Here is a 55,667-nt window from a genome sequence, read left to right on the forward strand (position 1 = left end):
CCGGTGCCATGCACCGCGTTGATTTCTTCGCGGGTAAACCCGCTCCCACAGGGATCTGCGGTGCGCTTACGGAATTTGTTATCCGCGCAGGCCGAGTGTCGCTGCCAGGTCGGTTAGCGAGTCGAACGCCCGGTCCACATCCGGCAAAGCCGGTCGCTTCAGGATCAGCACGGGTATCCCCAGCTCCCGCGCCACCTCCAGCTTCGGTTCGGTCGCCACGCTGCCGCTGTTCTTGCTGATCAGCACATCGATCCTGCGGCGCTGGAACAACGCGCGTTCATCTTCAATATGGAACGGCCCGCGCGCGCCAATCACTTCACAGCGGTCATTGCCAGGGCACGCCTCCAGCGCACGCAAGGTCCAGAACTGCTCCGGCGGTATCTCCTCCAGATGTTGCAGTGGCTCACGCCCCAGCGTGAACAATGGCCTGCGAAACGGCTTGAGCGCCTCGATCAACCCTGCCCAGTCCTCGACCTCGCGCCAGTCGTCCCCCGCTTGTGCCTGCCATGCCGGGCGGCGCAAGGCCCAGCATGGAATGCCGGCCATGCGTGCGGCGCTGGCGGCATTGCGGCTGATCTGTGCGGCATAGGGATGGGTGGCATCGATCAGCAACGTGATACCCGCCTCGTGCAGGTAGTGGGCCAGGCCCTCGGCGCCGCCAAAGCCACCGACCCGAACCTGGCATTGCAGGTCCTGCGGTACCCGGCCGATGCCCGCCAGGCTGTAGATGTGCTGTGGGCCCAGGCGGCGAGCGATGGCCAGGGCTTCAGTGACGCCGCCCAGCAGCAGGATGCGCCCGTTCATTGCACACCCGCCCGGCCGACGATGCCACCCTGGCGGTCGATGGCGAACACCTCCACCTGCACCTGCGCCGGCACCACGCTGCGGGCGAAGGCCAGGGCGTGGGCGCACACCGCGTCACCCAGGGGGATGCCGGCTGCATGGGCCAGGGCCAGGGCCTGCTGGCTGGTGTTGGCAGTAATGATCGCGGCCTGCAGCGCCTCGTCGGCGCCGATGTCCGCAGCCCAGCCGGCCAGTTGCGGCAAGTCGATGCTGGAGTGACGGCTGTGCAGGTCCATGTGCCCGGCGGCCAGCTTGCTGATCTTGCCGAAGCCGCCGCACAGGGTCAGGCGTGGCACCGGCACCTTGCGCAGGTGCTTGAGCACCGCACCGACGAAGTCGCCCATTTCGATCAGGGCGATTTCCGGCAGGCCGTAGACCCGGCGCATGGTGTCTTCGCTGGCGTTGCCGGTGCACGCGGCGATATGCGTGTAGCCGTTGGTGTGGGCGACGTCGATGCCCTGGTGGATCGAGGCGATGTAGGCCGCGCAGGAGAACGGCCGCACGATGCCACTGGTACCGAGGATCGACAGCCCGCCCAGGATGCCCAGGCGCGGGTTCATGGTCTTCAAGGCCAGTTGCTCGCCGCCCTGTACATTGACCGTGACCTCGAAGCCGCCGAGGTAGCTGCATTCGTCCGCCAGGCGTTGCAGGTGTTCGCGGATCATGCGCCGTGGCACCGGGTTGATGGCCGGCTCACCCACCGCCAGCACCAGCCCCGGGCGGGTCACGGTGCCGACGCCGGCGCCGGCGACAAAGTGAATGCCCGGTTCGGCCAGCAGGCGCACCTGGCTATAGAGCAGGGCGCCGTGGGTCACGTCCGGGTCGTCGCCGGCATCCTTGAGCGTGCCCGCTTCGGCGCCTTCGCTGGTGAGGCGGCAGAACTCCAGGCGCATTTGCACCACCTTGCCCTTGGGCAGGGTGATGCTGACGGCGTCGCTGCTCTCGCCGCCCAGCAGCAAGCGTGCTGCCGCCAGGCTGGTGGCGGTGGCGCAGCTGCCGGTGGTCAGGCCGCTGCGCAGGGGGGCGGGTTGTTCGCGGGTTTCTTCACGCATCGGCGGGTTTCACCACGTCCAGCAAGGTGATTGGCAGCGCCTGGCGCCAAGTGTCGAAGGCGCCCAATGGCTGGGCATGGGCGATGTGGATGCGGGTCAGCTCACCGCCGTGGTGTTCACGGAAATGCGCCAGGGCCAGTTCGCTTTGCAGGGTCACGGCGTTGGCTACCAGCCGGCCGCCGGGGCGCAGGTTTGCCCAGCACAGGTCGAGCACGCCTTCGCGGGTGACGCCGCCACCGATGAAGATCGCATCCGGTTGCTCCAGGCCTTCCAGCGCCGCCGGTGCCTTGCCGCGGACCAGCTGCAGGCCGGGTACACCCAGCGCATCGCGGTTGTGTTCGATGAAACCCTGGCGGCCTTCGTCGGCCTCGATGGCCAGGGCGCGGCAGGCCGGGTGGGCGCGCATCCATTCGATGCCGATCGAGCCGCAGCCGGCGCCCACGTCCCACAGTAGCTCGCCGGGCTGTGGTGCCAGGCGCGCCAGGGTGATGGCGCGGACATCGCGTTTGGTCAGCTGGCCGTCATGCCGGAAAGCGCTGTCCGGCAACCCGGCCAGCCGGTGCAGGCGCGGGGCGTCGGCACCGGCCAGGCACTCGATGGCTACCAGGTTGAGCGCGGCGACGTCGTTGTGCGGCCAGTCCTGGGCAGTGCCGGCCAAATCACGTTCGTCGACGCCACCCAAGTGTTCGAAGACCCGCAGGCGACTTGGCCCGAAGCCCCGCTCGCGCAGCAGCGTGGCAATTGCTGCCGGGCTATCGCCGTCGTTGCTCAGCACCAGCAGGCGCACGCCGCTGTGCAGATGGGCATTGAGCGCTGCAAGGGGCCGAGCGACCAGCGATACCACCTGCACGTCGTGCAGCGGCCAGCCCAGGCGGGCAGCGGCCAGGGCGCAGGAGGAGGGCATCGACAACACGCGCATTTCAGCGGCGGGCAACTGCCGCGCCAGGCTGGCGCCGACGCCGTAGAACATCGGGTCGCCGCTGGCCAGCACGCACACCGGCTCGCCGCGCAGGGCCAGCACCGGGGCCAGCGAGAACGGGCTTGGCCAGCCCAGCCGCTCGCCGGCCACGCAGCGTGGCAGCAAGGCCAGCTGGCGCGGGCTGCCGAAGATCCGCGCAGCGCCCAGCAGCGCGCGCCGGGCCTGTTTGCCCAGGCCGCTGAAGCCGTCTTCGCCGATACCTACTACTGTCAGCCAGGGTGCCATGGATACCTCTTCAGACCCTGGGGCTGCTGTGCAGCCCATCGCGACACAAGGCCGCTCCCACAGGGTGTGGTGATCCCTGTGGGAGCGGCCTTGTGTCGCGATGGGGTGCGCAGCGCCCCCAAAATTTCTGCTCAAACCCGAATGATGCTCGACCACCGGCTTTTCATGCCGCCGGACAAAGCAGGCATAATACCGCGCCTTCTACACTCAAGCGCATTTTCACAGATTGCCGGACGCCCCTTTGACCCAGGCCCATGCCCCCCATGTATCGCCCCGTCCCTCGGCCTGCCCGGGGTTGTGGCGCATCGTCGGTGCCCGTGATGGCGGTATCTGCCGCATCAAGCTGCCGGGTGGCCTGCTGCTGGCCGACCAGGCCGATGCGGTGGCGGCGGCGGCCGAGCGTTTCGCCGGTGGCGTGATCGAGGCCACCAACCGCGGCAACCTGCAGATTCGCGGCATCGGTAGCGAGCATCGCGGCCTGGTCGAGACGCTGCTCGCTGCCGGCCTGGGCCCGCGTGATGCCGCCGGTGACGATGTGCGCAACCTGATGCTCAGCCCGCTGGCCGGGCATGACCCGGCGATGCTGCTGGACGCCCGTCCGCTGGCCGGGCAGATCCTCGATCTGCTGGAAGGCACCCCGCGTTTTCACCAGTTGTCGGCCAAGTTCGCCGTGCAGCTGGATGCCGGCGAAAACCTGGCCATGCTCGAACACCCCCATGATCTGTGGCTGTCGGCCCTGCGCCTGGAGCAGCGGACCTGGCTGGCGTTTGGCCTGGCGGGTTGCCCGGCAGACGGCCAGGTACTCGGTGCGGTGCCGGCGGAACAAGGCCTGGCACTGGTGCGTGCGGTGCTTGAGCGCTTCCTCGACCTGGCCACCCCGGCACAGTCGCGCATGCGCCAGTTGCTCGAGGTGTGCTCGACAACCGATTTCATCGACGGGCTCGGCCTGGCTATCCGCCGCGATCCCGCCGTGCTCGCATGGCGCCGTGAACCGCGCAGCGTCTCGTGGCTGGGCGTGCTGCCCCAGGCGCAAGGGCTGGCCTTGGGCGTTGCCCCGCCGCAGGGTCGCCTGACCCCGGCCATGCTGCGCGGCGCCGCGCATATTGCCCGTGAACGGGGCGATGGCAGCCTGCGCCTGAGCCCCTGGCAAAGCCTGGTGCTGACCAACCTGCAAGCGCAGCACGTCGACCACGCCCAGGCCGAGTTGTCCACGCTGGGCCTGCTCTGCCACGACCATGAGCCACTGGCGCGCATCAGCGCCTGCACCGGCGCCAGCGGTTGTGCCAAGGCCCTGGGCGAGACCAAGGCCGATGCCGTCACCCTCGCGGCGCTGCTCGGCCCAGGCGTGCCCGGCAGCGTGCACTTGTCCGGTTGCCCCCGATCCTGTGCCGTGGCCCATGTGGCCCCGGCCACCCTGCTGGCCCGCGCGCCGGGCCGTTACGACCTGTACCTGCGTGATGCGCGCCAGCCGGGCTTCGGTGCCCTGCGCGCCACCGACCTTACCTTGAATGAAGCAGGCGCCATGCTCGACCTGCCGACGGAGCACCTTGATGATTGACTACATCCGCGATGGTCAGGAGATCTATCGCAACTCCTTCCGGATCATCCGCGAGGAAGCCCGACTCGAGCGGATCCCCGCAGACCTCGAAAAGCTCGCCGTGCGCGTGATTCACGCCTGTGGCATGGTCGACGCCATCGATGGCCTGCAGTTCTCCGAAGGTGCCGGCCGGGCCGGGCGCCAGGCGCTGCTGAACGGCGCGCCGATCCTGTGCGATGCGCACATGGTCGCCGAAGGCATCACCCGTGCCCGCCTGCCCGCCGACAACAAGGTCATCTGCACCCTGCGCGACCCGAGCGTACCGGGCCTGGCCAAAGACGCCGGCAATACCCGTTCCGCCGTGGCCCTGGAGCTGTGGCGGCCGTATCTGGAAGGCAGTGTGGTGGTGATCGGCAACGCCCCTACCGCGCTGTTCTACCTGCTGGAAATGCTCGACGCCGGCGCCCCGAAACCGGCACTGATCCTCGGCTTCCCGGTCGGTTTCGTCGGTGCCGCCGAGTCCAAGGCGATGCTCGCCGCCGACAGCCGTGGCGTGCCGTTCGTGATCATGCAGGGCCGCCTTGGCGGCAGTGCGATGGCCGCCGCCGCGGTCAACGCCCTGGCCACGGAGGTGGAATGATGGCGCCGCGTGGACGTCTGCTGGGCCTGGGCGTGGGCCCTGGCGACCCTGAACTGATTACCCTCAAGGCCCTGCGTCTGCTACGTGAAGCGCCGGTGGTCGGCTACTTCGTGGCCAAGGGCAAGCGTGGCAATGCCTTCGGCATCATCGAGGCGCACCTGCAGCCCGAGCAGACCTTGCTGCCGCTGGTCTACCCGGTAACCACCGAAGCGCTGCCAGCGCCGCTGTCCTATGAACAGGTGATCAGCGACTTCTACGACGAGGCCAGCGTGCAGGTGGCCGAGCATCTGGATGCCGGCCGCGACGTGGCGGTGATCTGCGAAGGCGACCCGTTCTTCTACGGCTCCTACATGTACCTGCACGATCGCCTGGCGCAGCGCTACGAGGCCGAAGTAATCCCCGGCGTCTGCTCGATGCTCGGTGGCGCCTCGGTACTGGGCGCGCCGCTGGTGTACCGCAACCAGAGCCTGTCGGTGCTGTCTGGCGTGTTGCCGGCCGCAGAGCTCAAGCGTCGCCTGGCCGACGCCGATGCGGCAGTGATCATGAAGCTTGGCCGCAACTTCCCCAAGGTGCGCGAAGTGCTGGCCGAACTGGGCCTGGACGGGCGCGCGCTGTATGTGGAGCGGGCGACCATGGCCAACCAGAAAATCGTGCCGCTGGACCAGGTCGACCCGCAGTCGTCGCCGTACTTCTCGCTGATCATCGTGCCGGGTGAAAAATGGCAGGGCTGAACATGCACCGGGCACCGGCGATCGTCATCCTTGGCCAGGGCAGCCTGACCACGGCGCAGCGTATCCAGCAGTGTTATCCACAGGCATCGATCCATGGCCTGGAAGGCCGGGTCGAGGGTGCCGACCTTTATTACACCGCGTTCGGCGATACCCTGCGTGGGCTGTACCAGCAGGACACGCCTATCATCGCCCTGTGCGCCGCGGGTATCGTCATCCGCAGCCTGGCCAGCCTGCTCAGCGAGAAAGGTGTCGAGCCACCGGTACTGGCCGTGGCCGAAGACGGCAGTGCCGTAGTGCCGCTGCTCGGTGGCCTTGGCGGTGTGAACGTGATGGCGCGCGAAATCGCCGAGGCATTGGGCGTTGCTGCGGCCATCACCACCAGTGGCGAATTGCGTTTCGGCACCTGCCTGCTGAACCCGCCGCAGGGCTATGCCCTGGCGGATATCGAGCAAGGCAAGCGCTTCGTCTCCGACCTGCTGGCTGGCGAGACGGTGCGCATCGAAGGTGACGCGCCGTGGCTGCAGCAGGCGCAATTGCCTGCCAGTGAGGCGGCCCGGCGTACCATCCATGTGGGGCACCAGGCGCGTCCGGCCAGCCGTGACGAGCTGCTGATCCACCCACGTTCGGTGGTAGTGGGTGTTGCGGGTGGTAGTCTGGCCAGTATTCGTGCGGCATTGCAGCAGGCCGGCATCGCCGAGCCGGCAGTGGCCTGCCTGCTGGCCGACGAGCAAGCCATGGCCGATAGCGCCCTGCACGAAGCGGCACAGGCCCTGGGTGTTGCCTTGCGCTTTGCCGCCAAGGCGCATGATGTGGCTGGTATGGTTGCTGCGGCATTGCCCGCTGCGCAACTGATCGAGGTGGCAGACGTGGTCATCGCGGTGGCGCCTGCCCCGGTCGAGGTGGCGCAGGTTGGCCGTCGTCGCGGTCGCCTGGCGGTCATCGGCCTGGGGCCGGGTGCTGCCGAACTGATGGTGCCGGCGGTCAAGGCTGAACTGGCGCGGGCCGAAGATGTGCTCGGTTACGAAACCTACGTGCGCATGGCCGGCCCGTTCCGTGACGACCAGGTGCTGCACTGCACCGACAACCGTGAAGAGATGCAGCGTGCCCGGCATGCCTTCGAACTGGCGGCCCAGGGCCGTTCGGTGGTGGTGGTGTCGTCGGGCGACCCGGGTGTGTTCGCCATGGCGGCTGCGGTACTTGAAGCGCTGCACGAGTCCAATGACCCGGCCTGGCACCGGGTGGATCTCGAGATCCTGCCGGGGGTGTCGGCCTCGCTCGCAACCGCCGCCCAGGCGGGCGCGCCGCTGGGGCATGACTTCTGCGTGATGTCGCTGTCGGACAACCTCAAACCCTGGTCGATCATTGAAAAGCGCCTGGACCTGGCGGCCCAGGCCGACCTGGTGCTGGCGTTCTACAACCCGATTTCCAAATCCAGGCCGCATCAGCTCGGCGTGGCGCTGGAAGTGGTGCGTCGGCACCGTGACGGGAACACGCCTGTAGTCCTTGGCCGCGATATCGGTAGGCCGGGGCAGACGCTGAAGGTCGTCACTTTGGCCGAGCTGCTGCCGGAAATGGTCGACATGCGCACCATGGTCTTGGTGGGCTCCTCTACAACCTGCGTGTTTCCTCGCCTGTCGGGCGGGGTGTGGGCCTACACCCCGCGTTGGTACCCGTCGGCCAACTAGTTGCACCGGAAACCCTTCAGCGCGCTGCATCGTGGGCGCGCTGGCTAAGGTGGTTGCCCCTGACTCGGGGGGCAACCATCTAGGAGTTTCCACATGTCCGAAGAAACACAAGTCACTACCACCGACGCGGCCATCCTGGTCGAAGGCAACCTGCTGGCCTGCGGCGCAGGCATGTCTTCGCAAAGCCGGCATGACGTAAAGAACGCCTTCCACTTCGCCACTTTGGTGGCTGACAAATCCTTCGATGCCGAAAAGCAGAGCAGGGAGTGGTACGAGCGGTTCATCGATGTCATGCGTGATCTTGGCTTTACCATCCCCAAGCGTAGTTTCGAACTGGAAACCTCGGCGGAACTGTCTGTCACCGTGGGCGCTGTCGCTATACGGGCGATCGGTGTGGTGGGGAATGCAATGTTGGGTGGTACCAAGTTGGGTGAGCTGGCCAAGATGGCCTTCGACAAACTGACCACCGTCGAAAACGACGCCAAGGTGCTCGACCACAAACGCAAGAACCAGGCCAGGGGCATGGTCGGGATGGCGGCCTGCATCGAAACCGATAACAACGATGTGGTCATGGTGGTGAGCTGCATCCAGGCGTCTGCCCCGCAGCTGGATGATGACATCCTGGGTATCCAGTGGAAGCTGGACAAGACCCACTACTACGCCGGCACGGCTGTGCTAACCCTCAACACCTTCGTCTACGAAAAAATCCGCGAAACCGTGGAAAACAAACTCGGCGTGCGCAGTGTCGAGAACATTCTCCAGTACGACATCTGATTGCAGGGCGGCGTTGCAACGCCGCCTTGTTCGGCTATTTGTGACGAGGCAACACCATGGACAGAACAGCTGAACAACTGATGTTGATTGGCGGAACGGCACTACTGTATCGCGCAGACACTGGCCAGATTCAGTGTCAGGCCGCCTTCGACTCGATCCTTTACGCCCAGTTGGTGGCCAACAGGCGTGCGGGGTCACGCTTTGAGAACTATGAAGCCTGGTATGACGCCTATCGCGAGGCATACCGACAACTGGGCTGGATCAAGCTGGCCGGTACGCATGACCTGAAACAGTTGGGGCAACCCGTGCGCGGCTCGCAGATACAGCCACTTGAGGCGTGGCTGAGGATGCGTTCGATCCGCCATGAGGCTGTGCTGGCTGCAGTGAAGAGTGGCCTGAGCCGATCAATCGAAGGTTTTCGCCACCAGCTGAAGTTCAGCACGCAGGGTTCGCAGCTGGTGATCGAGCTTGGCTTGCTCAAGCCGGGGCCGACGCTCGACCTTTGCAGTATCACCCTGCAATTCGACGAGCCGATCGCCGGCACCTCGCGGGACATGTTGCTGGTCGAAAAGGCTCTGCAGGGCGAAGCCAGGTTCAATGGCGTTTCCTTGCTGCTGGATAACGTGCGTTTCCAACGTCAGCGAGATGAACTGCAGACATTGATGAAAACCAAGGATGCACAGGGGGAGTATCGGTTCGACCCTCATGCACCAGTAACGGGAGCACAACATGAGTGAAGCCATATCTGCTGTGATCGGCGCAGGGATTGTTTCGTTTCTGCCGGGTATTCCCACTGCGCAGAAAAACAAAGTGCGGCTTGCCCTGGCGATGGCTGAGCGGGCCACCGAGACGGCCTACAAGGAAGGGCTGATCCAGGACTGGTTGGCCTACTACCGCAACCAGCTGAAATTCATGGGCTGGGACGCAGTTTCTGCCGAGCAGGTGCACTGGCCTGAGGAGGGCCGTGCCAGGCAAACCGACAAGGTGCTTGAAACCATTGCCGCAACCGCCGGCGATCATTTTGCCTCGGCAAGCAGCCAGTCCATGCGCAAGCTGTTGACCAAGCCGCCGGTTCTGCAATCGCTTGAGCGCTGTGCCTATGAGCGGCAGCATTTTCAATTGCTGCCCTGCGCGTCTGCTGGGGCGAATCGTGTCGACATGGTGCTGTATCACGAAACGGACAATCGTTCGGCGTTCCGGGCGGGCTTCATCAGCCACAAACGCAGCCTCAAGAATGTGCGAGCGGAGTTGATACGCTTCAACATCCTGGCTTTCGAGCAGAGTTTCTTGCCCAAGGTTCGGGATCGCGTCGTTCAGGTCTCCCTGCAGCGCATACTGGATTTCGACATCTAGGGCGCGAGGTAGCCTTTGATACCGGTGAAGATGATCTGCGCAGCCAGGGCGCAGACGAACAGCCCCATCAGCCGGCTGACGATCTGCAGGCCCTGGTCGCCAAGGATGCGCTCGATGCGGTGCGAGAGGTACAGCACCAGGCCCACGGTGAAGCTGGCCAGGGCGATGCTGATGATGGCCAGCACCTTGTCGTCCCAGTGCGGGTGGCCGACGCCCATTACCAGCAGTGCACCGATGGTGCCCGGGCCGACGGTCAGCGGGATGGTCAGTGGCACGATGGTGACATCCTGTTGCACATTGTCGGCCTGAACCGCGGACTTGCCTTGGGCCATGCCCAGTGCCGAGATGAACAGCACGCTGCCGGCGCCGATGCGGAACGCGTCGGCGGTGATGCCGAAAATGCCGAATATCGCCCGCCCGAACAGGTACAGCAGGACACTGGCGATGAGCGCGGCGATGGCCACCTTCCAGGCCAGCTGCTTGCGCTCCTTGCTGGAATGACCGCGGGTCAGGCTGATGAAGCACGACAGCACGAAGAACGGGCTGTAGAGCACGAGCATTTTCAGGTAGACGCTGAACAACTCATGGAGCATGGGGGCTAGTCCAGGCAGTTATGGCTGGGCAGAGTTTATCAGCAGATTCTGTTGATAGCCTGTGCCGGCCTTTTCGCGGGTGAACCCGCTCCCACAGGGATAGCATTGCCTTCAGGCCTTATGCAGTACCTGTTGGAGCGGGTTCACCCGCGAAGAGGCCGGCACAGGCGCCTCAGATCAGGAACTATGCACCGGATCCACCTTGGCTTCCCGCTGGTTGGCCCAGTACTGGATCAGCTCTCGCAACTGCGACAGTTCCACCGGCTTGGCCATGTGCCCGTCCATGCCCGCAAGGCGGGCGCGTTCCTTGTGTTCGGCAAGTATGTGCGCGGTCAGCGCCACCACCGGGGTGCGCTGGCGCTGGTTGGCAGTTTCCCAGGCACGCAGCTGCCGAGTGGCCGAGAAACCGTCCAGGACCGGCATCTCGCAGTCCATCAGCACCAGGTCATAGTGCTGCGCCTTCATCGCCTGCAAGGCCTCTTCGCCATTGCTGGCGGTGTCGGGCTCGAGGTTGAGCTTGCCGAGCATGCCGCGGATCACCTTGGTCGAGATGCTGTTGTCCTCGGCGACCAGCACACGGAAATCGCCGGGCAGGTCCAGTGCCTGGGGGATGCCGGGCAAGCTGGCTGGTACGGCTTGCTCGCGGCCACGCTGGGCCATTTCTTCAGCCAAGGTGGTTTTCAACGTGTAGCCAGCCACCGGCTTGGCAAGGATCCGCTTGACCCCGGCGTTGCGCGCAATAATCTTGCTCGGCGCATTGCTGATGCCGGTGAGCATCACCACCAGGATGTCGTGGTTCAGGCTCGGGTCTTCCTTGATCTTGGCGGCCAGCTGCATGCCGGTCATGCCGGGCATGTTCTGGTCCAGCAGCACGGCATCGAAGTAGTCGCGCAGGTGGGCCTTGGTGCGCAGCAGGGCCAGCGCTTCCTTGCCCGATGGCACCGCACTGACGTTCATGCCCCAGGCGCTGCACTGCTGCACCAGTACCTTGCGGCAGGTGTCGTTGTCGTCCACCACCAGGACGCGGGCATCACGCAGCGGGCCGTCGAGGTCGGCCGGTGGCTGTTCCAGGCGTGAAGGGTCCAGCGGCAGGGTCAGCCACAGGGTGTTGCCCATGCCGGTACTGCTCTTGATGCCGAACTCGCCCTGCATCAGGCCGATCAGCTGCTTGGCGATGACCAGGCCAAGGTGGCCGCCCAGCTTGTTGCTGGACAGGAAGTGGTGGCTGTGCAGCTCGGCCTGCAGCAAGGCTTCGCGCTCGGCGGCGGGCAACGGTTCGCCGCTGTCCTGCACGGCGATGCGCAGGCGCGGTAAATCGCCGCGCTGGTCCAGCGCCACCACCAGCAGGATCTCGCCCTGGTCGGTGTTTTTCAGGGCATTTTCCAGCAGGCTCGACAAGGCCTGGCGCAGGCGCGTAGGGTCGCCGCTGATCACCCGGGGTACTTGCGGTTGGGTGAAGCTGATCAGCTCGATGTTCTGCTGCTCGGCCTTGGCGCGGAAGATGTTCAGGCAATCCTCGATCAGCGCGTTGAGGTCGAACTGCACGTCATCCAGCTCGATCTGCCGGGATTCCAGCTTGGAAATGTCGAGAATTTCGTTGATCAGCGTGAGCAGTTCGTTGCCGGCGCTGTGAATGGTCTGCACGTAGTCGCGCTGCTTGACCGACAGCGGCGTGCCCAGCAGCAGCTCGGTCATGCCCAGCACACCGTTCATGGGGGTGCGGATTTCGTGGCTGATCTTGGCCAGGAACTCGGCCTTGGCATTGATTTCGGCATCGCTGGCGGCCAGGGCGCGGCTGGCGCTGAAGCGCTCTTCGCTCATGCGCCGCAGGCGTTCGCTGACCGCCAGGTTGAGCAGCAGGCCGCTGGTCACGGTCAGGCCCAGCAGGATGCACAGCAGCCAGGGCGTTGGAGTGCGGGTCAGGCCCAGCAGCGCCGGCAGCAGCACCAGGCCCCCCAGGTTGAACACCACCATGGCCAGGCTGAACAGGCGTGCGGGGGCATAGCCCTTGTACCAGTGGTAGCTGCTGACGAGCAGCATGCTCACGCTGCCCAGGGCCATCAGGGCGTAGGTCATCAGGTTGAGGGGCAGGGTGTCGACGAACAGCAGCACCAGCCCGCTGACCCCGACCACCAGCATTTCGCCCTGCAGCAGGCGGTTAAGCCGAGGCGAATTGCAGGGCGAGAAGAAATGCTGGGTGAAATACAGCCCGGCCAGACCGGCCAGGACCAGCGTCAGGTACGCGGCGGGCGTTTGCGCGCTGTGCCACACGTGCCACCAGGGGCCGCTGAGGTTCAGCAGGATCAGGCCGCTGAGCAGCATCAGGCCGTGGTACAGCGCCAGGATCAGGGTGGTGCTGGAACGGCTGTAGAGGAAGCGGATCAGGTTGTGCATGATCAGCATCACCAGGCCGCCGAACAGCATGCCGAACAGCAGTGGCTGGCGCTGGTCGGAGGCGGCCACGGCCGCGGGTTCCAGGCTGATGGCCGGGCGCAGCTGGTGCTCGGAAACCAGGCGCAGGTAGATATCCAGGGGTTGTTTGCTGTTGGGCAGGGGCAGTACATGGTCGCTGCCACGCAGGGTCGGGCTGGCATTGCCTGCCTGGCGCCCGTGGTGCAGCTGACGCAGAAGTCGGTCGCCCTCGAGGGCGTAGAGGTCCAGGCCTGACAGGTCTGGGGCGAATACCCGCAGCAGTTGTTCCTGCTCGCCGGGTTCCAGGCGGTAGTGCAGCCACAGGGCCTGTTCCGCAGGGGCGGCATCCAGGTCGGCGAGAGCCATCGGGCTGAACTGGTTGCGGTAACGCTCGGAGCGCACGTCGCTCAGTTGCAGATTGGCCTGTTCGTCAAGCAGAACGGCCCAGCCTCCGTCATGTTCGGCCGCAGCCGGAAACATGCAGAGCAAGGTCAGCAAGCTGACGATCAGAGCTGAGGCGATCCGAAGCCGACGCACTACGAAATCCCTTCTTAGCCAAAGTGCCGGGTATTAACTATGCGCGGCGCGCCAAGTCGAAGGCAAGGCCCCTTTGGGCCCTGTCGACGAGCCGGATGCCGCAGGCGCAAGGTACTGTGGCGCGCTGCGGCAATCCGGTAGAACTTACTGCTGGTGCTCACCGCGCTCGCGGGCGATGGCCCGGTAGCCGATGTCGGTGCGGTAGAAGCTGCCGTTCCAGCTTACTTCCTTGGCCAGGCGATAAGCCTGCTGCTGCGCGTCGGCAACGGTGCTGCCCATGGCGGTGGCACACAGAACGCGGCCGCCGTTGGTGACCACTTGGCCATCCTTGAGCGAAGTACCGGCATGGAACACCTTGCCTTCGATCTTCGCGGCAGCGTCCAGACCGTTGATTACGTCGCCCTTGGCGTAGTCGCCCGGGTAACCGCCGGCAGCCAGCACCACGCCCAGGCTCGGGCGCGGGTCCCACTGCGCTTCGACCTTGTCCAGCGCCTTGGCGAATGCGGCCTCGACCAGCAGTACCAGGCTCGACTCCAGGCGCAGCATGACCGGCTGGGTCTCTGGGTCGCCGAAGCGGCAGTTGAACTCGATGACCTTGGGGTTGCCCGCCTTGTCGATCATCAGGCCGGCGTAAAGGAAGCCGGTGTAGACGTTGCCTTCCTCGGCCATGCCGCGCACGGTCGGCCAGATCACCTGGTCCATCACGCGCTGGTGCACTTCGGCGGTGACCACCGGGGCAGGGGAGTAGGCACCCATGCCGCCGGTGTTCGGGCCGGTGTCCTGGTCGCCGACGCGCTTGTGGTCCTGGCTGGTGGCCATGGGCAGCACGTTCTGGCCGTCGACCATGACGATGAAGCTGGCTTCCTCGCCGTCGAGGAACTCCTCGATGACCACGCGGGAACCTGCATCGCCGAAAGCGTTGCCGGCCAGCATGTCACGTACGGCGGCTTCGGCTTCTTCCAGGGTCATGGCGACGATCACGCCCTTGCCCGCGGCCAGGCCGTCGGCCTTGATCACGATCGGCGCGCCTTTTTCCTGCAGGTAGGCCAGCGCCGGCTCGATTTCGGTGAAGTTCTGGTAGTCGGCGGTCGGGATCTTGTGACGCGCCAGGAAGTCCTTGGTGAAGGCCTTGGAGCCTTCCAGCTGCGCCGCGCCCTTGGTCGGGCCGAAGCAGTCCAGGCCGCGGCTGCGGAACAGGTCGACCACGCCGATGACCAGCGGCGCTTCCGGGCCGACGATGGTCAGGTCGACGTTCTTCTCGGCGAAGTCAGCCAGTTGCTCCAGGGCGCACACGTCGATGGCGACGTTCTCGCACTTGGCTTCAATGGCGGTGCCGGCGTTGCCCGGGGCAACGAAGACTTTCTCGACGCGTGGATCCTGGGCGACTTTCCAGGCCAGGGCGTGCTCACGGCCGCCGCTGCCGATGATCAAAACTTTCATGTCAAAACCTCTGTTTGGCGGCAGTCCTCGTACCTTGTGGGAGCGGGCTCACCCGCGAATGCGGCGGTGAATCCAACATCGCATTCGCGGGTGAACCCGCTCCCACAGGGGCCGAGGATCGGCCGGCCATCTTGATTAGTGGCGGAAGTGGCGCATACCGGTGAAGACCATCGCGATACCTGCCTCGTCGGCAGCGGCGATGACCTCGGCATCACGCATCGAACCACCTGGCTGGATCACGGCGCTGATACCCACTTTAGCCGCATTGTCGATGCCATCACGGAACGGGAAGAACGCATCCGATGCCATGACTGCGCCCTGCACCTGCAGGCCGGCATGCTCGGCCTTGATTGCAGCAATGCGTGCGGAGTTGACGCGGCTCATCTGGCCGGCGCCGACGCCGATGGTCTGGCGCTGCTTGGCGTAGACAATGGCATTGGACTTGACGAACTTGGCCACTTTCCAGGCAAATACCAGGTCGTGGATCTCTTGCTCGGTCGGTGCACGCTTGGTGACGATCTTCAGGTCATCGGCAGTGATCATGCCGATATCGCGGCTCTGCACCAGCAGGCCACCGTTGACGCGCTTGAAGTCCCAACCGGCAGCGCGCTCGGCTGGCCACTCGCCGCATTCCAGCAGGCGTACGTTCTGCTTGGCGGCAACCACGTCGCGGGCAGCCTGGGAGATTTTCGGCGCGATGATCACTTCGACGAACTGGCGGTCGACGATGGCCTTGGCGGTTTCGCCGTCCAGCTCGCGGTTGAAGGCGATGATGCCGCCGAACGCCGACTCGGTGTCGGTGGCGTAGGCCAGGTCGTAGGCCTTGCGGATGCCGCCTTCGTCTTCAGGCACCACGGCCACGCCGCACGGGTTGGCGTGCTTGACGATGACGCAGGCCGGCTTGACGAAGCTCTTCACGCACTCCAGTGCGGCGTCGGTGTCGGCCACGTTGTTGAACGACAGTTCCTTGCCCTGCAGCTGGATGGCGGTGGAAACGCTGGCTTCGCCTTTTTTCGCTTCTACGTAGAACGCCGCGCTCTGGTGCGGGTTCTCGCCGTAGCGCATTTCCTGGGCCTTGACGAACTGGCTGTTGAAGGTGCGCGGGAATTCGCTGCGGCCTTCAGTGCTCAGGGTCTCTTTGGCCTGGTCGATGGTGCCCATGTAGTTGGCGATCATGCCGTCGTAGGCAGCGGTGTGCTCGAACGCCTTGAGCATCAGGTCGAAGCGCTGGGCGTAGGTCAGGCCGCCGGCCTTGAGGCCTTCGACGATGCCGGCGTAGTCGCTGGCGTTGACCACGATGGCCACGTCCTTGTGGTTCTTGGCAGCCGAACGGACCATGGTCGGGCCGCCGATGTCGATGTTCTCGATGGCGGTCGGCAGGTCACAGCCAGGTTTGGAAATGGTCGCTTCGAACGGGTACAGGTTGACCGCTACCAGGTCGATCGGCTTGATGCCGTGCTCGTTCATGATGGCGTCGTCGGTGCCGCGGCGGCCGAGGATGCCACCGTGGATTTTCGGGTGCAGGGTCTTGACCCGGCCATCCATCATTTCGGCGAAGCCGGTGTAGTCGGCCACTTCCACCGCGTTGACGCCGTTGTCCTTGAGCAGCTTGTAGGTGCCACCGGTGGACAGGATCTCGACACCGAGCTGCTGCAGCTCACGGGCGAATTCGAGGATACCGGTCTTGTCGGAGACGCTGATCAGGGCGCGGCGGACTGGCAGGCGGGTAGTCTGGTCGGTCATTTCGGGTTCCAATAACGCGGTGGAGTCAGCAAAAAAGGCGCCTCTGTTCAGGGAGCCGCCTTTTCTGGTTGGGATTCTGGCTTACAACAAATCGTACTGCTTGAGCTTCTTGCGCAGGGTGCCTCGGTTCAGCCCGAGCATCTCGCTGGCCTTGGTCTGGTTGCCCTTCACGTAGTTCATCACGCTTTCGAGCAGGGGCGCCTCGACTTCGGAGAGCACCAGGTTGTACACGTCCGTCACGGTCGCGCCTTCCAGGTGGGCGAAGTAGTTGTGCAGCGCCTTCTCGACGCTGTCGCGAAGGGTCTGGCCCTCTTCGCTCGGCGTATTGAGGTGCTGTTTCAGGTTGGCGTTGTCGCTCACGGGCGTTGTTCCACTCACAAATGTCTCGGTCATCATCGTCATGCGGCCACCCCTTGTCCGTCCTCTGTCTCAAGGCTCTGTCGACGTTCGCTGAAAAACGCGCGAACGTTGGCGCACTGCGCTTGTGTGTCTTCCAAAGCGTTGAACCGGGAGCGAAACTCCTTGCCGCCGGGTCGTGTTGCCAGATACCAGCCAACGTGCTTGCGGGCGATACGTACGCCCATCACATCGCCATAGAAGGCATGCAGCGCGGCCAGATGTTCCAGCAGGATGCGTTCCACTTCGTCCAGCTGCGGCGCTGGCAGGTGTTCACCAGTGCGCAGGTAATGCTCGATCTCGCGAAAGATCCATGGCCGCCCCTGGGCGGCCCGGCCGATCAACAGGCCATCGACCCCGGTGGCGTCCAGCACCGCCCGGGCTTTTTCTGGCGAGGTGATATCGCCGTTGGCAAAAACCGGGATCGACACCGCCTGCTTGATGGCAGCGATGGTGTCGTATTCGGCTTCGCCGGTGTACAGGTCGGCGCGTGTGCGGCCATGCACCGCCAGCGCCTGGATGCCGGCCTGCTCGGCGATCCTCGCCACGTTCAGGCCGTTCTTGTTCGCCCGGTCCCAACCGGTGCGGATCTTCAGGGTCACCGGGACGTCCACGGCGCCGACCACGGCGTGGAGGATCTCGCTGACCAAGGCTTCATCTCTCAATAAAGCAGAGCCTGCGGCTTTGTTGCAGACTTTTTTTGCCGGGCAGCCCATGTTGATATCAATGATCTGGGCGCCTGCTTCGACGTTGGCCTGTGCCGCCGCTGCCATCATCTGTGCATCACCACCGGCGATCTGCACCGAGCGTGGCTCGGGATCACCTTCATGGATGCGGCGCAGGCTCGACTTGCGGCTGTTCCACAGGCTCATGTCGCTGGAGACCATTTCCGACACCACCATGCCGGCGCCCAGGCGCTGGCAAAGCGTACGGAAAGGTTGGTCCGTGACCCCGGCCATGGGCGCGAGGATCAGGTTGTTGCGTAGTGTGTATGGGCCGATGCGTACCGCCGACATAGGTGATCCCTGTTGTGGGGCCGAATCTTGGAGTTCGAAAAAGGGTTGGCATGATACCCGCTCTCGATGACCGGATAAAGATGGATTTGGATAAAATCTGAACAGCTGTCGGCTTATGACATTTGGTGTGGGCGAGGATGCAGGGCCTTGCGCGGCCCGCTCCCACAGGGTTGGTGGTTATTCCGGCGAACGGAAGCTCAGGCTGTAATTCACGGCCTTCGGCCCCGGGTCGAGGATGTCCAGGGCGATATGGATCGGGGTCTGGCTGGGCATCTCGCCACGCCCGGCCAGTTCACCCGACAGGTACTCGCTGGGCTTGAAGCGACGGCTGGCGATCAGTTGGCCATTGAGGTCGGCAAAGCGCAGCTCCAGCAGCGGGAACGGCTGGGCGAACGGTGCGCGGTTGTAGATGATCGCATCGACGATCAGCGCGCCCTTGAAGTCCGGATGGCTGCGTACCACCAGGTTGCTGCTCTTGATTCGGGCGATATCGACGCGGGTCGGCACCTCGCAACCGACCAACGGGCAGATTTGCTGGAAGAGCGGCCGGTACTGGTCCTGGCGGGCCATTTCGTCGAAGTGGAACCATACGTACTGGAATGCCAGCAGGCCAGCAGCGAGCAGGGTCAGGAAGCCCCACAGCAGGCGCTTGCCCCAGTTGGGCGCGGGCTTTTCCCAGTCCAGTTGCAGCGGGTCGTCGACCACATCGACCAGCGGCTCCTTGCGCGCCGGGCGCTCGGCTTTGCCGGCAAGGCCCGGCTCCAGGCGTTCGCCGGGCAGCGGCTCGACAGGGTCGTCATCGCGCGCCGACAGGTGCAGTTCCAGCGGCTCGTCATCGCGGGCGCTCAGGCCCTGCTCCGGAACGTTGTCATCACTGGCGCGCAGCGGCTCGTTGAATTCAGGGTGGTCATCGATTTCGGCGGCACGGCGTACCGGTGGCTCGTCATCGATGTCCAGGTCCAGGTTGCCGCCCAAGGTCGGCTCGGTGCGCTCGCCGGGGGTGGGCTCCAGGTCCAGCTCCAGCTCCTGCAGCAGCACGGGCTCGGGCTCGGCTGCCTTCTGTGCCTCGAAAGGCTCGTCGGTGGCCGTGCCGAACAAGTCATCGACATGCTCGTCCGGCTGCAACTCGTCGCGCCGTGCCTGCAGCCCGTCATCCTGGTTGGCCGGGCGTGCCGGGGCCGTTTGGCTGCGACGCTCCAGGCGCTCCAGCTCCTTGTCGAGGTCAAGGGCGTCCAGCGCCTGGGTCGTGAGCGCCCAGTCCTCGTCAGGGTTGAAGCTGCGCTCGCTGCTGGCAGGCTCAGGGGCGGCTGCTGGCTCGACCACCGGTTCGTCAGGTTCCGCAGGTACCGGTGCTGGCACCACAGGTGTGCCGGCCGCCCCGGGACGGCTCTGTTCCAGCAACTGCCTGGCGGCGTTGAACACCTGCAGGCAGTGGCCGCAGCGCACCACACCACGGGCCACGCTCAATTGGTGGTGGGTGACGCGAAAGCTGGTCTGGCAATGCGGGCACTGGGTGACGAAACTGTCGGTCATGCGGCGATCCGGGAGCTGTGCAGAGACATATTCTAGGCCCGCTTAACGGCGGCGACCACTGATGCGTACCCAGCCGTCGCGCACGACGATCGGGTCCAGCTCGAAGTCGGCGGCATAGGCCGCGGCCACTTCCTCACCCTGCTCGGCGAGGATGCCCGACAGTGCCAGCAAGCCCCCTGGGCGGACCAGGCCGGACAGTTGCGGTGCCAGCGACACCAGCGGGCCGGCGAGGATGTTGGCGACCAGCACATCGGCCTGCATGGCCGGCATGTGCTCGGGCAGGTACAGCGCCAGCTTCTCGTCGGCGATGCCGTTGCGCTGGGCGTTGTCGCGCGAAGCCTCGATGGCCTGCACATCGATGTCGGTACCGACCGCCTCACGGGCGCCCAGCAGCAGCGCGGCAATGGCCAGAATGCCCGAGCCGCAGCCGAAGTCCAGCACCTGGGTGCCTTCGAGCTGCTGGCCGTCGAGCCATTCCAGGCACAGGGCGGTGGTGGGGTGGGTGCCGGTGCCGAACGCCAGGCCCGGGTCGAGCAGCAGGTTTACCGCGTCCTGTTCCGGGGCCTCGTGCCAGCTGGGCACGATCCACAGGCGGCGGCCGAAGCGCATCGGCTGGAAGTTGTCCATCCAGCTGCGTTCCCAGTCCTGGTCCTCGATCACCTCGGCCTGGTGTTCGGGCAGCTCGGCGCCGGTCAGCAGGCGCAGGTGGGAGAACACCTGCTCGGGCACGGCATCGGCCTCGAACAGGGCCAGCAGGTGGGTGTGCGACCACAGCGGAGTGGTGTTGAGGTCTGGTTCGAAGATCGGTTGATCCTCGGCGTCCATGAACGTGACCGAGACGGCACCCACTTCCAGCAGGGCATCTTCGTAGGTTTCGGCTTGTTCCGGGCTGATGGCCAGGCGTACTTGCAGCCAGGGCATGGCGGGCACCTTTGGTAAATCGACAGGGGCAGCCCTAGGCTGCGCGAAGGCTGGCAGTTTACGCGAGTGCGGTGGGTTTGTAGAGGACGCCGGAACACCGTACCGGCTTCTTCGCGGGCACGCCCGCTCCCACAGGTATTTACGCGTACTCTGTGGGAGCGGGCGTGCCCGCGAATGGCTCAATCAGACAAAGCAGAGGGAAAGCGACTCGGCTATGTACGCAGGCTTCTCTTCACCGTCGATCTCCAGCGTGGCAATCGCCTTGAGCAGCCATTGCCCCGGCCTTTTCTCCGTCACCTCGGCCAGGTCCACCTTCAGCCGCACCTGGCTGTCGACCTTGACCGGCTGGATGAATCGCACGCTGTCCAGCCCGTAGTTCACCACCATCTTCAGCCCCTCCGGCAGGATCAGGATGTCCTCGATCAGCTTGGGGATCAGTGACAACGTCAGGAAACCGTGGGCGATCGTGCTGCCAAACGGGGTTTTCGCCGCCTTCTCCGGGTCGACGTGGATGAACTGGAAATCGCCCGTGGCTTCGGCGAACAGGTTGATGCGCTGCTGGTCGATCTTCAGCCAGGCCGAGCGGCCCAGTTCCTTACCAACGTACTGCGAAAGCTCTGTAACCGGTACATAGGGCATCGCGGACTCTCCAGGTTTTCAGTTGGTACGAAAGTGCAAGATCAGCATGGAGAGCCGTTTCAGTCAAGTTGCCAGCTTTTCGACGAATATCGGTATATCGCGGCACGTGCTTATAATGGCGGCCATGCCCAAGGGAGATGCTTATGCTGCTGCGTGGTTTGACTTGGCTGGTGCTGTTCCAGCTGCTGGGGACGGCAATCAATCACCTGTTGGTGCCGTTTCTGCCGGGGCCGATCATTGGCCTGTTGCTGCTGTTGTCCTTCCTCATGGCCCGTGGTGAGGTCGGCAAGCCGCTGAACGAGGCCGCCAGCAGCCTGCTGCGTTACCTGCCGTTATTGCTGGTGCCGCCGGCGGTGGGGGTGATGGTGTATGCCAAGGACATTGCTGCCGACTTCTGGGCCATTGCCGGTGCCTTGCTGATCTCCTGCCTGGTGACCCTGGTGTTCGTCGGCGTGTTGATGCAAAAGCTCATCCACCGCCAAGGCCGGCGCGAGGAGCAGCCATGATGCTCGACTGGCAAGGCGCGCTGGATGCGGTCGTTCATCATCCCTTGTTCGGTATCGGCATCACGCTTGGGGTCTACCAGTTGGTGCTGGCGGCCTACGAGAAGACCCGCTGGATCTTCCTGCAGCCGGTACTGGTATCGATGTTGCTGGTGATCGGCGTGTTGCTGGTGTGTGGCATTGACTACAGCGAGTACCGCAAGAGCACCGGAATCATGAACATCCTGCTAGGGCCTGCCACCGTGGCCCTGGCCGTGCCGCTCTACCTCAACCTGCGGCGTATCCGGCAGCTGTTCTGGCCCACATTTACTACGCTGGTAGTCGGAGGCCTGTTCGCCACGCTGTTCTGCCTGTTGCTGGGCTGGTGGTTCGGTGCCGAGCACATGATCCTGATGACCATGGCGCCGAAGTCGGTGACCTCGCCGATCGCCATGCTGGTGGCCGAGCAGATTGGTGGCGTGGCGGCCCTGGCGGCGGTGTTCGTGCTGATTACCGGGGTGATCGGGGCAATCTTCGGCCCGGCGCTGCTGAGCCGCTTTGGCGTGCATAGCCCCGAGGCGCGCGGCATGTCGCTGGGCGTGACGGCGCACGCGGTGGGCACTTCAGTGGCCCTGCAGGAAAGTGACGAATGCGGCGCCTTTGCCGCGCTGGCGATGAGCCTGATGGGGGTGGCCACGGCGGTGTTCCTGCCGCTGGCGGTCAGCCTGGTGGCTTGAGGACTTGTGATGACGCTACCGCTGTTTCCCCTCAATACCGTGCTGTTTCCTGGTTGTTTCCTCGATTTGCAGATTTTCGAGGCGCGCTACCTGGACATGATCGGGCGCTGCATGAAGCGGGGCGAAGGTTTTGGTGTGGTGTGCATCCTGGAAGGCGAGCAGGTTGGCAAGGCACCGCCGGTGGTCGCCTCGATCGGCTGCGAGGCGGTGATCCGCGATTTCGTGCAGCAGGATAACGGCTTGCTGGGTATCCGCGTGGAAGGTGTGCGGCGCTTCAACCTGGAAAGCACCGAGGTGCAAAAGGACCAGCTGCTGGTAGGGCAGGTGCAGTGGTTGCCGGAGCAGGCGGACAGCCCGCTGCTCGAGGCGGACGAAGACCTGCTGGCGTTGCTGGTGGCCCTGGGCGAGCACCCCATGGTCGAAGCGCTGGACATGCCGCGCCCGGTGGATGGGCGCCAGGCGTTGTCCAATCAGTTGGCGTACCTGCTGCCGTTCATGGAAGAGGACAAGCTGGATTTGCTGAGCCTCGACTCGCCGCAGGAGCGGTTGGGGGAAATCCAGAAGCTGCTGGAGCGGATTCAGGGCGAGCTGTTTGCCTGAAGTGCTGCGTTGCCTATACCGGCCTCTTCGCGGGTGAACCCGCTCCCACAGGTACTGCATCGGGCTTGAGAGCGACGCTATCTCTGTGGGACGGGTTTACCCGCGAAGAGGCCGGTACAGGCGACATCAATATTGATACCGCAGCAAAGCCTGCGGCAACGCATGCAGGGCAAAGAACGTCAGCAACGCGACACACGCAGGCAACACCAGCCACCACACCCGCAGCGGCAAGGCCGGCAGAGTCTGATGACGCTGCACCAGTGTCAGGCTGAGCGCGCACACACAGCACGCCAGCAAAGCCCCGGCGAGGATGTCGGTCGGCCAGTGCGCCCCCAGGTACACCCGTGACAGGGCAATCGCCAGTGCCGGAATGCAACCCAGCATCACCCAGGTCAGGCGCATCCGCGGCGGCTGCCCGCGTCCGGCCAGCACCGCCATTACCAGGAAGAACGCAAATGACGCCGAACTGTGCCCGCTCGGCATGCTGTAACTGGTCAACGGGTCGCTCAGCACTTCCGGCCGGGCCCGGGCAAACAGCCATTTCAGCGTACCGTTGGCAAGCGCCGTCCCCATCAGTGCGCCCGCAGCGAACATGGCATGTCGCCATTGCCGGGCAAGCAGCAGCAGGCCCGTCAGCAGGCCGCCGAGGAACAGCTGGGTGCGGAAATCGCCCAGCCGGGTCACCAGCACCACAGCACCATCGATGGCCTGGCTGCGGTGCTCCTGCACCAGAGTCATCACGCCCTGGTCGAATTCGTGCAGGTAGGGCCAGCCGAGGAAGACTCCGGCCAGGGCGACGCCAGCCATGCCGGCAATCAGTCGGGTGCCGTGGCGTTGATCGCGGAGGCTGGTGTTCAGGCTCAGCCCGATGATGACCGCCAGGGTGCCGGCGATGATCCCGGCATCCAGCCAGAAGCCTTCCGGCAAGGGCAGGCGCATGGCCGCGCCGGTAGCCCAGCCGGGCAGCAGGTAGGCCACCGCCCAGCCGGCACCGGCCACCAGGCTGACGGCGATGAAGCGTGGCAGCGGCATGTCGAACATGCCGGCGACCATCGGCAGCATCGGCCGCAGCGGCCCGATGAAGCGCCCTACCAGCAGGCTGGCGATGCCATAGCGCTGGAAATAGGCCTCAGCGCTGCCGATCCATTCCGGATGATGGCGTAGCAGCGGCAGGCGGCGGATGTTCTGGTGGAAGTACTTGCCCACCGTGTACGACAAGGCATCGCCCACCAGGCCACCGAGAAAGCCCAGCAGCAGTGTTTCGCCCAGGCTGAAGGCGCCGCTGCCGGCCAGTACCGCGACGGCGAACAGCAGCACGGTGCCTGGCACGATGATGCCGGCAATGGCCAGGCATTCGATGCAGGCCACCAGGAAAATCGCCAGGCCAAGCCACTGCGGGTTGGCGCTGAGCCAGCCGGTCAGGCTGTCGAGCCATTGGCCCATGGTTCAGCTTCCTTGTTCGAGAATGAAGAAGTCGCGGCCTTCGACTTGGCCGCGGCGTAACGGGTTCCGCGTGCAGAAGCGGGCGTATTCGGCATCGACGAAACGGTAGGGCAGGTGCTCGTCGCGGCCATGCGGGATGCCCAGGCGGGCGGCCTGAATCACCCGTGGCACGGCGTTGCCGCAATCCTCCACGTACAGGCGCTCGGCGTCGAAACGCTGGGCATCCCAGTGCGGCACCTTCAGGCCCAGGGCCCGGCACAGCAAGGTCTGGCCGGCGCACAGGCGCTCGGCCGGGCGGAGGTTGCCGCTGGCATCGGGGTTGTTCAGCTGCATCTGCGCCAGGCTGTCCGGCCCCGAGCGGGCGTCCTGCCAAGGATAGGCGGACTTGATCAGCACCGCGTTGCCCGGCCCGTGGGCGCTGAAGTTCAGCGAGTCGCCGCCGCGTGCGTAGTACATATAGATGTGCCCGCCATCGAGGAACAGCGCCTTGCGTTTTTCGGTGTAGCCGAGCGAGGCGTGGCTGCCTTTGTCGGTGAGGTAGTAGGCCTCGGTCTCGATGATGCGCGCGGCCAGCCACAGGTCGCCGTGGCGATGGCGAATGACCTTGCCCAGCAGGGCCTTGGCCAGGGTCTGGGCGTCGCGGTCGAAAAAGCTGTCGGGCAGGGCTGGCATGCGGGGCGGTTCGTGGCTGGGAAGGCGGGGATGATAGCAATGAATGGCTTAATCGAGGCTGAATCGAGTGGTATGTTGGCAGTGCCGGCCTCTTCGCGGGTAAACCCGCTCCCACGGGAATTCTGGAGGTCTCAGGCCTTGTGCAATCCCTGTGGGAGCGGGTTTACCCGCGAAAGGGCCATAACAGGAGATAGAAATTTCGATAACCCCGGTTACATCTTTCCTGCGCAATGCCCCCAGCCATTTTCTACCATCCGCCACCCGCCGCTGGGCGTACACCTGCGCGGCAGTTATAATCAGCCGATTTCCCCTTCGCCAAGACACCGAACCCATGACTGAGTCCGTTCTTGACTATATGACCCGCCTGGGTCGCGCTGCCCGTGAAGCTTCCCGGGTGATCGGCCGTGCCAGCACCGCGCAGAAGAACCGCGCCCTGCAAGCCGCTGCCGACGCACTGGACGCCGCTCGTGCCGAGCTGACCGCCGCCAACGAGCTGGACCTGGCCGCCGGCCGTGCCAACGGCCTGGAGCCGGCGCTGCTCGACCGCCTGGCGCTGACCCCGGCGCGTATCGACGGCATGATCACCGGGCTGCGCCAGGTGGCCAGTCTGCCGGACCCGGTCGGTGCCATCCGCGACATGAGCTACCGCCCATCGGGTATCCAGGTCGGCAAGATGCGCACGCCGCTGGGGGTGATCGGGATCATCTACGAGTCGCGCCCGAACGTGACCATCGATGCCGCCAGCCTGTGCCTGAAGTCGGGTAACGCGACCATCCTGCGTGGTGGCTCCGAAGCCATTCACTCCAACCGCGCCATCGCCACCTGCATCCAGCGTGGCCTGGCCGCCGCCGGCCTGCCGGCAGCTGTGGTGCAGGTGGTCGAGACCACCGACCGCGAAGCCGTGGGCGCGCTGATCAGCATGCCGGAATTCGTCGACGTCATCGTGCCGCGCGGTGGCCGTGGCCTGATCGAACGCATCAGCCGCGATGCCCGCGTGCCGGTGATCAAGCACCTGGACGGTATCTGCCACGTCTACGTCAGCCAGCACGCCGACCTGGACAAGGCCTGGCGCGTGGCATTCAACGCCAAGACCTACCGCTATGGCATCTGTGGCGCCATGGAAACGCTGCTGGTCGACCAGCAGGTGGCCGAGCGCTTCCTGCCGGAAATGGCCCGCCGCTTCCAGGAGAAGGGCGTCGAGCTGCGTGGCTGCGAGCGCACCCGGGCCATCATCGACGCCAAGCCCGCCACCGAAGCCGACTGGCACACCGAGTACCTGGACGCGATCCTGTCGATCCGTGTGGTCGACGGGCTGGACCAGGCCATCGAGCACATCAACCACTATGGCTCGCACCATACCGACTCGATCATCAGCGAACACCAGGGTGAAGCCCGCCAGTTCATGGCCGAGGTCGACTCGGCGTCGGTCATGCTCAATACCCCCACCTGCTTCGCCGACGGCTTCGAGTACGGCCTGGGCGCGGAAATCGGCATTTCCACCGACAAGCTGCATGCCCGTGGCCCGGTCGGCCTGGAAGGCCTGACCTGCGAGAAGTACGTCGTGATCGGCGACGGCCAGCTGCGTGGCCAGGAGTCCTGCTGAGTTGAGCAAGGCACAGGCAGTCCGGCGCATCGGCATTCTAGGCGGCACCTTCGACCCCGTGCACATCGGCCACCTGCGCAGCGCGCTGGAAGTGGCCGAGTGCATGGGGCTGGACGAGCTGCGCCTGCTGCCCAATGCCCGGCCGCCGCACCGCGACACCCCGCAGGTGGCCGCGCAGGACCGCCTGGCCATGGTGCAAAATGCCGTGCAGGGTGTGCCGTGCCTGAGCGTGGATGCCCGTGAGCTGGCGCGCGACAAGCCGTCGTACACCATCGATACGCTGGAATCGATCCGCGCCGAACTGGCCGCCAACGACCAGCTGTTCCTGGTGCTGGGCTGGGATGCCTTCTGTGGTCTGCCCAGCTGGCACCGCTGGGACGAATTGCTGCAACACTGTCACATCCTGGTGCTGCAACGCCCGGATGCCGACGTAGAACCCCCTGACGAGCTGCGCAACCTGCTGGCTGCGCGCTCGGAGAGCGATCCCACCGCCATGTCCGGCCCGGCGGGAAACATTTCGTTCGTCTGGCAGACGCCGCTTGCGGTGTCGGCTACACAGATCCGACAGCTGCTGGCCAGCGGCAAATCGGTGAGGTTCCTGGTGCCGGACGCCGTACTGGCCTACATCGAGGCGCACGAACTGTATCGTGCGCCTAACTGACGGTGCCTCTGGCGCCTCATCCAACGAGTTGAACGAGTTTTATATGACCAAGCAGAAAATCCACGGCGAAGAACTGGTCGCCCTGACCAAGGCAGCGCTGGAAGACGTCAAGGCCCAGGACATCCAGGTCATCGACGTGCGCGAAAAGCACAGCCTGACCGACTACATGATCATTGCCACCGGTACCTCCAACCGCCAGATCAACGCGATGCTGGAGAAGGTCCGCGAAGCGGTCAAGGCCAAGGGTGCCCAGCCACTGGGTGAAGAAGGCAAGGGCGACAGCGACTGGGTGCTGCTGGACCTGAACGACGTCATCGTGCACATGATGACCGCCGCTGCCCGCCAGTTCTACGACCTGGAGCGCCTGTGGCAGGGTGCCGAGCAAAGCCGTGCCGCCGATGGCAAGCACCACAGCCCGGACCATGCCCACGAGTACTCCGACAAGCTCAAGGACCGGGAATAAGGAAAGCGCTGTGCGTCTGCGCCTGATCGCGGTCGGCTCGCGCATGCCGAAGTGGGTCGAGGAAGGCTGGCATGAATATGCCAAGCGCCTGCCCGCCGAGCTGTCGCTGGAGCTGGTGGAAATCCCGCTGAATACCCGTGGCAAGAATGCCGACGTCGCCCGCCTGATTCGTCAGGAGGGCGAGGCCATGCTGAGCAAGGTTCAGCCAGGGGAACGCATCGTCACCCTCGAGGTCCATGGCAAGCCCTGGAGTACCGAGCAGCTGGCGACCGAGCTGGACCGCTGGCGCCTGGATGCGCGCACGGTGAATTTGATGGTGGGCGGCCCGGAAGGCCTGGCGCCTGAGGTCTGTGCGCGTGCCGAGCAACGCTGGTCGCTGTCGCCGCTGACCCTGCCGCACCCATTGGTAAGGATACTCATCGGCGAGCAGATCTACCGCGCCTGGACCGTGTTGTCCGGGCATCCTTACCATAAATGAGCCTGTAAGCAGTCCGATGTCGCAGCCGATCCGTCTCAAGGACCACGAGAAAGACGCCCGCCTGGTGCGCAACCGCGTCGTGGTCGGCGCAGTGGCGATCATGCTGCTTATTTGCGTGCTGATCGCGCGGCTGTACTACCTGCAGGTCATCCAGCACGAATATCACTCCACGCTGTCGGAGAACAACCGGGTGCATGTGCAGCCGATCCCGCCGACCCGCGGGCTGATCTTCGACCGCAACGGGGTGATCGTTGCCGACAACCGGCCCAGCTTCAGCCTGTCGATGACCCGCGAACGTGCGGGTAACTGGCAGGAAGTGCTGGATACCATCGTCGAAGTGCTGGAGCTGACACCCGACGACCGCGCCCTGTTCGAGAAGCGCATGCGCCAGGGCCGCCGGCCGTTCGAGCCGGTGCCGATCCTGTTCGAACTCAACGAAGAGCAGATCGCCCGCGTGGCGGTGAACCAGTTCCGCCTGCCGGGCGTGGAAGTGGTGGCCCAGCTGGTGCGCCATTACCCGCAGGGCGCGCACTTCGCCCATTCGGTGGGGTATGTAGGGCGGATCAACGAGAAAGAGCTGAAAACCCTCGACCCGGTGAACTACAGCGGCACCCACCACATCGGCAAGACCGGCATCGAACGCTTCTACGAAGCCGACCTGCATGGCCAGGTGGGTTACGAGGAAGTCGAGACCAATGCCCGCGGCCGTGTGCTGCGGGTGCTCAAGCGCACCGACCCGAAACCGGGCAAGGACATCGTACTGAGCCTGGACATCAAGCTGCAGGAGGCCGCCGAGGCCGCCCTGGGTGGCCGGCGTGGTGCGGTGGTGGCGCTCGACCCGCGTACCGGCGAGGTGCTGGCGATGGTCAGCCAGCCCAGCTTCGACCCCAACCTGTTCGTCACCGGCATTGGCTTCAAGGCCTATGCCGAACTGCGCGATTCGATCGACCGGCCGCTGTTCAACCGCGTGTTGCGTGGCCTGTACCCGCCAGGCTCGACCATCAAGCCGGCGGTGGCCATCGCCGGCCTGGACAGCGGCGTGGTAAATGCTGGCAGCCGGGTGTTCGACCCGGGCTACTATCAGTTGCCCAACTACGACCACAAATACCGTAACTGGAACCGTTCGGGCGATGGCTGGGTCGACCTGGACACCGCGATCATGCGCTCCAACGACACCTACTTCTACGACCTTGCGCACAAGATGGGCATCGATCGGCTGTCCAGCTACATGAACAAGTTCGGTATCGGCCAGCGGGTTGCCCTCGACATGTTCGAGGAGTCCGCCGGGCTGATGCCGTCGCGCGAATGGAAGCGTGCCACCCGCCGCCAGGCCTGGTTCCCCGGCGAAACCCTGATCCTCGGTATCGGCCAGGGCTACATGCAGGCCACGCCGCTGCAACTGGCCCAGGCCACTGCCTTGATCGCCAACAAGGGCGTGTGGAACCGCCCGCACCTGGCCAAGACCATCGAAGGCCAGCCGCCGGTGGACGACAACCCCATGGAAAACATCGTGCTGCGTGACAAGTCCGACTGGGCCAAGGTCACTCATGGCATGGAGCAGGTGATGCACAACGCCCGCGGTACCGCACGCAAGGCGGCCATCGGCTCGCAGTACCGCATTGCCGGCAAGAGCGGTACCGCCCAGGTGGTGGCGATCAAGCAGGGCGAGAAGTACGACCGCAACAAGCTCCAGGAGCGTCATCGCGACCACGCCCTGTTCGTCGCCTTCGCCCCGGCCGAAGCCCCGAGGATCGTGGTTTCGGTGATGGTCGAGAACGGCGAGTCCGGCTCGGGCGTCGCCGCCCCGGTGGTGCGTCAGGTGATGGACGCCTGGCTGCTCGACGAAAACGGCCGGCTCAAGCCCGAGTTCGCGCCTGCCACCGTTACCCAGGAATCAGCCCTGTGATGAACAATTTCGATCGCATGCTCTCCAGCGAGGATGTGATGCGTCGGCGCGCCAGCTTTCTGCAGCGCATCCATGTCGACGGCCCTTTGCTGATCATTCTGCTGACCCTCGCGGCCGGCAGCCTGTTCGTTCTTTATTCGGCCAGTGGCAAGAACTGGGACCTGCTGCTCAAGCAGGCCACCTCGTTCGGCATCGGCCTGGTGTCGATGTTCATCATCGCCCAGCTGGAGCCACGTTTCATGGCCCGCTGGGTGCCGCTGGCCTACCTGGCCGGTGTGCTGTTGCTGGTGGTGGTGGACGTGATGGGCCACAACGCCATGGGCGCCACGCGCTGGATCAACATCCCCGGGGTGATCCGCTTCCAGCCCTCGGAATTCATGAAGATCATCATGCCGGCGACCATCGCCTGGTACCTGTCCAAGCGCACCTTGCCGCCGCATCTGAAGCACGTGGCGATCAGCCTGGTGCTGATCGGCGTGCCGTTCATCCTGATCGTGCGCCAGCCCGACCTGGGCACGGCGCTGCTGATCCTGGCCTCCGGGGCCTTCGTGCTGTTCATGGGCGGCCTGCGCTGGCGCTGGATCCTCAGCGTGCTGGCGGCTGCGGTGCCCGTGGCGGTGGCGATGTGGTTCTTCGTCATGCACGACTACCAGAAGCAGCGGGTACTGACCTTCCTCGACCCGGAAAGCGACCCGTTGGGCACTGGCTGGAACATCATCCAGTCGAAGGCGGCGATCGGCTCGGGCGGCGTGTTCGGCAAGGGCTGGCTGCTCGGCACCCAGTCGCACCTGGACTTCCTGCCGGAAAGCCACACCGACTTCATCATCGCCGTGCTCGGCGAGGAATTCGGCCTGGTCGGCATCTGCCTGCTGCTGATCGTCTACCTGCTGCTGATCGGCCGTGGCCTGATGATCACCGCCCAGGCGCAGACCCTGTTCGGCAAGCTGCTGGCGGGCAGCCTGACCATGACATTCTTTGTATACGTGTTCGTCAATATCGGTATGGTCAGTGGCCTTCTGCCCGTGGTGGGCGTGCCGCTGCCCTTCATCAGCTATGGCGGAACTTCGTTGGTGACGCTGCTGTCAGCGTTTGGCGTTCTGATGTCGATCCATACGCACCGCAAATGGATCGCGCAGGTTTGAATAAGGTGAAGAATTTCATGCAAGCAGTGCGTAACTGGGCTGCCCGTTGTGCGCCGTGGATCGGCGCGGTGGGCCTGTTCGGCGCTGTACAGCTGGCCCATGCCGGCGATTACCAGGGTTCGCCACAGGTGGCCCAGTTCGTTGGCGAAATGAGCCGCGACTATGGCTTTGCCCCTGAGCAACTGATGGGTGTGTTCGGTGAGGTGCAGCGCAAGCAGTCGATCCTCGACGCCATATCGCGCCCGGCCGAACGGGTGAAACCGTGGAAGGACTACCGGCCGATGTTCATTACCGACGCGCGCATCGCCCGCGGTGTGGACTTCTGGCGCCAGCACGAGGCGGTGCTGGCCCGTGCCGAGCAGGAATACGGCGTGCCGGCGCAATACATCGTCGCGATCATCGGCGTGGAAACCTTCTTTGGCCGCAACACCGGCAACTACCGGGTAATCGATGCGTTGTCGACTCTGGGCTTCGACTACCCGCCACGGGCCGAATTTTTCCGCAAGGAGCTGCGCGAGTTCCTGCTGCTGGCCCGCGAGGAGCAGCTCGACCCGTTGACGCTCAAAGGCTCCTACGCCGGTGCCATGGGCCTGCCGCAGTTCATGCCTAGCAGCTTCCGCAACTTTGCGGTGGACTTCGACGGCGACGGCCACATCAATATCTGGAACAACCCGGACGATGCCATCGGCAGCGTGGCCAGCTACTTCAAGCGCCACGGCTGGGTGGCCGGCGAAGGCGTGGTCAGCCGCGCCTGGGTGGACGGTGGGCGCGTTGACGAAGGCCTGACTACCGGCATCGAGCCGGTAAAAACGGTAGGGGAGTTGCGTGCGCTCGGCTGGTCGGTCCATGATTCGCTGCGCGATGATCTGCCGGTTACCGCCTTCCGTCTCGAGGGCGACAATGGCCCCGAGTACTGGATGGGCCTGAAGAACTTCTACGCGATCACTCGCTACAACCGCAGCGTGATGTATGCCATGGCGGTGCATCAGCTTTCGGAACAGCTGGTTCAAGCACGGGGCGTCAAGTAATGCGCGCAATCATCTCTGGCAACACTTTCAAGCTGCTCACCTGTCTCGCTGTCGGCGTGGTGCTGGCCAGCTGTTCGTCCAGCCGCCCGCCCCAGCAAAGCGGTGGCAATGTGGTGCGCGCCCAGCCGGGCCTGGACATCAACCGGGCGCACAAGGACGGCGCGCCGTGGTGGGACGTGGATGTGAACAAGATCCCTGACGCCACGCCAACCGTGCACACCGGCAACTACAAGGCCAACCCGTACACGGTGCTGGGCAAGACCTACTACCCGATGCAGGACTCGCGCAACTACCGCGCCGAGGGCACCGCGTCGTGGTATGGCACCAAGTTCCACGGCCAGAACACCGCCAATGGCGAGCTGTACGACCTCTACGGCATGAGCGCGGCGCACAAGACTCTGCCGCTGCCGGCCTACGTGCGGGTGACCAACCTGGCCAATGGCCGCAGCGTGATCCTGCGGGTGAACGACCGTGGGCCGTTCTATTCCGACCGTATCATCGACCTGTCCTATGCCGCGGCGAAAAAACTCGGTTATGCCGAGATCGGCACCGCGCACGTTCGCGTCGAGGGTATCGACCCGCAGCAGTGGTGGGCCCAGCGCGGCCAGACACCACCAATGGTGCTGAAAGAGCCGCAGGTGGCCCAGACCCAGGCGATCCCGGCCAGTACCGGGCGCGTCGAGCAATGGACCCCGCCACCCCAGCAGCATGCGGCGCCAGTGGTGCCGGTACAGGTGGCTGGCAACAACGTGCCGGCCGGCAGTGGCGGCAGCTTCCTGCAGGTGGGCGCCTTTGCCAACCCGGACGCCGCCGAACTGCTGCGGTCCAAGCTCAGCAGCATGGTCAGCGCGCCGGTGTTCATCAGCTCGATCGTGCGTAACCAGCAGACCCTGCACCGCGTGCGCCTGGGGCCGATCAGCAGCCAGGGCGAGATCCAGCAGGCGCAGGACAGCATTCGCCTGGCGAACCTGGGGCAGGCCAAGCTGGTCACAGCTGACTGACCGTGTTGCCTTCTTCGCGGGCGCGCCCGCTGCCATAGGGGTATGCGAAACCCTGTGGCAGCGGGCGTACCCGCGAAGAAGGCAACGCCAAACTGTCGGTTTTGTCATGAATTGCCGGGCGCGGCCATGTACAATATCGGCTTTTGCCCGCAGCGACATAAAGCCGCACGTTGCGAGCCTGGCCTACGGCCACAAAAACTAGACTGACTGGCGCTGGGCACATGATCTTGCCCAGGGAACATCAGACCATTAGCGATTTTCGAGAGACGGATGAACATCACCAACCTTGCCAAACGACTTTGCCTGCCCGTACTGCTGATGATCACGCCTGCCGCCTTCGCGGCTGAGCAGATGACGCCGGCACCACCGCAACTGGCAGCCAAGTCCTACGTACTCATGGACGCGTCCAGCGGCAACGTGCTGGTCGAGAACAACGGTGACGAGCGCCTGCCGCCGGCCAGCCTGACCAAGCTGATGACCGCCTATATCGCCACCCTGGACATCCGCCGCGGCCAGATCGGTGAAAACGACCCGGTTACCGTCAGCGAAAACGCCTGGCGTACCGGCGGTTCGCGGATGTTCATCAAGGTGGGCAGCCAGGTGACCGTCAGCGACCTGCTGCACGGCATCATCATCCAGTCCGGCAACGACGCTTCGGTCGCCCTGGCCGAGCACATCGCCGGCAGCGAAGACGCCTTCGCCGACATGATGAACAAGACCGCTGCCGACCTGGGCATGGCCAACAGCCACTTCATGAACCCGACCGGCCTGCCGCACCCGGATCATTACTCGTCGGCCCACGACATGGCTACCCTGGCCCGTGCGATCATCAACGTCGACCCGGCCCACTACGCCATCTACTCGCAGAAAGAGTTCTTCTGGAACAACATCAAGCAGCCAAACCGCAACCTGCTGCTGTGGCGTGACAAGACCGTCGACGGCCTGAAGACCGGCCACACCGACGAAGCCGGCTACTGCATGGTGGCTTCGGCCGTTCGCGATGGCCAGCGCCTGATCGCCGTGGTGTTCGGCACCAACAGCGAGCAGTCGCGTGCTGCCGAGACCCAGAAGCTGCTGACCTATGGCTTCCGCTTCTTCGAAACCCAGACCTTCTACCAGAAGGGCACCGAGCTGACCAAGTCGCCGGTCTGGAAGGGCGTCACCGGCGAAGTGAAGGCGGGCCTGGCCAACGACCTGACGCTGACTATGCCTAAAGGCCAATTGAAGCGCCTGCAAGCTTCGATGACCATGAACCCGCAGCTCACCGCGCCAATCGCCAAAGGTGACGTGATCGGCAAAGTGGAAGTCAAACTGGACGAGAAAGTGGTTCACAGCGCCGACCTGATCGCCCTCGATGGCGTCGAGGAAGGTGGTTTCTTCCGCCGTATGTGGGATAGCATCCGCCTATTCTTCTACGGGTTGTTCAACTGATACGTGACCTGCATGCCCCCGCGTATGCCGCGGGGGCGTTGTTGTTGCCACGGCTTACGAGGCCGTTTCCGCCATGAGCGAACCAGACGTCAAGTCGCACAAGATCGAGTTCCCCTGCGACGATTACCCGATCAAGGTCATCGGTGACACCGTTGTCGGCTTCAAGGACACGGTGATCGAGATCCTCAGCAAGCACGCCAAGGTCGACCTTTCCACGCTGGCCGAGCGCCAGAGCAAGGAAGGCAAGTACACCACCGTGCAATTGCACATCGTTGCCGAAAGCGAGAACCAGTTGCACGATATCAACAGCGCCCTGCGCGCTACCGGCATCGTGAAAATGGTGCTCTGATGTCCGCCTGCCTCGGTTTTCGCGAGCTTGGCCTGCAGCCCTACGAACCGGTGCTGGAGGCCATGCGTCGCTTCACCGAGCAGCGCAGCCCGGACAGCCAGGATGAAGTCTGGCTGGTCGAGCACCCCGCGGTCTTCACCCAGGGCCAGGCCGGCAAGGCCGAGCACCTGCTGGTGCCGGGTGATATCCCGGTGGTGCAGACCGACCGCGGTGGCCAGGTAACCTACCATGGCCCCGGGCAGCTGGTGGCCTACCTGCTGCTGGATGTGCGCCGGCTGGGCTTTGGTGTGCGTGAGCTGGTCAGCCGTATCGAGCAGACCCTCATCGACCTGCTCGCCAGCTACGATGTCCAGGCAGCGGCCAAGCCCGATGCCCCGGGCGTCTATGTCGATGGAGCGAAAATCGCTTCCCTCGGCCTGCGAATCCGCAACGGCCGTTCGTTCCACGGCCTTGCCCTGAACGTGGACATGGACCTTGCGCCATTCCGCCGAATCAACCCCTGCGGCTATGCGGGGCTGGCGATGACCCAGCTGCGCGACCTGGCAGGTCCGATCGAACTCGACGAGGTCAGGACAAGGCTGCGCGGACAGCTGGTCAAGCACCTCGACTACGCTGAGCAGACGACCCTCACGGGCGGAATCGACTGAATATGACAACTGTGCAAGAAGCCGTGCCGAACCTGATACCTACCCAGGAAGCCACCTCGCGCCCAGCGCCGAAGAAGGTGGAAACCGGGGTCAAGCTGCGTGGTGCCGAAAAGGTGGCGCGCATCCCGGTGAAAATCATCCCTACCGACGAGCTGCCGAAAAAGCCCGACTGGATTCGCGTGCGTATCCCGGTGTCGCCCGAGGTAGACCGCATCAAGCAGCTGCTGCGCAAGCACAAGCTGCACAGTGTGTGCGAAGAGGCTTCCTGCCCGAACCTGGGCGAGTGCTTCTCCGGCGGCACAGCCACCTTCATGATCATGGGTGACATCTGCACCCGTCGTTGCCCGTTCTGCGACGTTGGTCATGGCCGGCCGAAACCGCTGGATCTGGACGAGCCGAAGAACCTGGCCATCGCCATCGCCGACCTGCGCCTGAAGTACGTGGTAATCACCTCGGTGGACCGCGACGACCTGCGTGACGGTGGTGCCCAGCACTTCGCCGATTGCATCCGCGAAATTCGCGCGCTGTCGCCGGGCGTGCAGCTGGAAACCCTGGTGCCGGACTACCGTGGGCGCATGGATATTGCCCTGGAGATCACCGCGCAAGAGCCGCCGGATGTGTTCAACCACAACCTCGAGACCGTACCGCGCCTGTACAAGGCCGCGCGCCCGGGTTCGGATTACGACTGGTCGCTGGACCTGCTGCAGAAGTTCAAGCAGCTGGTGCCGCACGTACCGACCAAATCGGGCCTGATGCTGGGCCTGGGCGAGACCGACGAGGAAGTGATCGAGGTGATGCACCGCATGCGCGAGCATGATATCGACATGCTCACCCTCGGCCAGTACCTGCAGCCGTCGCGCAGCCACCTGCCGGTGCAGCGTTTCGTCCACCCGGACACCTTCGCCTGGTTCGCCGAGGAAGGTTACAAGATGGGCTTCAAGAACGTCGCTTCCGGTCCGCTGGTGCGTTCCTCGTACCACGCTGACCAGCAGGCTCACGAAGCCAAGATCAAGCTCTGAGCCAAGACTGGAGCCATGCATGCCGATGCGCGCCGAAGGGCGGCATCGGCATTTTTGTTTGTGCCACACGCGCTGCAAGGAGCCGCGATGAATTGCGCCGAAACCTTCAAACCCAGCCTGCCAGCCGCGCTGCCGCGTAATGCCTGTTTTGCCATTGTCGCCCCGGCGGGCGCGGCGCGGCTGGATACGCACAAGGTCAACCAGTGGTTCGTTGATCGAGGTTACAGTTGCCGCATCTACCCGGGTGCCCTTCAGGCCCAGGGCTACCTGGCGGGGCCGGACCAGCAGCGTTTGCAGGACCTGCATGATGCCTTTGCCGACCCGGCCATCGACGCCATTCTGTGCATGCGTGGGGGGTACGGCAGCATGCGCCTGCTCGACCAGCTCGATTTCGAGCTGATCCGGTGCAACCCCAAGCCGCTGATCGGTTACAGCGACATCACCGCGCTGCACACGGCGATCTACCGGCATACCGGGCTGGTCACCTTCCATGGAGGGATGCTCAATGCCGACCTGCTGGGGGCCAAGTTGCCACCGACCGAAACTTCGTTGCTGGCGCAACTGGGTGGGCATGTGCGGGCAGGTGAGCAGATCGTGCACCCTGCTGACTTCGCCTTGAGCAGCCTGCTGCATGGGGCTGCCAGCGGGCCGCTGCTGGGCGGCAACCTGTCGATGCTGGGGGCGACCCTGGGGACGATTGCCGAGCTGGATACGCAGGGCTGCATCCTGTTCATCGAGGACGTCAACGAGCCGCTGTACCGGGTGGACCGCTTGCTCACCCAGTTGCGCCTGGCGGGCAAGCTGGAGGGGGTGAAGGGTGTGCTGGTGGGGGACTTTGCCGGTATTACCACTGCGGCGCTGACGCCCTTGCTGGAGGATATCTTCGCGCCGCTGGGTGTGCCGGTACTGGCCGGGTGGCGCAGTGGGCATTGTGACCCGAATGTGTGCTTGCCCTTGGGGGCTCGGGTCAGGCTGGACAGTGTTCGGCAGACACTGATGCTGGAGCAGGATCTTTTCCAGGCTTGAGATTGTCGGGGCTGCCTTGCAGCCCATCGCGACACGAGGCCGCTTCTACAGGAGAAGTGCTATCGCTTGTGGGAGCGGCCTTGTGTCGCGAAAGGGGCGCAACGCGCCCCCAGAATCCCACTATTTGCGCAGGCTCTCGAGCAGCTTGTGGGTCGGATACCCATCCGCCGGCCAGCCCAGCCCCTGCTGGGCATTGCGGATCGCCTTGCGGGTATTGGCACCAATGATGCCATCGGCATTGCCGGCTTCGTGCCCGTTGCTGTTCAGCAGGTTCTGCAGCTCCATGCGCTCGCTGCGGCTGAGCGGCAGGTCGTCTTTCGGCCAGCTGCCGGCAATGAAGCCCCAGCCCGTGAAGCGATCACCCAGCAGGCTTACCGCCAGCGCGTAGGACGACGAGTTGTTGTACTTGAGGATGGCGCGGAAGTTGTCCAGCACCAGGAACGCTGGGCCACGCGCGCCCGCTGGCAGCAGCAGGGCGGCAGACAGCTGGTTGCTACCCACGGGCAACTGGGTACCGGCAGGCAGTTTCACGCCCATTGCCAGCCACTCGCTCACCGGCTTGCGCAGCGCACCATCGGCCTGCCAGTAATCGAAGCCAGGGGGCACCTGTACCTCGAAGCCCCACGGCTGACCACGTTTCCAGCCCGAGCTCTGCAGGTAGTGCGCGGTCGAGGCCAGGGCGTCTGCCGTGCTGTTCCAGATGTCGCGGCGGCCATCGCCGTCGAAGTCCACGGCATGGGTGTTGTAGGTGGTCGGGATGAACTGGGTCTGGCCCATGGCGCCGGCCCACGAGCCGCGCATGGCTTCAGGCTGGATGTCGCCATGCTGGATGATCTGCAGCGCGGCGATCAACTGGTCCTGGGCGAACTGCGGGCGGCGGCCTTCGTAGGCCAGGGTAGCCAGCGAGCGGATCACCGACTTGTTGCCCTGGAACTGGCCGAAGTTGCTTTCCATGCCCCATATCGCGACCAGCACCTGGCGATCGACGCCATAGCGTTGCTCGATGCGGGTCAGCAGTTCGGCGTTCTGCTCCAGCAGTTTCTTGCCGTTGCGTACACGCAGGGGCGACAGGGCGCCTTCGAGGTATTCCCATACCGGGCGGGTGAACTCCGGCTGGCTGCGATCGGCCTTGATCACGTCCATGTCAGGGGTGATGCCGAGGAAGGCGCGGTCGAAGGTGTCCTGCGAAATGCCGGCTTGCAGGGCTTGCTGGCGGAAGCCCGCCTGCCATTGCGCGAAGGTTTGCAGAGGCTGGATTTCAGTGCTGCTGTCGGGCGTCGTGCCGGGCAGGGTCACCACCGGGGCGGGCTGGGCGGGGGCCAGCGGCAGGGCATCGGCAGCGGTGGGCTTTTCTGCGCAAGCCACGAGCAGGATGAAACTGGAGGCCGCGATCAGCTGACGGGTTTTCCAGCGGGGGAGAAGACTGAGAAGCATGCACAGATCCAGAATTGCAGGTCAGGTGACGACCATACCATGCCTGCGCTTTCGATGCTTTCATGCTGCCAAAAAGTAGGAAGCCTCCCAATCTCTCGATTGGAAGGCTTCGCGGCGGTAGCTGCCTTTGCCCTTGTTCGGTCGTTCCTGGCGGCAGCGGAACAGCGGTTGGGCGATGATTGACTTGGCCTTGTTGGGGCCGTGCTTTTTCGGCTTCTTGCTCATGGCGGGGTTCCCGGGTTGGGTGGGTTCGGGCGCACTGTAGGGCTTGGGGCAGGGTGGGGCCAATTGATTGTGTTTATGGTCCAGATGTTGGGGGCATTGCAGCCCTGTGGGAGCGGGCGTGCCCGCGAACACCGGCGAAGCCGGTGCCATCCACCGCGTCGCCTGCTTCGCGGGCATGCCCGCTCCCACAGCGGCCCCAATTACTCGGGGGGTAGCGCCAGGCGCTGGCCGGCCATCAGCAGCGACAAGCGCGCCAGGCCAGTCCAGGGCGAGCCCTCGGCCTGGCCCTTGATCTGTGCATCGATACGCTGGGCATCTTGCAGCAACTGCGCCCAGCGCTGCGCCGAGAGGCGCTGAAGGGCCTTGCTGACCAGTGGCCTGCGTTTGTCCCAGACCGGCGGGCGGGCCTGGCTGAAGGCCTTGTCCAGCGGTACGCCCTGGCTGAACTGCTGGGCCAGCCCGGCCAGCTGACGCAACTCACGGGCCAGGGCCCAGAGGATCACCGGTGGCTCCACGCCTTCACCGCGCAAGCCATCGAGCATGCGCAGGGCATGCGCGGCCTCGCCATTGAGAATGGCATCTACCAGGCCGAAGACATCGAAGCGGGCGCTATCGGCGACAGCGGCCTGCACGGTCTCCACGGTGATCTGGTTGCCCTCGGCGAGCAGCTTGAGCTTTTCGATTTCCTGCGCGGCAGCCAGCAGGTTGCCTTCCACGCGGGCGGCGATCAGGTCGACGGCGTCTCGCTGTGCCGACAGGCCGGCCTGCTGCAGGCGCTGATTGATCCACTGCGGCAGCTGGTGCACATCCACCGGCCAGATCTGGATGAACTGGCAGTGGGCACCTTCGATCAGGGCCTTGCCCCACTTGGTCTTCTGCGCGCTGCCGTCGAGCTTGGGCAGGCTGATCAGCAGCAGGGTGTCTTCGGCGGGGTTGGCGCAGTATTCCATCAGCGCCGCAGCGCCTTTGTCACCGGGCTTGCCCGAGGGCAGGCGCAATTCCAGCAGGCGGCGCTGGGCGAACAGGGACAGGCTGGCGCCGGCCTGGAGCAGGGTGCCCCAGTCGAAGTTGGCGTCGGCACTGAATACCTGGCGTTCGTCAAAGCCCTGCTGGCGTGCGGCGTTGCGGATGGCGTCGGCGGCTTCCTGGGACAGCAGCGGGTCGTCGCCGCTGACCACGTAGACTGGTGCCAGGGCGCCTTGCAGGTGCTTGTTGAGTTGGGCGGGGGCGAGCTTCATGGGGGACAGGCGGGGTACCCGAAGGTACCCCGCTCGGGCTTAGTTGCCCGGTACTTCCAATGGCGACTGCTGAGGCGTTTCGGCCTGCTGGCGGCGTGCGGCCTCCAGCGCAGCGGCTTCGGCCTTGGCACGCTCGTCGGCTTGACGTTGCAGCTCGTCCAGCTGGGACGGGGTCAGCATCTGCAGGCGAACGACCATGGCGTTGACCAGGTCGCGACGCATTTCTTCACGGGCGCGGTTGGCCTCCTGCTCGGAGCCGGTGATGTTCGAGCCGTCACGCACGTAGATCTTGCGTACTTCCAGCTTGTCGCTCATCAGCTCCAGGTTGTTCAGGCCCTGGATGCTGTAGTTCAGCACGGTGGTCAGCTCGTACTCGGCGGTACGGTTGCCACTGTTGTAGGTCGCCGAGCGCTCGCGCTCCTGCTCGTTGGTCAGCACCAGACGGTACGGTGCGCCAGCGTGCACGTTGACGCCGCTACGCTGCAGTACTTCACGCAGCTGAAGCACGGTCGGGCCGTAGGCGTTGCGGGCGCTGACGTCCATTTCCTTCACGCTAAGCTCGGTAGAACCGGTGCCGCGCAGCTGGAAACCGCAGGCGCTGAGCATGACCGCCAGGCCGATTACCAGCAAATTGCGTTTGATCATGTTGTTGCTCCCTTGTGGGCCTGTTCCGCCCGCCCGCAGTGGCTGCGGGCGGGCGTTGCCATCAGTTGGCGACGATGTTGACCAGCTTGCCCGGTACCACGATGACCTTGCGGATGGTCAGGCCATCGATGAAGCGCAGGACGTTCTCGTTGCTGCGCGCGGCGGCTTCGATTTCTTCGCGGCTGGCGGCGGCCGGCATCTCGACCTGGCCACGCAGCTTGCCGTTGACCTGCACCACCAGGGTGACGGTGTCCTGTACCAGGGCTGCCTCGTCGACGGCTGGCCAGCTGGCGTCGATGACGGCCTGCTGGTGGCCCAGCTGTTGCCACAGCTCGTGGGAGATGTGCGGGGTGATCGGTGCCAGCAGCAGGGTGACGGCCTCGAGGCCTTCCTGCAGCAGGGCGCGGTCCTGTTCAGTGGCCTGCGGGGCCTTTTCCAGCACGTTCATCACGGTCATCACCTGGGCGATGGCGGTGTTGAACTTGTGGAACTGGCCGACGTCGGTGCTGGCCTGCTTGATGGCAGCGTGGATGGCGCGGCGGATGACCTTCTGCGCGTCGTCCAGGGCGGCGACATCCAGCTTGCCCGGCAGGCCCTGGGCCACATGGGCCTGGGCCAGGCGCCAGACGCGGCGCAGGAAGCGGCTGGCACCTTCGACGCCGGAGTCGGACCATTCCAGGCTCATGTCGGGCGGCGAGGCGAACATCATGAACAGGCGGCAGGTGTCGGCGCCGTACTGGTCGATCATCGATTGCGGGTCGACGCCGTTGTTCTTCGACTTCGACATCTTTTCGGTGCCACCGATTTCCACCGGCAGGCCGTCGGTCTTCAGGCGGGCGCCAATGATCTTGGCCTTGGCATCGCGCTCGACCTCGACATCGGCCGGGTTGAACCAGTCCTTGCCGCCGTTGCTGGCCACACGGTAGTAGGTCTCGGCGACCACCATGCCCTGGGTCAGCAGGTTCTTGAACGGTTCGTTCGAGGTAACCAGGCCTTCGTCACGCATCAGCTTGTGGAAGAAGCGCGCGTACAACAGGTGCAGGATGGCGTGTTCGATACCGCCGATGTACTGGTCGACCGGCAGCCAGTGGTTGGCCGCTTTCGGGTCGACCATGCCACCTTCGTAGTTCGGCGAGGCGTAGCGGGCGAAGTACCAGGACGACTCGACGAAAGTGTCCATGGTGTCGGTTTCGCGCTTGGCCGCGGTGCCGCATTTCGGGCAGCTGCACTCGTAGAATTCAGGCATGCGCGCCAGCGGCGAACCGGCACCGTCCGGCACCACGTTCTCAGGCAGGGTGACCGGCAACTGGTCTTCCGGCACCGGTACGTCGCCGCAGGACGGGCAGTGGATGATCGGGATCGGGCAGCCCCAGTAGCGCTGGCGGCTGATACCCCAGTCGCGCAGGCGGAACTGGGTACGCGAATTGCCCAGCTCCTTGCGGATCAGGGCGGCTTCGATGGCGTCGAAGGCACCGGCGAAGTCCAGGCCGTCGAACTCGCCGGAGTTGATCAGTTGGCCGTGCTCGCCATAGGCGGCCAGCCACTCGCTGCCGACTTCATCGCCAGCGCTGGTGCGCACCACGGCCTTGACCGGCAGGTTGTACTTGTGGGCGAACTCGAAGTCGCGCTCGTCGTGGGCGGGCACGGCCATTACGGCGCCATCGCCGTAGTGCATCAGCACGTAGTTGGCGACCCACACCGGCAGCTTCTCGCCGGTCAGCGGGTGCTCGACCAGCAGGGAAGTGGCCATGCCCTTCTTCTCCTGGGTGGCCATGTCGGCTTCGGCAACGCTGCCGCTCTTGCACTCGTCGATGAACGCCTGCAGCGCCGGGTTGCCCTGGGCGGCCTGAGTGGCCAGCGGGTGCTCGGCGGCGACGGCGACGTAGGTGGCGCCCATCAGCGTGTCGGGACGGGTGGTGAAGACCTTGAGGGTGCCTTCGTGGCCGATGCTGGCCAGGTCGTACGGGAACTGCACTTCCATGCCGCGCGACTTGCCGATCCAGTTGCGCTGCATGGTCTTGACCTGCTCAGGCCAGCCCGGCAGCTCGTCGAGGCTTTCCAGCAGCTCGTCGGCGTAGTCGGTAATGCGGAAGTAGTACATCGGGATTTCGCGCTTCTCGATCAGCGCGCCCGAACGCCAGCCACGGCCGTCGATGACCTGCTCGTTGGCCAGTACGGTCTGGTCCGCCGGGTCCCAGTTCACGGTACCGTTCTTGCGGTAGATGATGCCTTTCTCGAACAGGCGGGTGAACAGCCACTGCTCCCAACGGTAGTAGTCGGGCTTGCAGGTGGTGACTTCACGTGCCCAGTCGATGGCCAGGCCCAGGCTCTTGAGCTGGGTCTTCATGTAGTCGATGTTTTCGTACGTCCACTTGGCCGGGGCGACGTTGTTCTTCATCGCCGCGTTTTCCGCGGGCATGCCGAAAGCGTCCCAGCCCATCGGCTGCAGGACGTTCTTGCCCAGCATGCGCTGGTAGCGGGCAATCACGTCACCGATGGTGTAGTTGCGCACGTGGCCCATGTGTAGCTTGCCGCTCGGGTACGGGAACATCGACAGGCAGTAGTAGGTGTCCTTGCCTGGCTGCTCGGTAACAGCGAACGATTGTTGCTCGTCCCAGAAGTTCTGGGCGGCGGCTTCGATATCACGGGGCGTGTATTGTTCGTGCATGGCTACTTTTTGCTGAGAGAGAAGAGACCTTGTTCCAGGCAGCGGAACCTCGCTGCGACCGGCACTCCGGTGTCGTTTAGAGTGAACGCCGTAGCATACAGCAGCGCTGCGCATCGTGGGAAACCTTCGTTGCGAATGCCCGCTGGTCGCGGCACACGGCTGCTTTTTGCAACGACGCTAAGCTCAGGTGTGGGGGGAGATGTTCTTATCTTCAATGAGGTGAACGGATGGGAGAGACGCAGCTACCCGTAATCAAACCGGAGCTATACGAACGCCTGATCGACCGGCTTGGCCTGGCGCTGGAAGTGGCCAGGACCTCGGTGCGATTGCGCGACGAAATGCCAGCCGAGCTGGAGTTGCGTGGCCTGAGCCACGCAGAGTTCGAACTGATCAAGGCCTACCTGGATTCCCTTCCGGAGCGCCACCATGCCTGTGTCGGCAGTTACCCACAAGCGGAGCCGACATCGGCCAGGATCATCTGGCTCAAGGACAAGAAACGCCCCGCCAGCACGGCGAGATCCAGGACGCTGCCACACCGCTAGCCGTTCAGGACGCCAGGCGCAGGCTATCGCGCGCCGGTTCTTCAAAATTTGCACAGCTCACGATCGGCGCCGGCCGCACCCTTGTTGACCGGCGTCGATCCTTCTAGGCTGCACGCCTGCCAAGGAGGTGTGGCCAATGCCGATCCGATTCTTCGTCAAACAATGGTTGATGCCGCCAGGTGTCCTGTTCCTGCTGCTGCTTGTGGCGTGGTGGCTGCGCCGCCGCCGGCCCAGGCTGGCAGCGCTGTGCTTTGCCGTGGGCCTTGGTGGCCTGTGGTTGATGAGCCTGCCGCTGGTGGTGCAGGAAACCGCCCGTGTGCTGGAGACGGAAGCGCCGCTGGCGGTAAGCGATTGGGCCGGCCTGGCAAGCCGGGCGGATGCCATCGTGGTACTGGGCGCCGGGCGTGAGCGGGGTGACCCGGCCTGGGGTGGCGGTGACCAGCCCACTGCCACGGCACTGGAGCGCATGCGCTTTGCCGCGCGGCTGGCCAAGGCTTCCGGCTTGCCGGTGCTGACCAGCGGCGGCTTGCACTATGGCACGCCGCCGAGCGAGGCGCGGTTGATGGCCGATCGCCTGCGTGAAGATTTCGGCGTCGAGGTGAAGTGGCAGGAAGAGGGCAGCCGCACGACCTGGGAGAATGCCCGGCTTACGGCCAAGGTGCTGCAGCCGTTGGGGATTCGCCGGGTGGTCGTGGTGACCCAGGCCTGGCACATGCAGCGCTCACGCTGGAGCTTCGAGCAGGCGGGGTTCGAGGTGGTGCCGGCGCCGGTCGGGTTCCTCGGGCGCGATCATGCACGGCCGTTTGGCGGGTTGCTGCCGGAGAGCCGGGCGATGTGGCAGAGCGGGCAATTGCTCAATGAAGTGGCGGGGTTGGTGGGGTATCGGCTGCTTTATTGAGCCTTGTGTTGCCTGTACCGGCCTNNAACCCGCTCCCACAGGATTCCCGCAGGCGTCGAGAATGGTGGAGGACCTGTGGGAGCGGGTTTACCCGCGAAGAGGCCGGTACAGGCGGCATCATCAGACGGTCTTGGCAATGCGTCCGGCCAGCAATGCCCAACCCAGCAACAGCGCACAGACAATCGCCAGCGGCCACGAACGCCATTGCAGGTAAGGCGTCAGGTTCTGCATCGGCACCACCTCACCATACAACACCGCCTGCTGGAACTGCGGTACCTGCGTGGTAATGCGGCCAAACGGGTCGATCAGCGCAGTCACGCCATTGTTGGTGGCGCGGATCATCCAGCGACCGGCTTCCAGCGCGCGCATCTGTGCCATCTGCAGGTGCTGCAACGGGCCGATCGATGTGCCGAACCAGGTGTCGTTGCTGATGGTCAGCAGCAGGTCGCTGCGGGCCGCCAGGCCAGCGGCGAACTCGGGGTAGACCACTTCGTAGCAGATGTACGGCGCAATCTGGTAGCCCTTGGCCTGCAGCAGCGGCTGATCTTCCGGCCCGCGAGCGAAGTCCGACATGGGCAGGTTGAAGAACTCGATAGCGCCACGCAGCATGTCCTGTAGCGGCACATACTCGCCAAACGGCACCAGCTTCTGCTTGAGGTAGGTGCCATCGCCTTCACCGGTAACGGTGATACCGTTGTAGTAGCGGCGCTGGTGGTGCACCACTTCACGCACCGGCACGCCGGTGATCAGCGCCGAATGCCGTTCGGCGGCGAACCGGCCCATCACGTCGATATAGCCCTGGGCCTGGTCCTTGAGCACCGGCACCGCGGTTTCCGGCCACACCAGCAGGTCTACCGGCCTGGAGCTGAAGCTCAGGTCACGGTACAGCGCCAGTTGTGCGTCGATGTGCGCCGGGTCCCATTTCAGGTCCTGGGCGACGTTGCCCTGGATGGCCGCCACTTTCAGCGGGTCGCCCGCCGGCTTGGTCCAAGCATGGCCCTTGAGCACCAGGCCCAGCACCCATGGGGCCAGCAACAGCAGGCAGCCCACCGCCAGGAACGAGGGGCGGGCGCGCAGGCGGTGCAGGTTGCACAGCAGGGCGGCGGTCAGGGCCAGGGCGAAGGAAATCAGCCACACGCCGCCCAGCGGCGCCAGGCCGGCCAGCGGGCCGTCCAGCTGGCTGTAGCCGGCGTAGAGCCAGGGGAAACCGGTCAGGAACCAGCCGCGGAAGGCCTCTTGCAGCAGCCACAGGGCGGCGAAGCACAGGGCGTCGGCCAGCGGTGCTTCGCTGCGCCGCAACCAGCGGGCCCACAGCCAGGTGGGCAGGGCGAAGAACCAGGCCAGGGCGGCGAAGAACGCCAGCAGCAGCAGGATCGCCAGCAGCGGCGAGGCGCCGCCGTAGGTGTTCATGCTGACGTAGATCCACCAGGTGCCGGCGCCGTACAGGCCGAAGCCGAACCACCAGCCACGCCACATGGCCTGGAGCGGGCTGAGCTCGCGCAGGCCAAGGTAGAGCAGGGCGATGGACAACACGGCCAATGGCCAGATGTCGAACGGCGCCAGGGCCAGCAGAGTGGAGGCGCCGGCCGCCAGGGCCAGCAGGTTACCGGGCCAGCCGGGGCGGGTGATCCAACGCATGTTTGTCCTTAACGGGTGATCGGTGTCAGGCGCAGCAAGTGTATCCGCCGGCTGTCGGCATTGAGAATACGGAACTTGTAAGGGCCGATCTCGGTGGTTTCGTTGCGCTTGGGCAGGTGACCGAAGGCGCTCATCACCAGGCCGCCGACCGTATCGAACTCGTCATCGGAGAATTCGCTGTCGAAGAACTCGTTGAAGTTCTCGATCGGGGTAAGTGCCTTGACCAGGAAGTCACCGCTGGGCAGCGGCTTGATGTAGCTGTCTTCCTCGACGTCGTGCTCGTCTTCGATGTCACCGACGATCTGCTCCAGCACGTCTTCGATGGTGACCAGGCCGGCCACGCCGCCGTACTCGTCAATGACGATGGCCATGTGGTTATGGTTGGCGCGGAACTCGCGCAGCAGCACGTTCAGTCGCTTGGACTCGGGCACGAACGTGGCCGGGCGCAGCAGGTCCTTGATGTTGAAGCTGTCGCCGTTCTCCTTGAGGATCAGCGGCAGCAGGTCTTTGGCGAGCAGGATCCCGAGCACATCGTCGTGGCTTTCGCCGATCACCGGGTAGCGCGAGTGCGCGGCGTCGATCACCGCCGGCAGGAACTCGCGCGGCGACTGGCTGGCCTTGATGCTGATCATCTGCGAACGCGGCACCATGATGTCGCGAACCTGCAGGTCAGCCACCTGGATGGCGCCTTCGACGATGGTCAGCGCTTCGCTGTCCAGCAGTTTGTTCTGATGGGCTTCGCGCAGCAGCTCCAGGAGTTGCTGGCGGTTTTTCGGCTCATGGGCAAAAGCCTGGGTCAGTTTACCCAGCCAGGACTTCTGCCCGTTGCTCGATCGATCTTCGCTCATGGCGGTTCTCGTGATCCTTCGTGTATCAGTGTGTGAGGGTGTCGGTTTCATCGTCGGCGTACGGGTCGGGGTGACCCAGTTCTGCCAGCAATTCCCGTTCCAGGCCTTCCATTTCCTCGGCTTCCTCATCCTCGATGTGGTCGTAGCCGAGCAGGTGCAGGCAGCCGTGGATGACCAGGTGCGCCCAGTGCGCTTCCAGCGACTTGCCTTGTTCGGCGGCTTCGCGCTCGACCACCGGTACGCAGATCACCAGGTCGCCCAGCAGCGGGATATCGAGCAGGTCATCGGGTACGTCGGCCGGGAACGACAGCACATTGGTCGCGTAGTCCTTGTGCCGGTAGGTGTGGTTCAGCTCGCGGCCTTCGGCTTCGTCGACCAGGCGAATGGTCATTTCCGAGTCGGCGCTGCGCTGGCGCAGGGCCAGTTCGCACCAGCGGCGGAAGGCGGTGTCATCCGGGGCGGCAGCATCCGTGGCCCGTTGAATATCGAGTTCAAGCATCTTTGCCGGGCGCCTCGGGCTTGGCCTGGCGAGCATCGAAGCGGTCGTAGGCCTCGACAATGCGCTGCACCAGTGGGTGACGAACCACATCTTTGGGTTGGAAATGGGTGAAACTGATCCCCGGAACGTCCTTCAGCACCTCGATGACGTGCGCCAGGCCCGACTTGGTGCCACGGGGCAGGTCGACCTGGGTGATGTCACCGGTGATGACTGCGGTGGAGCCGAAACCGATGCGGGTGAGGAACATCTTCATCTGTTCCAGCGTGGTGTTCTGGCTTTCGTCGAGGATGATGAAGCTGTTGTTCAGCGTGCGGCCACGCATGTAGGCCAGCGGGGCGATCTCGATCACCTGGCGCTCGATCAGCTTGGCCACGTGTTCGAAGCCGAGCATTTCGTACAGGGCGTCGTACAGCGGGCGCAGGTACGGGTCGATCTTCTGGGCCAGGTCGCCGGGCAGGAAGCCGAGCTTTTCGCCCGCCTCGACCGCCGGGCGCACCAGCAGGATACGGCGCACCTGTTCGCGCTCCAGCGCGTCCACGGCGCAGGCCACGGCCAGGTAGGTCTTGCCGGTACCGGCCGGGCCGATGCCGAAGTTGATGTCGTTGGCCAGGATTTCCTTGACGTAGCGTTGCTGGTTGACCCCGCGCGGGCGGATGTTGCCCTTGCGCGTGCGCAGCGACACGCTGACCTCGTTGACGGCCGGGTTGTCGATGTTCTCGACGGTCGATTCCTGCAGGTACAGGTGCACGGTTTCCGGCGACAGGTCGCTGGCCTTGGTCTCGCGGTAGAGACGGCGCAGCAGCTGTTCGGCAGCGGAGGTGGTCTTGGGTTCGCCGATCAGCTCGAACTGATTGCCGCGGTTGCGGATCTCGATGGCCAGGCGCTGTTCGATCAGGCGCAGGTGCTCGTCGAACTGGCCGCACAAGTTGGCGAAACGGTGGGCCTCGAAAGGTTCGAGGATGAAACGATGGGGTTCTATGGGTGCGTTCAAGGTCGTTTTTAGCCGCTCGACGGCAATGGATGTGAACTCAAGAATAACCCTTGAATGGCAGTGGCGAAAGCACTGAAACGTTCAACGGTATGTACTGCCTGTTTCGGCCTCTTCGCGGGTAAACCCGCTGCCACAGGGATTGCACTGTTCCTGAGGGCTGCGCAGAACCTGTGGGAGCGGGTTTACCCGCGAAGGGGCCGGCACTGCTATGATGCCCGCCTTTTCTTACGCATGTGTTTATCCTGCCGAACATGAGCAAACGCGAACCTGCCATCTATAAAGTGATCTTCCTCAACCAGGGGCAGGTCTTCGAGATATATGCCAAGCAGATCTACCAGAGCGACCTGTGGGGTTTCCTGGAAATCGAGGAGTTCGTGTTCGGCGAGCGCTCGCAGTTGCTGGTGGACCCGAGCGAGGAGAAGCTCAAGAGCCAGTTCGAGGGGGTGATCCGCAGTTTCGTGCCGATGCACTCGATCGTACGCATCGACGAGGTGGAGCGCCTGGGCACGGCCAAGATCAGCGAAGCCAAGGGCGGCGGCAACGTGATGCCGTTCCCCATGCCGATGCCGGAAAAGTAAGCCTCAGGGGAGTGGCGAGAACGGCGTGCGCCCTTCGGCGTTCTGCAGCTCCAGCAGGTACTTGCGGAAGATCTGGCCGAGCACCTGGGTGGCATGCTCCAGCTCGTCGCGGGGCATTTGCTCGGTCACTTCGTCGGCCATGTCCAGCGCATCTTCGGCGCCGTTGACCGCGGCCATCTTCAGCAGGATGTAGGCCTGCACGTTGTTGGCCTTGACCCCTTCGCCACGGAAGAACATGGCGCCCAGGCGGTACTGCGCCTCGGCATGGCCTTGCAGCGAGGCCTTTTCGAACCAGTTCAGGGCTTTGTTCAGGTTTTTCGGTGTTTGCGTGTAGTAGTACTCGCCCAGTTCGAATTGTGCCTGGGCATCCCCCGTCGTTGCCGTCTGCTCGCAAGCCTTGAGGGCGTTTGCCAGGTCTTCAGGCTGGACATTCAAGGTGCAGCGGCCCGTCGCCGGAATCAGCAACGAGTTACCGCCCTCCGCCAGGGCCAGCAGGGGCTGAAGAAGCAACAGGCAGCCCAGGGTCAGGGCGCGGCCGGTGCGGTTCATGGGGATCGACTTACCTCTGCAAAGCTGCGGCCAATGTCTCTGGTGGCACATTATGGGATAAGCGGCGCCAACCTTACAAAGTTTTACTCGATTTTCTGCTTGGTTGGGGAAGTCAGCTGATTGTGCATGGGTATTTATTGCCTGTGCCGGCCTCTTCGCGGGTGAACCCGCTCCCACAGGGACCGCGCCGCTTTCAAGGGTTGCGCAGTCCCTGTGGGAGCGGGTTTACCCGCGAAAGGGCCGGTACAGACACAGCATTACTTCAGGGCTGCAAAAGCCTTTTCAGCCGCATCCAGGGTGATCTGCAGCTCCTTGTCGCCATGGGCGATGGAGGTGAAGCCCGCCTCGAACGCACTCGGTGCCAGGTACACGCCACCGTCGAGCATCAGGTGGAAGAAGCGCTTGAAGCGCTCGGCATCGCTGGCCATCACGTCGTCGAAGGTGACGATGTCGTCGGCGCCGCTGAAGTACAGGCCGAACATGGCACCAGCCTGGGTGGTGACGAACGGCACGCCAGCGGCATCGGCGCGCTGTTGCAGGCCGTCGAGCATGCGGCTGGTGTAGTCGGTCAGCTCGGCGTGGAAGCCCGGGCGGCTGATCAGCTTCAGGGTGGTCAGGCCGGCGGCCATGGCCAGCGGGTTGCCCGACAGGGTGCCAGCCTGGTAGACCGGGCCGAGCGGGGCGATGCAGCCCATGATTTCACGCTTGCCGCCGAAGCAGCCGACCGGCATGCCGCCACCGACGATCTTGCCGAAGGTCGACAGGTCCGGCTTGATGCCATAGTGGCCCTGGGCGCCGCCGAGCGAGACGCGGAAACCGGTCATCACTTCGTCGAAGATCAACACCACGCCGTGCTTGTCGCACTGCTCGCGCAGGCCTTCGAGGAAGCCTGGCGCCGGCGGTACGCAGTTCATGTTGCCGGCCACCGGCTCGACGATGATGCAGGCTACGGTCTGGCCGACTTCGGCGAGGGTTTTCTCGACGGCGGCGATGTCGTTGAACGGCAAGGTCAGGGTGTGCTTGGCGAAGTCCGCCGGCACACCGGCCGAGCTCGGCACGCCCTGGGTCAGCAGGCCGGAGCCGGCTTTTACCAGCAGGCTGTCGGAGTGGCCGTGGTAGCAGCCTTCGAACTTGATGATGGCGTCACGGCCGGTGTAGCCACGGGCCAGGCGGATGGCGCTCATGGTGGCCTCGGTGCCCGAGCTGACCATGCGCACCATCTCCATGGACGGCACCAGCGAGCAGACCAGGTCGGCCATTTCGGTTTCCATGGCGGTCGGTGCGCCATAGGACAGGCCGTGCTCCAGCTGCCTGCGTACCGAGTCCAGTACCTGCGGGTGGCCGTGGCCGAGGATCATCGGGCCCCAGGAGCCTACGTAGTCGACGTAGCGCTTGTCATCCTCGTCAACGACGTAGGCGCCTTCGGCATGCTTGAAGAACAGCGGCGTGCCGCCAACGCTCTTGAAAGCGCGGACCGGCGAGTTGACGCCACCGGGGATGTGCTTCTGGGCTTGGGCGAACAGGGCTTCGGAACGGGACATGGAAGGTTCTCTCGAATCAGGATGCGAACAAGGCATTGAAGGCGCGGGCGCGGCGGGTGACTTCCTGCGCGCTGTCGGCACCGAACAGGCCGTGGATCACCGCCAGCAGGTCGGCGCCATGGGCGACCAGCGGGGCGGCGTTGTCGAGGGTAATGCCGCCGATCACTGCAATCGGCAGCTTCATCCGGGCGCGAGCCTGCTCCAGCAGTTCGATGTTGGCAGCGGGGGCGCCGGGCTTGGTGACGGAGTTGAAGAAGCGGCCGAAGGCCACGTAGCTGGCACCTTCGCTGGCAGCCTGGGCAGCCAGTTCGAGGCTGGCGTGGCAGGTGGAGCCGATGATCGCCTGGCGGCCAAGCAGGGCGCGGGCCGGGGTCAGTGGGCCGTCGGTCTGGCCCAGGTGCACGCCGACGCCCAGGCGCGCGGCCAGTTCGGCATCGTCGTTGATGATCAGCTGGGTGCCGTAGCGCTCGCAGAGCTTCATCAGCCCTTCGGCCTCACGCAGGCGCCGTGCCGCGTCGTCACTTTTATCGCGGTACTGCAGCAGGCACACGCCGCCTTCCAGTGCCGCCTCGACATGGGACAGGAAACGGCCAGCGAGCAGCTGGCTGTCGGTGATGGCGTACAGACCGCGTAGCTTCATTGGAGGCCTCGTGTCAGGAGCAGAAATCCAGTGGCAGGCGGCGCGGCACGTACTGGCCCTTGCCCAGTTGCTCGGCGTCACGCAGGGTGCGCCAGGTGTAGTCCAGAGCGCTGCGCACGGCGCTCTCCAGCTGCTCGCCGAGGGCCAGGCGGCCGGCCAGGGCACTGGCCAGGGTGCAGCCCGAGCCGTGGTAGCTGCCCGGCAGGCGCTGGCAGGTCCAGGTGTGGCGCTGGCCATCGCGGCTGTACAGGCGGTTGTGAATTTCGTCTTCGTCGCCGTGACCGCCGGTAATCAGCAGGTGTCTACAGAACGGCAACAGTTTTTCGGCACACTCGTCGGCGGTGCCTTCGGGCAGTTCGGCCAGGATGCGGGCTTCGGGCAGGTTCGGCGTAGCGATGGTCGCCAGCGGCAGCAGGCGTTCGCGCAGGGCGTAGCCCACTTCGTCCTTGCCCAGGCGGCCACCACCACCTGCACGCAGTACCGGGTCGCAGACCAGCGGCAGGTGCGGGTGGTCGGCCAGCAGTTCGGCGACGGTGTCGACCATCTCGATCGAACCGAGCATGCCGAGCTTGACGGCGGCCACCGTGGCGTCGGCCAGCACGGCGTTGGCCTGGGCCAGCACCCACTCGCGGTCAAGCACGCGGAAGTCGGAAACGTTGACGGTATCCTGCACGGTCAGGGCGGTCACTGCGGGTGCGGCGTGACAGCCTTGGGCGATCAGGGCTTCGATATCTGCCTGCAGGCCGGCGCCGCCACTGGGGTCGTGGCCGGAGAGACAGAGGACAACGGGGCGGGAGCTGTAGGTATTCATGGTCGGCGAGCTTACCACCAATCCTGTTTGGGCGGATCGTCCGACAAACGCGTTTTACTGATCGAACGGTCAGAATTTTTTGTTTATTGCTCGTGAAAGTATTGATTTAGAGCCTTTTCTTTGGTTTTTGATATGGCCGATTGCCAGGTTGCGAAGCTATGCTAGAGTGCTCGGATAACTCTACTAACGGGTTCTGCCGGATCGTGTCGTCTCAAACGGATGGGAGGCAACCGCGACTCGACTGGACAGGCCATGCTGGGGCTGTATGCGCTATTTGCTGATTGTGCTTCTGGGCTTGCTGCCCATGGTGGCCGGAGCCGTCGATTTCGACGACGCTACCCGGCATCTTCCGCTTGGCAAGGCCATGCAGGTTTATGAAGACCTCGATGGCAGTGCCAGCATCACCCAGGTCAGTGCCCCTGGGTTCGCCGAGCACTTTCGCCCCCATCTCGAAGACGTGCTGAACGCCGGTTATTCCACCTCGGTGTTCTGGCTCAAGGTCGAGCTGCGTCCTGTCGCCGCGCCCGGCGCTGCCCCACGGCAATGGTTGCTGGAGCTGGCCTATCCACCGCTGGACCACCTGGAGCTGTACCTGCCCGACCGCAGTGGCAGTTACCGTCTGGCCCAGCGCACCGGTGACGCCTTGCCCTACGACAGCCGGCAGATCCGGCAGAACAACTACCTGTTCGAGTTGCAGCTGCCTCCTGGCCAGGTAACCACCGCCTACCTGCGCCTGCACAGCCAGGGCTCGGTGCAGGCGCCGCTGGCGCTGTGGTCCGCCGAGGCCTACATGGAGCAGCAGCCCACGCGCCTGTATGTGCTGGGGATGATCTACGGCGTGCTGCTGGTGATGCTGGTGTACAACCTGTTCATCTACCTCAGCGTGCGCGACGTCAGCTACCTCTACTACATCCTCTATATCGCTTCGTTCGGCTTTTACCAGGTGTCGGTGAATGGCGCCGGTGTGGCCTACTTCTGGCCGGACAGCCCCTGGTGGGCGAATGCCTCGACGCCGCTGTTCATTGGTGCCGCGGGCCTGTTCGGTTGCCAGTTCGCCCGGCATTTCCTGCAACTGGGCAGCATCAGCCGTGGTTTGGACCGGCTGCTGCAGCTGCTGATGCTGGGTGGCGCGCTGGTCATGGTGCTGGCGGTGAGCATGCCCTACGGCGTCGCCCTGCGCATGGCCACGGTGCTGGCGTTGCTGTTTACCGTGAGCATCTTCGCTGCCGGGCTGTACGCCTGGTGGCGTGGCTTGCGCGTGGCACGCTGGTTCATCATCGCCTGGACGGCGTTCCTGCTCGGTGGCCTGGTCAACACCCTGATGGTGCTGGGCTACCTGCCAAACGTGTTCATCACCATGTATGCCAGCCAGTTGGGGTCGGCGCTGGAGGTGGCCTTGCTGTCGCTGGCGCTGGCCGACCGTATCAACAGCTTGCGCGAGCAGCAGGCGCAGACCTTGCGTGACACCGGGCGCACGCTGGAGCAATTGAACCTGCAACTGGCCAGGAGCAACCGGCTGAAAGACGAATTCCTGGCCTGCGTGACCCATGAGCTGCGCACGCCGATGAATGGCGTGATCGGCTCGCTGGAGCTGATGCACACCCTGCCGATGGAGGCCGAGATGGCCCAGTACCACCGCACGGCGGTGGGGTCGGCCCAGGGCATGATGGACATGGTCGATGCCATTCTTACCCTGTCCGAACTGCAGGCCGGCCGCCTGCGCGCGCAGCCTGCGCCGTTCAGCCTGCGTGCCCTGCTGCAGGGCTTGCGCGCCGGTTATGCCGGGCAGGCTTTGGGCAAAGGCTTGTACCTGAGCCTGGACATCCCCGCCGATTTGCCGGACGAACTGCTGGGCGACGGCCAGAAACTGGCCCGCTGCCTGGGGTGCCTGGTGGACAACGGGCTGAAGTTCACCCACCAGGGCGGGGTAATGATCCAGGTGCGCGGCCGCCGGGCGGGGCTGGATGACCTGGCGTTGACCTTCATTGTCAGCGACAGCGGTATTGGCTTCGATGACCTGGACCAGTCGACCCTGTATCAGCGCTTCTTCCAGGTCGATGGCTCGATGACCCGGCGTTATGGCGGGCTGGGGATTGGGTTGTCGATTTGCCGGCAGATGGGGGAATTGCTGGGGGCGAAGTTGTCGCATGAGTCGACGCGGGGGTTGGGCAGCCGGTTCGAGTTG

General features: G+C 64.6%; 54 protein-coding genes (1 of these 54 only partly in view). 27 read left to right on the forward strand and 27 right to left on the reverse strand.

All coding sequences use genetic code 11. From position 1 onward, the window contains the following. Positions 1-78: 78 nt before the first annotated feature. The 3 genes from M2S36_RS06310 to cbiE are packed head-to-tail and all read right to left on the reverse strand — an operon-like array spanning position 79 to position 3,099. Complete coding sequence (locus tag M2S36_RS06310; RefSeq protein ID WP_233687349.1) at positions 79-804, reverse strand: cobalt-precorrin-6A reductase; 726 nt, start codon at positions 802-804, stop codon at positions 79-81. Next, a complete protein-coding gene (locus tag M2S36_RS06315; RefSeq protein ID WP_207828868.1) occupies positions 801-1,895 on the reverse strand; it encodes a cobalt-precorrin-5B (C(1))-methyltransferase in 1,095 nt (364 codons plus the stop codon). Before M2S36_RS06315 ends, M2S36_RS06310 begins: the two co-directional genes overlap by 4 nt. Continuing rightward, positions 1,888-3,099 carry a precorrin-6y C5,15-methyltransferase (decarboxylating) subunit CbiE gene (gene cbiE / locus M2S36_RS06320; protein ID WP_207828870.1) on the reverse strand — a complete coding sequence of 404 codons (1,212 nt, stop codon included), beginning with the start codon at positions 3,097-3,099 and terminating at the stop codon, positions 1,888-1,890. Before cbiE ends, M2S36_RS06315 begins: the two co-directional genes overlap by 8 nt. A gap of 226 nt (positions 3,100-3,325) precedes the next feature. On the opposite strand from cbiE, the gene cobG reads away from it, so the two are divergent. From cobG to M2S36_RS06355, 7 genes are all read left to right on the forward strand, one after another. Beyond that, a complete protein-coding gene (gene cobG / locus M2S36_RS06325) occupies positions 3,326-4,657 on the forward strand; it encodes a precorrin-3B synthase (protein WP_207828873.1) in 1,332 nt (443 codons plus the stop codon). Then, positions 4,650-5,276 carry a precorrin-8X methylmutase gene (locus M2S36_RS06330; RefSeq protein WP_207828879.1) on the forward strand — a complete coding sequence of 209 codons (627 nt, stop codon included), beginning with the start codon at positions 4,650-4,652 and terminating at the stop codon, positions 5,274-5,276. Before cobG ends, M2S36_RS06330 begins: the two co-directional genes overlap by 8 nt. Next, positions 5,273-6,007 carry a precorrin-2 C(20)-methyltransferase gene (locus M2S36_RS06335; RefSeq protein WP_233687351.1) on the forward strand — a complete coding sequence of 245 codons (735 nt, stop codon included), beginning with the start codon at positions 5,273-5,275 and terminating at the stop codon, positions 6,005-6,007. Before M2S36_RS06330 ends, M2S36_RS06335 begins: the two co-directional genes overlap by 4 nt. A 2-nt stretch (positions 6,008-6,009) precedes the next feature. Next, positions 6,010-7,692, forward strand: coding sequence for a precorrin-3B C(17)-methyltransferase (gene cobJ, locus M2S36_RS06340; protein WP_241106821.1), 1,683 nt, complete (start codon positions 6,010-6,012; stop codon positions 7,690-7,692). A gap of 93 nt (positions 7,693-7,785) precedes the next feature. After that, positions 7,786-8,466, forward strand: a complete 681-nt coding sequence (locus M2S36_RS06345) for a hypothetical protein (protein WP_207828883.1) — start codon at positions 7,786-7,788, stop codon at positions 8,464-8,466. Between the two features lie 56 nt (positions 8,467-8,522). Then, a complete protein-coding gene (locus M2S36_RS06350) occupies positions 8,523-9,203 on the forward strand; it encodes a hypothetical protein (RefSeq protein ID WP_233687353.1) in 681 nt (226 codons plus the stop codon). After that, a complete protein-coding gene (locus M2S36_RS06355) occupies positions 9,196-9,819 on the forward strand; it encodes a hypothetical protein (protein ID WP_207828885.1) in 624 nt (207 codons plus the stop codon). Before M2S36_RS06350 ends, M2S36_RS06355 begins: the two co-directional genes overlap by 8 nt. Here the strand turns inward: M2S36_RS06355 and M2S36_RS06360 are convergent. The 9 genes from M2S36_RS06360 to M2S36_RS06400 all read right to left on the reverse strand — a co-directional run bounded on the left by M2S36_RS06360 (position 9,816) and on the right by M2S36_RS06400 (position 21,049). Further along, the gene (locus M2S36_RS06360) at positions 9,816-10,412 is read right to left on the reverse strand and encodes a MarC family protein (protein WP_207828887.1); all 597 of its coding nucleotides are present in this window, start codon (positions 10,410-10,412) and stop codon (positions 9,816-9,818) included. The two genes, M2S36_RS06355 and M2S36_RS06360, sit on opposite strands and share 4 nt — an antisense overlap. A 177-nt stretch (positions 10,413-10,589) precedes the next feature. Continuing rightward, positions 10,590-13,361 carry a hybrid sensor histidine kinase/response regulator gene (locus tag M2S36_RS06365; protein WP_207828890.1) on the reverse strand — a complete coding sequence of 924 codons (2,772 nt, stop codon included), beginning with the start codon at positions 13,359-13,361 and terminating at the stop codon, positions 10,590-10,592. Positions 13,362-13,505: 144 nt separating this feature from the next. Next, positions 13,506-14,801 carry a phosphoribosylamine--glycine ligase gene (gene purD, locus M2S36_RS06370; RefSeq protein WP_207828899.1) on the reverse strand — a complete coding sequence of 432 codons (1,296 nt, stop codon included), beginning with the start codon at positions 14,799-14,801 and terminating at the stop codon, positions 13,506-13,508. A gap of 135 nt (positions 14,802-14,936) precedes the next feature. Next, positions 14,937-16,544 carry a bifunctional phosphoribosylaminoimidazolecarboxamide formyltransferase/IMP cyclohydrolase gene (gene purH, locus M2S36_RS06375; protein WP_063911866.1) on the reverse strand — a complete coding sequence of 536 codons (1,608 nt, stop codon included), beginning with the start codon at positions 16,542-16,544 and terminating at the stop codon, positions 14,937-14,939. Positions 16,545-16,625: 81 nt separating this feature from the next. After that, positions 16,626-16,946: a DNA-binding transcriptional regulator Fis gene (fis, locus tag M2S36_RS06380; protein ID WP_012274390.1), complete on the reverse strand. Its 321-nt coding sequence runs from the start codon at positions 16,944-16,946 to the stop codon at positions 16,626-16,628. Next, on the reverse strand, positions 16,943-17,956 hold the full coding sequence (dusB, locus tag M2S36_RS06385; protein ID WP_075046490.1) for a tRNA dihydrouridine synthase DusB: 1,014 nt from the start codon (positions 17,954-17,956) through the stop codon (positions 16,943-16,945). Before dusB ends, fis begins: the two co-directional genes overlap by 4 nt. A 177-nt stretch (positions 17,957-18,133) precedes the next feature. Next, a complete protein-coding gene (locus M2S36_RS06390; protein WP_207828908.1) occupies positions 18,134-19,489 on the reverse strand; it encodes a DUF3426 domain-containing protein in 1,356 nt (451 codons plus the stop codon). Positions 19,490-19,531: 42 nt separating this feature from the next. Then, positions 19,532-20,410: a 50S ribosomal protein L11 methyltransferase gene (gene prmA / locus M2S36_RS06395; protein WP_207828910.1), complete on the reverse strand. Its 879-nt coding sequence runs from the start codon at positions 20,408-20,410 to the stop codon at positions 19,532-19,534. Positions 20,411-20,593: 183 nt separating this feature from the next. Next, entirely contained in the window at positions 20,594-21,049 is a 456-nt protein-coding gene (locus tag M2S36_RS06400; protein ID WP_233687354.1) for a MaoC family dehydratase, read from the reverse strand. Between the two features lie 143 nt (positions 21,050-21,192). Here M2S36_RS06400 and M2S36_RS06405 point away from each other — a divergent pair, with 143 nt between their 5' ends. The 3 genes from M2S36_RS06405 to M2S36_RS06415 are packed head-to-tail and all read left to right on the forward strand — an operon-like array spanning position 21,193 to position 22,868. Continuing rightward, the gene (locus tag M2S36_RS06405) at positions 21,193-21,555 is read left to right on the forward strand and encodes a CidA/LrgA family protein (protein WP_233687355.1); all 363 of its coding nucleotides are present in this window, start codon (positions 21,193-21,195) and stop codon (positions 21,553-21,555) included. Beyond that, positions 21,552-22,268: an LrgB family protein gene (locus M2S36_RS06410; protein WP_333956844.1), complete on the forward strand. Its 717-nt coding sequence runs from the start codon at positions 21,552-21,554 to the stop codon at positions 22,266-22,268. The genes M2S36_RS06405 and M2S36_RS06410 overlap by 4 nt, the downstream gene beginning before the upstream one ends. A 9-nt stretch (positions 22,269-22,277) precedes the next feature. Beyond that, the gene (locus tag M2S36_RS06415; RefSeq protein ID WP_207828938.1) at positions 22,278-22,868 is read left to right on the forward strand and encodes an LON peptidase substrate-binding domain-containing protein; all 591 of its coding nucleotides are present in this window, start codon (positions 22,278-22,280) and stop codon (positions 22,866-22,868) included. A 126-nt stretch (positions 22,869-22,994) separates the two neighbouring features. Here the strand turns inward: M2S36_RS06415 and M2S36_RS06420 are convergent, their stop codons facing one another. Together M2S36_RS06420 and M2S36_RS06425 are read right to left on the reverse strand one after the other, a co-directional pair. Then, a complete protein-coding gene (locus M2S36_RS06420; RefSeq protein WP_207828941.1) occupies positions 22,995-24,311 on the reverse strand; it encodes a bifunctional DedA family/phosphatase PAP2 family protein in 1,317 nt (438 codons plus the stop codon). Positions 24,312-24,314: 3 nt separating this feature from the next. Continuing rightward, a complete protein-coding gene (locus tag M2S36_RS06425) occupies positions 24,315-24,983 on the reverse strand; it encodes a DNA-3-methyladenine glycosylase (protein WP_087499517.1) in 669 nt (222 codons plus the stop codon). Between the two features lie 331 nt (positions 24,984-25,314). Between M2S36_RS06425 and M2S36_RS06430 the strand changes: the two genes are divergently transcribed. The 13 genes from M2S36_RS06430 (at position 25,315) to M2S36_RS06490 (ending at position 37,737) form a co-directional block, all read left to right on the forward strand. Further along, positions 25,315-26,586 carry a glutamate-5-semialdehyde dehydrogenase gene (locus tag M2S36_RS06430; protein WP_025340770.1) on the forward strand — a complete coding sequence of 424 codons (1,272 nt, stop codon included), beginning with the start codon at positions 25,315-25,317 and terminating at the stop codon, positions 26,584-26,586. A gap of 1 nt (position 26,587) precedes the next feature. Further along, a complete protein-coding gene (gene nadD, locus M2S36_RS06435) occupies positions 26,588-27,247 on the forward strand; it encodes a nicotinate-nucleotide adenylyltransferase (RefSeq protein ID WP_207828943.1) in 660 nt (219 codons plus the stop codon). Positions 27,248-27,290: 43 nt separating this feature from the next. Further along, complete coding sequence (rsfS, locus tag M2S36_RS06440; protein WP_013974359.1) at positions 27,291-27,710, forward strand: ribosome silencing factor; 420 nt, start codon at positions 27,291-27,293, stop codon at positions 27,708-27,710. 10 nt (positions 27,711-27,720) lie between these two features. After that, complete coding sequence (gene rlmH / locus M2S36_RS06445) at positions 27,721-28,188, forward strand: 23S rRNA (pseudouridine(1915)-N(3))-methyltransferase RlmH (protein WP_003249722.1); 468 nt, start codon at positions 27,721-27,723, stop codon at positions 28,186-28,188. Between the two features lie 16 nt (positions 28,189-28,204). Continuing rightward, entirely contained in the window at positions 28,205-30,094 is a 1,890-nt protein-coding gene (gene mrdA, locus M2S36_RS06450) for a penicillin-binding protein 2 (RefSeq protein ID WP_207828953.1), read from the forward strand. Positions 30,095-30,132: 38 nt separating this feature from the next. Then, positions 30,133-31,236: a rod shape-determining protein RodA gene (gene rodA / locus M2S36_RS06455; RefSeq protein ID WP_015271941.1), complete on the forward strand. Its 1,104-nt coding sequence runs from the start codon at positions 30,133-30,135 to the stop codon at positions 31,234-31,236. Positions 31,237-31,253: 17 nt separating this feature from the next. Beyond that, a complete protein-coding gene (gene mltB / locus M2S36_RS06460; RefSeq protein WP_233687357.1) occupies positions 31,254-32,264 on the forward strand; it encodes a lytic murein transglycosylase B in 1,011 nt (336 codons plus the stop codon). Beyond that, positions 32,264-33,265 carry a septal ring lytic transglycosylase RlpA family protein gene (locus M2S36_RS06465; protein ID WP_085625760.1) on the forward strand — a complete coding sequence of 334 codons (1,002 nt, stop codon included), beginning with the start codon at positions 32,264-32,266 and terminating at the stop codon, positions 33,263-33,265. Before mltB ends, M2S36_RS06465 begins: the two co-directional genes overlap by 1 nt. A gap of 270 nt (positions 33,266-33,535) precedes the next feature. Then, entirely contained in the window at positions 33,536-34,696 is a 1,161-nt protein-coding gene (locus tag M2S36_RS06470; protein WP_085625759.1) for a D-alanyl-D-alanine carboxypeptidase family protein, read from the forward strand. Between the two features lie 73 nt (positions 34,697-34,769). Continuing rightward, positions 34,770-35,045: a DUF493 domain-containing protein gene (locus M2S36_RS06475; protein WP_003249736.1), complete on the forward strand. Its 276-nt coding sequence runs from the start codon at positions 34,770-34,772 to the stop codon at positions 35,043-35,045. Next, positions 35,045-35,692, forward strand: a complete 648-nt coding sequence (gene lipB, locus M2S36_RS06480) for a lipoyl(octanoyl) transferase LipB (protein ID WP_013974352.1) — start codon at positions 35,045-35,047, stop codon at positions 35,690-35,692. Before M2S36_RS06475 ends, lipB begins: the two co-directional genes overlap by 1 nt. A 2-nt stretch (positions 35,693-35,694) precedes the next feature. Next, a complete protein-coding gene (gene lipA, locus M2S36_RS06485; RefSeq protein ID WP_233687358.1) occupies positions 35,695-36,711 on the forward strand; it encodes a lipoyl synthase in 1,017 nt (338 codons plus the stop codon). An 87-nt stretch (positions 36,712-36,798) separates the two neighbouring features. Then, positions 36,799-37,737, forward strand: a complete 939-nt coding sequence (locus M2S36_RS06490; protein ID WP_333956845.1) for a S66 peptidase family protein — start codon at positions 36,799-36,801, stop codon at positions 37,735-37,737. Positions 37,738-37,857: 120 nt separating this feature from the next. Here M2S36_RS06490 and M2S36_RS06495 read toward each other — a convergent pair whose 3' ends face one another. From M2S36_RS06495 to leuS, 5 genes are all read right to left on the reverse strand, one after another. After that, positions 37,858-39,171, reverse strand: a complete 1,314-nt coding sequence (locus M2S36_RS06495) for a lytic murein transglycosylase (RefSeq protein ID WP_233687360.1) — start codon at positions 39,169-39,171, stop codon at positions 37,858-37,860. A 60-nt stretch (positions 39,172-39,231) separates the two neighbouring features. After that, entirely contained in the window at positions 39,232-39,396 is a 165-nt protein-coding gene (gene arfA / locus M2S36_RS06500) for an alternative ribosome rescue factor ArfA (protein ID WP_025340762.1), read from the reverse strand. Positions 39,397-39,596: 200 nt separating this feature from the next. Continuing rightward, positions 39,597-40,634: a DNA polymerase III subunit delta gene (gene holA / locus M2S36_RS06505; protein ID WP_233687361.1), complete on the reverse strand. Its 1,038-nt coding sequence runs from the start codon at positions 40,632-40,634 to the stop codon at positions 39,597-39,599. A 39-nt stretch (positions 40,635-40,673) separates the two neighbouring features. Further along, positions 40,674-41,279, reverse strand: a complete 606-nt coding sequence (locus M2S36_RS06510) for an LPS-assembly lipoprotein LptE (protein ID WP_207834268.1) — start codon at positions 41,277-41,279, stop codon at positions 40,674-40,676. A gap of 61 nt (positions 41,280-41,340) precedes the next feature. Further along, positions 41,341-43,947: a leucine--tRNA ligase gene (leuS, locus tag M2S36_RS06515; RefSeq protein WP_333956846.1), complete on the reverse strand. Its 2,607-nt coding sequence runs from the start codon at positions 43,945-43,947 to the stop codon at positions 41,341-41,343. Between the two features lie 227 nt (positions 43,948-44,174). Between leuS and M2S36_RS06520 the strand changes: the two genes are divergently transcribed. Together M2S36_RS06520 and M2S36_RS06525 are read left to right on the forward strand one after the other, a co-directional pair. Next, positions 44,175-44,489: a hypothetical protein gene (locus tag M2S36_RS06520; protein ID WP_207834270.1), complete on the forward strand. Its 315-nt coding sequence runs from the start codon at positions 44,175-44,177 to the stop codon at positions 44,487-44,489. Positions 44,490-44,625: 136 nt separating this feature from the next. Continuing rightward, positions 44,626-45,387, forward strand: coding sequence for a YdcF family protein (locus tag M2S36_RS06525; RefSeq protein ID WP_207834271.1), 762 nt, complete (start codon positions 44,626-44,628; stop codon positions 45,385-45,387). 120 nt (positions 45,388-45,507) lie between these two features. On the opposite strand, the gene lnt is transcribed toward M2S36_RS06525, so the two are convergent. The 4 genes from lnt to M2S36_RS06545 are packed head-to-tail and all read right to left on the reverse strand — an operon-like array spanning position 45,508 to position 49,363. Continuing rightward, positions 45,508-47,025, reverse strand: a complete 1,518-nt coding sequence (gene lnt / locus M2S36_RS06530) for an apolipoprotein N-acyltransferase (RefSeq protein ID WP_333956847.1) — start codon at positions 47,023-47,025, stop codon at positions 45,508-45,510. A gap of 8 nt (positions 47,026-47,033) precedes the next feature. After that, positions 47,034-47,873, reverse strand: a complete 840-nt coding sequence (locus M2S36_RS06535; protein ID WP_003257584.1) for an HlyC/CorC family transporter — start codon at positions 47,871-47,873, stop codon at positions 47,034-47,036. Positions 47,874-47,898: 25 nt separating this feature from the next. Continuing rightward, positions 47,899-48,372, reverse strand: coding sequence for an rRNA maturation RNase YbeY (gene ybeY / locus M2S36_RS06540; RefSeq protein WP_133975639.1), 474 nt, complete (start codon positions 48,370-48,372; stop codon positions 47,899-47,901). After that, entirely contained in the window at positions 48,365-49,363 is a 999-nt protein-coding gene (locus M2S36_RS06545) for a PhoH family protein (protein ID WP_112253612.1), read from the reverse strand. Before M2S36_RS06545 ends, ybeY begins: the two co-directional genes overlap by 8 nt. A gap of 251 nt (positions 49,364-49,614) precedes the next feature. On the opposite strand from M2S36_RS06545, the gene M2S36_RS06550 reads away from it, so the two are divergent. Then, positions 49,615-49,941: a DUF1820 family protein gene (locus M2S36_RS06550; protein ID WP_207834274.1), complete on the forward strand. Its 327-nt coding sequence runs from the start codon at positions 49,615-49,617 to the stop codon at positions 49,939-49,941. A 3-nt stretch (positions 49,942-49,944) separates the two neighbouring features. Here the strand turns inward: M2S36_RS06550 and M2S36_RS06555 are convergent, their stop codons facing one another. The 4 genes from M2S36_RS06555 to M2S36_RS06570 form a co-directional block, all read right to left on the reverse strand. Next, on the reverse strand, positions 49,945-50,490 hold the full coding sequence (locus M2S36_RS06555; protein WP_063911841.1) for a tetratricopeptide repeat protein: 546 nt from the start codon (positions 50,488-50,490) through the stop codon (positions 49,945-49,947). A 257-nt stretch (positions 50,491-50,747) separates the two neighbouring features. Further along, positions 50,748-52,031 (reverse strand): glutamate-1-semialdehyde 2,1-aminomutase, encoded by a 1,284-nt coding sequence (gene hemL / locus M2S36_RS06560; RefSeq protein WP_063911840.1) that lies wholly within the window; start codon positions 52,029-52,031, stop codon positions 50,748-50,750. Positions 52,032-52,047: 16 nt separating this feature from the next. Continuing rightward, positions 52,048-52,671 carry a thiamine phosphate synthase gene (gene thiE / locus M2S36_RS06565; protein ID WP_207834275.1) on the reverse strand — a complete coding sequence of 208 codons (624 nt, stop codon included), beginning with the start codon at positions 52,669-52,671 and terminating at the stop codon, positions 52,048-52,050. 13 nt (positions 52,672-52,684) lie between these two features. Continuing rightward, entirely contained in the window at positions 52,685-53,482 is a 798-nt protein-coding gene (locus M2S36_RS06570) for a hydroxymethylpyrimidine/phosphomethylpyrimidine kinase (protein ID WP_207834276.1), read from the reverse strand. Positions 53,483-53,747: 265 nt separating this feature from the next. Here M2S36_RS06570 and M2S36_RS06575 point away from each other — a divergent pair, with 265 nt between their 5' ends. Beyond that, positions 53,748-55,667, forward strand: the 5' portion of a protein-coding gene (locus M2S36_RS06575) for a sensor histidine kinase (RefSeq protein WP_207834277.1). Its footprint extends 69 nt past the window's final position; 1,920 of the gene's 1,989 nt are visible here — the first part of the coding sequence; it begins with the start codon at positions 53,748-53,750; its stop codon lies off the right edge, out of view.

This window comes from Pseudomonas sp. SF2, from assembly GCF_036858055.1.
Classification (GTDB): Bacteria; Pseudomonadota; Gammaproteobacteria; order Pseudomonadales; family Pseudomonadaceae; genus Aquipseudomonas.

What these genes read in the sequence shown, in the direction of transcription:
- fis (WP_012274390.1), bottom strand. Translation starts at nt 16,946, where the DNA reads ATGACGATGATGACCGAGACATTTGTGAGTGGAACAACGCCCGTGAGC.
- M2S36_RS06555 (WP_063911841.1), bottom strand. Translation starts at nt 50,490, where the DNA reads ATGAACCGCACCGGCCGCGCCCTGACCCTGGGCTGCCTGTTGCTTCTT.
- mltB (WP_233687357.1), top strand. Translation starts at nt 31,254, where the DNA reads ATGCAAGCAGTGCGTAACTGGGCTGCCCGTTGTGCGCCGTGGATCGGC.
- purD (WP_207828899.1), bottom strand. Translation starts at nt 14,801, where the DNA reads ATGAAAGTTTTGATCATCGGCAGCGGCGGCCGTGAGCACGCCCTGGCC.
- M2S36_RS06405 (WP_233687355.1), top strand. Translation starts at nt 21,193, where the DNA reads ATGCTGCTGCGTGGTTTGACTTGGCTGGTGCTGTTCCAGCTGCTGGGG.
- prmA (WP_207828910.1), bottom strand. Translation starts at nt 20,410, where the DNA reads ATGCCCTGGCTGCAAGTACGCCTGGCCATCAGCCCGGAACAAGCCGAA.
- holA (WP_233687361.1), bottom strand. Translation starts at nt 40,634, where the DNA reads ATGAAGCTCGCCCCCGCCCAACTCAACAAGCACCTGCAAGGCGCCCTG.
- M2S36_RS06425 (WP_087499517.1), bottom strand. Translation starts at nt 24,983, where the DNA reads ATGCCAGCCCTGCCCGACAGCTTTTTCGACCGCGACGCCCAGACCCTG.
- M2S36_RS06360 (WP_207828887.1), bottom strand. Translation starts at nt 10,412, where the DNA reads ATGCTCCATGAGTTGTTCAGCGTCTACCTGAAAATGCTCGTGCTCTAC.
- M2S36_RS06570 (WP_207834276.1), bottom strand. Translation starts at nt 53,482, where the DNA reads ATGAATACCTACAGCTCCCGCCCCGTTGTCCTCTGTCTCTCCGGCCAC.
- purH (WP_063911866.1), bottom strand. Translation starts at nt 16,544, where the DNA reads ATGACCGACCAGACTACCCGCCTGCCAGTCCGCCGCGCCCTGATCAGC.
- M2S36_RS06310 (WP_233687349.1), bottom strand. Translation starts at nt 804, where the DNA reads ATGAACGGGCGCATCCTGCTGCTGGGCGGCGTCACTGAAGCCCTGGCC.
- M2S36_RS06510 (WP_207834268.1), bottom strand. Translation starts at nt 41,279, where the DNA reads ATGATCAAACGCAATTTGCTGGTAATCGGCCTGGCGGTCATGCTCAGC.
- M2S36_RS06520 (WP_207834270.1), top strand. Translation starts at nt 44,175, where the DNA reads ATGGGAGAGACGCAGCTACCCGTAATCAAACCGGAGCTATACGAACGC.
- M2S36_RS06430 (WP_025340770.1), top strand. Translation starts at nt 25,315, where the DNA reads ATGACTGAGTCCGTTCTTGACTATATGACCCGCCTGGGTCGCGCTGCC.
- cbiE (WP_207828870.1), bottom strand. Translation starts at nt 3,099, where the DNA reads ATGGCACCCTGGCTGACAGTAGTAGGTATCGGCGAAGACGGCTTCAGC.
- M2S36_RS06400 (WP_233687354.1), bottom strand. Translation starts at nt 21,049, where the DNA reads ATGCCCTATGTACCGGTTACAGAGCTTTCGCAGTACGTTGGTAAGGAA.
- rodA (WP_015271941.1), top strand. Translation starts at nt 30,133, where the DNA reads ATGCGTCGGCGCGCCAGCTTTCTGCAGCGCATCCATGTCGACGGCCCT.
- M2S36_RS06490 (WP_333956845.1), top strand. Translation starts at nt 36,799, where the DNA reads ATGAATTGCGCCGAAACCTTCAAACCCAGCCTGCCAGCCGCGCTGCCG.
- rsfS (WP_013974359.1), top strand. Translation starts at nt 27,291, where the DNA reads ATGACCAAGCAGAAAATCCACGGCGAAGAACTGGTCGCCCTGACCAAG.
- M2S36_RS06410 (WP_333956844.1), top strand. Translation starts at nt 21,552, where the DNA reads ATGATGCTCGACTGGCAAGGCGCGCTGGATGCGGTCGTTCATCATCCC.
- M2S36_RS06465 (WP_085625760.1), top strand. Translation starts at nt 32,264, where the DNA reads ATGCGCGCAATCATCTCTGGCAACACTTTCAAGCTGCTCACCTGTCTC.
- lnt (WP_333956847.1), bottom strand. Translation starts at nt 47,025, where the DNA reads ATGCGTTGGATCACCCGCCCCGGCTGGCCCGGTAACCTGCTGGCCCTG.
- M2S36_RS06345 (WP_207828883.1), top strand. Translation starts at nt 7,786, where the DNA reads ATGTCCGAAGAAACACAAGTCACTACCACCGACGCGGCCATCCTGGTC.
- lipA (WP_233687358.1), top strand. Translation starts at nt 35,695, where the DNA reads ATGACAACTGTGCAAGAAGCCGTGCCGAACCTGATACCTACCCAGGAA.
- leuS (WP_333956846.1), bottom strand. Translation starts at nt 43,947, where the DNA reads ATGCACGAACAATACACGCCCCGTGATATCGAAGCCGCCGCCCAGAAC.
- M2S36_RS06475 (WP_003249736.1), top strand. Translation starts at nt 34,770, where the DNA reads ATGAGCGAACCAGACGTCAAGTCGCACAAGATCGAGTTCCCCTGCGAC.
- thiE (WP_207834275.1), bottom strand. Translation starts at nt 52,671, where the DNA reads ATGAAGCTACGCGGTCTGTACGCCATCACCGACAGCCAGCTGCTCGCT.
- M2S36_RS06525 (WP_207834271.1), top strand. Translation starts at nt 44,626, where the DNA reads ATGCCGATCCGATTCTTCGTCAAACAATGGTTGATGCCGCCAGGTGTC.
- M2S36_RS06390 (WP_207828908.1), bottom strand. Translation starts at nt 19,489, where the DNA reads ATGACCGACAGTTTCGTCACCCAGTGCCCGCATTGCCAGACCAGCTTT.
- cobJ (WP_241106821.1), top strand. Translation starts at nt 6,010, where the DNA reads ATGCACCGGGCACCGGCGATCGTCATCCTTGGCCAGGGCAGCCTGACC.
- M2S36_RS06535 (WP_003257584.1), bottom strand. Translation starts at nt 47,873, where the DNA reads ATGAGCGAAGATCGATCGAGCAACGGGCAGAAGTCCTGGCTGGGTAAA.
- M2S36_RS06330 (WP_207828879.1), top strand. Translation starts at nt 4,650, where the DNA reads ATGATTGACTACATCCGCGATGGTCAGGAGATCTATCGCAACTCCTTC.
- M2S36_RS06335 (WP_233687351.1), top strand. Translation starts at nt 5,273, where the DNA reads ATGATGGCGCCGCGTGGACGTCTGCTGGGCCTGGGCGTGGGCCCTGGC.
- M2S36_RS06415 (WP_207828938.1), top strand. Translation starts at nt 22,278, where the DNA reads ATGACGCTACCGCTGTTTCCCCTCAATACCGTGCTGTTTCCTGGTTGT.
- M2S36_RS06550 (WP_207834274.1), top strand. Translation starts at nt 49,615, where the DNA reads ATGAGCAAACGCGAACCTGCCATCTATAAAGTGATCTTCCTCAACCAG.
- M2S36_RS06315 (WP_207828868.1), bottom strand. Translation starts at nt 1,895, where the DNA reads ATGCGTGAAGAAACCCGCGAACAACCCGCCCCCCTGCGCAGCGGCCTG.
- M2S36_RS06470 (WP_085625759.1), top strand. Translation starts at nt 33,536, where the DNA reads ATGAACATCACCAACCTTGCCAAACGACTTTGCCTGCCCGTACTGCTG.
- mrdA (WP_207828953.1), top strand. Translation starts at nt 28,205, where the DNA reads ATGTCGCAGCCGATCCGTCTCAAGGACCACGAGAAAGACGCCCGCCTG.
- M2S36_RS06420 (WP_207828941.1), bottom strand. Translation starts at nt 24,311, where the DNA reads ATGGGCCAATGGCTCGACAGCCTGACCGGCTGGCTCAGCGCCAACCCG.
- dusB (WP_075046490.1), bottom strand. Translation starts at nt 17,956, where the DNA reads ATGTCGGCGGTACGCATCGGCCCATACACACTACGCAACAACCTGATC.
- hemL (WP_063911840.1), bottom strand. Translation starts at nt 52,031, where the DNA reads ATGTCCCGTTCCGAAGCCCTGTTCGCCCAAGCCCAGAAGCACATCCCC.
- M2S36_RS06355 (WP_207828885.1), top strand. Translation starts at nt 9,196, where the DNA reads ATGAGTGAAGCCATATCTGCTGTGATCGGCGCAGGGATTGTTTCGTTT.
- ybeY (WP_133975639.1), bottom strand. Translation starts at nt 48,372, where the DNA reads ATGCTTGAACTCGATATTCAACGGGCCACGGATGCTGCCGCCCCGGAT.
- lipB (WP_013974352.1), top strand. Translation starts at nt 35,045, where the DNA reads ATGTCCGCCTGCCTCGGTTTTCGCGAGCTTGGCCTGCAGCCCTACGAA.
- arfA (WP_025340762.1), bottom strand. Translation starts at nt 39,396, where the DNA reads ATGAGCAAGAAGCCGAAAAAGCACGGCCCCAACAAGGCCAAGTCAATC.
- M2S36_RS06495 (WP_233687360.1), bottom strand. Translation starts at nt 39,171, where the DNA reads ATGCTTCTCAGTCTTCTCCCCCGCTGGAAAACCCGTCAGCTGATCGCG.
- M2S36_RS06350 (WP_233687353.1), top strand. Translation starts at nt 8,523, where the DNA reads ATGGACAGAACAGCTGAACAACTGATGTTGATTGGCGGAACGGCACTA.